Below are 40,915 nucleotides of genomic sequence, written 5' to 3'. Positions count from 1 at the left end.
CCTCCCTCGAAGGCTGGTGTGTGGTCAGAGACCACCAGCATCAAGGGAGGCCCGCCCCATACGACGGAGCGACCCAGGGTGGGGAATTTCGGCGAGCAGAAGTGGGGAATTTCAGTGAGCGCCGTCAGGAAGAAGATCCGCATCGTGTTGTCTGTGCTGCAGGGCGAGATCTCGATCGCTGAAGCGGCCCGCCACGAGAAGGTATCCGAGCAGGCGATCGGGAACTGGAAGCGCCAGTTCCTTGAGGGCGGCAAAGCGGGGATCGAGGCGGGCAAGTCCAAGCCTTCGACCCGTGAGCAGCAGCTGGAGGACGAGGTCGCCGAGCTCACGACCGCGTTGGGTGAGGCTGCGGTTGAGATCCGGGTGTGGAAGAAGAGCGCGGAGGGCAGATTGGGCCCTTCGAGGACCTCGAGGTGATCCGCCAGGACGCGGGCATGCCGACCGCGAGGTTCGTGAAGCTGATTGGCGTGCCCGAACGGTCGTATCGCCGCTGGCAAGCCAAAGCGAAGCAGGACCGCCCGCTGAAGGGCCCGTGGCCGCAGCCGTCACGTGTTGCGGTGCGTGACGTGGTGATCTCTCACGCGTCCGCGCATCCGGCGTGGGGGCATCGGAAGATCTGGGCGATGACTCGCCATGACGGGCACCTGGTCTCGCAGGCGACCGTGCTGCGACTGCTGCGTGAGGAGGGGCTGATTTTGCCGGCGCACTATCAGCGGGAACGACGCAAGCTCGCCGAGCGGCGCAAGGCCGCGTTCGCAAAGGAACCGACCGGCCCGAACCAGGTGTGGCAGCTGGACTTCTCCGAGTACGAGACCACCACCGGCGGGACGTGGCGGATCGCCGCGTGCCGGGACTACTGGTCCAAGTACGAGTTCGACGCGCACGTGTCTCCGACGGCGAACATGCACGACGCCGTCGAGGCCGTGCAGAAAGCGCTCGATGAGAACGAGCTTCTACTCGGCCACCCACTGATCGACGACGCGCCCGTGAACGTCGAGACCGGCGAGATCGAGCCGGTCGTGACGATCGTGACCGACAACGGTGGCCCGTTCCGGTCCTTCACGTTCGAGACGTTCATCACCGCGCACCCCGAGCTGCGGCACGTGCGCACGCGAGTGCGCACTCCCGGGCAGAACGGGTCACGAGAACGCGGCTTCGGTTCAATGAAGTACGAGTGGCTGTTCCGTGAAGAGATCGGCGACGCCCTCCAGCTTGTCGAGCACGTCAACGCCTACCGGCAGGACTACAACCACATCCGCCCGCACGAAGCGATCGCCTGGAACCGGCCAGCCGAGGTTCACGCCGGCCGAGCCGATCCCACCATCCCCAACTTCGAAATCGAAAAAACCCTGCCAACTACTTGACGCGGGACAGCATGACGGAGCATCGGCCAGCGCGAGTGTGGCCCGTAGGTGAGGCACGATTGCCGAGGCTTCCTGAGCGCTCGGCGTGGCCGCATTTTTGCCGCAATCGTACGAAAATCAATAGCGTCGAAGTCATCGGGAGCGGTTCAAAAACGTTGATAATCCGCAGGTTTCGTATGGCACGGCGCCGCTGCTTCATGTGTCTCTGGGGTTCGAATCCCACGCCCTCGGCCAAAGTTCGCTCCTATGCGCCCGGCGCCGCTGTGCTCTCCCGAATCACGAGGGTTGGCTCGATCGCTTGGTCCGTCGTGACTGCCCCGGGGTCGGATATCGTGCGCAGCAGGTGTTCGACGGCGATGCGTCCGATGTCGCGGAACGGCTGGGCGATCGTGGTCAATGGTGGAGAGCAGTACGCGGCCAGTGGGATGTCGTCCGATGTGACCGAGACATTCTCGGGCACCCGCCTGCCGTGTTCGACCAGCCCGCGAATGACCCCGAACGCCATTTCGTCACTGGCGACGAAGACCGCAGTTGCATCGGGCACCCTGGCAAGGATGAGGCCGTTGCGGTAGCCCGATGCCGCCGACCAGTCGCCGGGAAGCTCTGGGGGCGGGGTGATGCCGGCGACCGCGAGTTCAGTACGCCGCCCTCGGCGCGCGCTGCCTCCAACCACGTCTGGGGCCCCGCCACGTGCCAGACATTCTCGTGCCCGAGGTCGAGCAGATGGCGCGTGGCCAGCGTGCCGAGCGCCCCATGTCTGAGTTATGCGCGGCGCCGCAATAGGGTTTGAGCAGCCCCTTGCCGCCTGGAGATTCAATGACGACCATTCACGAACTGCTTGACCAGTACGAGTCGATGGCCCGGGACACCCGCGAGAAAGGGTTCCTGTTCGAGCGACTGATTGCCCAGTTCCTGCGCACCGACCCGGTGTACGCGGACCGGTGCGACGCTGTGTGGCTGTGGTCGGATTGGCCTGGCCGTGACGGGAAAGTGGACACGGGCATCGACCTCGTCGCACGGGAACGCGCCACTGGTGAACTGTGCGCTATCCAGTGCAAGTTCTACGCGCCGACGCACGTGCTGCAGAAGGCGGACATCGGCATCACTCTGAGCGGCATCCCGAACGAAGCGTACGAGTACATGCTCGGCCCACGCTCCGCGCTCGAGTGGGTGATGCGCCAGTACCAGGTGACCGTCGACAAGGCGTCAGGAATCGTGAACGACCCGAACGATTGGGCCACCGAGCATGACGAGCCGGACTACATCCTGAACCTCGTTCGACGTGCGGTCACCGTCAGCGTGGAAACGGTCCGCATCGTGAAATCCCTGCCGCCGCTGCGCACCGCGGAGGAGCAGTGACGCCTACGCCGCAACTCGCCGGCCTGCTCGATGAGGTTCGAGCGCGTGGATGGGTCTCGGTGCAGATGCCGTTCGAGAGTCTGACGGTTCAGACCGCGGACATCGGCTGGTTGGTCGTACCTGTCCGTCGTGGCAGCAGCGAGGTCAGTGTCCTGCGGCCGACATCTGCCGATGACGCGCCGAAACGGTCGTTGAGCGCAAAATACGGAACGGGCGCGCAACCGCTGCACACCGATGGTGCGCACTTGCGTCATGTGCCAGACATCGTCGCGCTGTACTCCGAGACCCGGAACCTCACGCCCACGCTGGTGTGGCGGCCAACTGAGAGTCTCCCCGAATCAGTCCATGAGGGTGTCTTCACAGTCGACGGCGGCCGCGGAAGATTCTACGCCTCGGCGTGGACGGAATCCGGTTACCGCTATGACCCCGGGTGCATGACGCCGGCGGATTCGCGAGCGCGGGAAGCCGCGGAGTTCTTCGAAGAAGCAAGAGCGGACGCTGTGGAACACAGGTGGGAGACGCCAGGCACGCTCCTCCTGTTCGACAACCGTGCGGTACTGCATGCAAGAGCTGCCGTCGTCGAGAATGATGGAAACCGTGAGATTCGCCGCGTCGCATTCCGGCGAAAGGAGGCATTCCGGCGATGAGCGCACCGTATGACCACGAAGCCTTATGGACCAAGGCGAAGCTGTTTATCGACCGGGCAATGGATGACTCCTCTGCACGCGATTTCGATGAGCGAGCATTTTGGGCCGCCACTTCTCTAGAGCTCCTCGCCAAGGCTGCGCTCGCGAAGTATTCTCCGCTGCTGATAGCCGAGCCCACAGAGGATGGTCTCAACATCCTCATCGCTAGCGGCCTCGTAGCGGGACAGGCCCGGTTCTCAACCGTCATGGCTAAGACGCTCTGGAAACGCTGCCAGAAAGCGTTCAAGCCGTTCAGTGAGGACCAGGCGAAGCTCATTGCCGCCGGACGCAACGAGTACCTGCATGGTGGTGAGTCCGGGTTCGGCCCGCTGCCGGAAGACATTTGGTGGCAGAAATATTGGGCTCAAGCGGTCATCCTCGTGACGGCACTCGACAAGGACGTCTCTCAGTTCGTCGGGTACCCGCGTTTTCAGACCGTCGAGGACTACCTGGATAAGAACGCCCGTGGCCTCGAGCATCAATACAGTGTGTTGGTTGAGCGGGCAAAACAGCGTCTCCTGCAACGGGCGTCTGGGCGGATGACAGCCGACGTCGAAAGAGAACTCAGCGACCCCAGGCCGCTTACGGCCAGCATGGTGCACAGCGCAGCGGCCGAGTGTCCGGCTTGCGGCGAGGTCGGGGTAATCGAAGGCGACGAGGTAATTGACACCAGGTGGGAGCCATCGCGAGTCTTTCATCCCAACCGGGACAACGATTTCGGTTACGACATCATCGTCACGCTTTCAGTGAACTCGGAATACTTCAGTTGCAGCAATTGTCGGTTGGTCCTGAACCGATTCGAACTGATTGACATAAGCGACTTGCCAAACGACTTCGAAACTCCCGGCGACGTCGACGACATCGACATTGAGGCGGAGTACGGCAACGACTGAGCGATAACTGCGCCAACAACTGTTCGTGCCGGGCCAGCCGCCTCCTCCCTGGTGGCGGCAAAGAATCCGATTTCTCTCGCTACGCTCGTCCCATGGGTGAGGTGCTGCAGTTCGGTGACGGCCGCCGACGCGATGCGCTTATTTTGTGGTTACGGGACGAGCTCGCGGCAACAGGCAGCGTCTCCCAACGGCTCGGCGAGGTCACCGTTTCGATGGAGGAGTGGCGGAAAGCCGCTCGGGCCACAGGGCGCGAGCTCGGCCGTCCCGTGCAGACGCTCGCGGGAGCCGATGCGGTGCACGCGGTTCTCACGGACTGGCCGCGGGATGACCGGGAACGCGCCATCCACATGGAGGCTCTGAAAGCCGCGATGCACGGCGCCACGTTGGGAGTCGAATCGCGGAAGCCTGGCCGGTCAATCGAAGAGACCGGGTCGACGGTGTGCGACTCCTTCGGGCTCGTCGAAGTCAGCAGCCGCTGAGTCGAGCCGCACTCTTAGGGTTCGAGCTCTCGCGGTGGCACCGGAATAGTTTTCGTTCGCGCTTGGACAACCGCGAGCGTCGGATGTTCGGGCACACCGGGAATTCCCCACGGTTCCACGCTCACACCATCCCCGTCGAGACGGGTCGTGGACACAATCGTGAACGGCATGTCGTTCTCGGCGGTGAAGTGCGTTTTCCGGCCGGCGCCGGCTCCAGCGCGTATCGCTGCGAGATGGCCGGCGCCATCCGCCACCTGCAGATTCGGGTGATAGTAGGACACCGCGCCGAGCCGGAGACGGGTTCCGAAGAGCGTGAATCGCCAGTCGAAGTGAGTTACCACGACCTGTCCGCCCTTGGTGAGCATGTCCTCGAGACCATCGGATTCTTCACCGGTCAAGGTCGCGCTGTACCCGGTGACTCCGAGCGGCACGAGCACGGCGCGCCCTTCCAGTATTCGGCGAATCACACGAGTCCAGATTCGGTCGATGACGCCCGTTTCACCGTCGGGGAACGCGAACTCAACGTTGAGCTCGCGTTCGATGAAAGCGAGGTCGTCTACGAAACTGGCGACCCCGGCGTCCGGCGATCGCAATGCGGTGTCCGTGAGAACCATCTTCATCGTGCGGCCGTCAAGTTCAATCTCCACCGTTGAGGCGTTGTCGAAGGTCGAAACGAACTGGTGAGCGCGTGCAGCGCTTCTGCCGGACTGGCCGGCCATGTTGAAGTTCACCTGCGAGGTCATCTCGTCTTGGGTGCCGGAGAACCGCCACACTTGGGTGAGACCTCCAGGGAAACTCATCTCCAGGCTCACGCCGTTGGTTCCGCTGCCGACGTGGCTGGCGACTCCGGAAATCTCGTCGAGGACCTGCCCGTCCGCGTCGCGAGTGGTCATGTAGACGTTGTGGCCGGCGAGGTCACTGGGCGGGGCGATGAGCTCGAGCTCCCCGCCGGTCGATTCCGTGGCTATCCACGGTGCGCCCTTGATTGCGAAGCGGCGCACGACGTTTGATGGAAGGACGACCCGCGCGGATGTCCCGTAGTTGAGTTTGTCGAGGAACGCTTGGCGGAGGGCTTCATCGTCGGAAGCGAAGGTCAGTTCGGTGGTCAGCGTGAGCGGCTCCCGCTCGGCGGCGTCAGGGCGTTTAGCGTACAGCGCATGCGTTTCGACCCCGTCCTGGACGGAGATGTTGACGCCCCAGTACGGGCTCAGGGCGCTCCCCAGGGGCTGTGGCCCGGCGGACTTCGGCTGCAACGTCCGTCGCAGTGGCGGGCACGGCTTGTTCACGGCGGACAATCGCGAGCGCGGACCGTGCGGCGTCGCGGGTGAACATGTCGTGAAGGTCAGGATGTTTGGCCAGGAGGCCGTCCAGTTCCGCTCGGCCCATGAAGCGCACGATGACGTTGTGGGTGCCTTTCAACGCCGAGACTGACTTGCGTTCCTGAACGGTTCCGTTGCCGGGAATGACGAGTGTCCACGTGCGCGGGTTGAGCTTCATCGCCTCGTTGAACGAGTTCTTTATCTGGGGCCACCGGCTCTTCCGGTGGCCTCCGGAAAACCCTTCAGGGAAGTGCTTCAGCTGGAAGATGCGGATGAGCTCGGCGGTCTTCTTCACCCGGACGTCCACGTCGATTCCGCCGTCCCCGCCGCGCCCGTCAATCGCTCGCGCGCACAGTCCTGGCTCCGCTTCTGCTTCGCGCACGAGAAGCGCCTCGACGAGCCGTTCGAAGTCGTCACGGGAGCAGGTGCTCCAGTCGAACACGGAGCCAGGGGAAGCCATGCCGTCAGGGTAACGGCGCCTTTAGACGGAGTTCGTGTACCGGCCGCGCGAGCCGAAGCGTTGTCCCTCAGACGGGGAGTATGAGGTTGGAACCTCCGTCGTCCGTCAACGGGGGCGACTTCGTGAAACGTGAGCTGTTGCGCTTGCGCGAGTCCGGCTCTGACGGCTTCGTCAATCATGGCCTGGTCGGCGGTCGTCTTCGGGTCAAGCCACCAGGCCCACATCTCCGGCGGCGGGAGGATGACCGTTCCCGGTCGTGGATGTCCGCGTGTGTGAATGGAATCTGAGGTGAAGATGGTGACCGTGAGATGCCATCCGTCGTCTCCGGTGGTGCCGGGATCACGCCCGCAGCGAAGGCATCACGCAGAAACCGATCTGGCGCGAGCCCGTGCGAACGCATCGCGCGATAGCCCCGGCTTCAGGCTACTACGAGTGGCAGAAAGTCGGGTCGAAGAAGACTCCGTCCTTCATCCACGACGCACCCTACCAGGAGTAGAGCGCGGCCATCCCGATGTACGGGTCCGCTTCGGTGTGCAAGGACCTGGGCATCTCGAAGACCGCGATGCAGGTGTGGGTGCGCGATGACCGGTTCCGATCGCATGAGATGACGCCCACGGCGGACCCGGACGAGCGCCGTGAGATGGACGGCGGCGCTCAAGCGGATCAGGGAGCTCGAGATGGAGAATGAGGTGCTGCGGCGGGCGGCGGCGTATCTCTGTCAGGCGCATATCGTGCCCTAAAATGATTTACCCGCTCGTCCGTGAGATGGTTGCGGCCGGCGCCTCTGTCAGGGTACCGGTCGTGGTGGCGTGCCGGGTGCTCAGGTTCTCCGAGCGGGCGTATTACGAGTGGCTCAAACAGCCCGTCAGCGCGCGTGAGGCCGAGCAGGCGCACCTGGTCCGGGTGTTGCGGGAATTGCACGAGGACGATCCCGAGGGCGGGTACGGGGTCCTTACCGATGATCTCGCCATGCCGGCTACGACGTGTCGGAGTGGCGGGTGTGGCGGCTGTGCCATCTCGCGGGCATCCAGTCCACGATCAGCACCCGGAAGTGTTGCTACCGGAAAGCGGGCCCGCCGGTGCACGACGACCTCGCGAAACGGGACTTCACCGCCCAGAGACCGAACCAGCTGTGGGTCACGGACATCACCGAGGACTTGATTGACTGCGATGGGTGGCGCGCCGTGGCCGCGTTTTGGCCGCATCCGAATCAGAACCGACACGATCCGCCTGATCGAGGAGCGTCACAGATCCCCTAGATTCCGAGGTTTTCAGGGCTGTCACGGCGGGCAATCAGGCTGGATCGAGAGTTCAAATCCCTCCGTCTCCGCATAGTAAATATGCTGGTCAGAGGCCTTTTCTGGTTGTCCAATCTGGACCAAACCCACAAAGGCCCACAGTTCGCCCTGTAGGTGGTTCCACGCGCCGAACACCAACTGCGCGCGGTCGACCGCGTCACCGATCTGCCGAAACACGTCTCGGTGCGGGCCGAGTCGCGTGACGCTCCAAGATGGCGGTAGCGGAGTGCTGCTGGTGGCCCGAGGAAGCATGTTCCTCAACGTCCAGTCGAACAGTCCCGACGAACTGGATGGACGCCGTCACCGGCACGAGGTGGCGGAATCGTGGCGGACGCTTGTGCGCGTGGACGCTGCACAGGAAGGTCTGCTCGGAGGCAACTGGGATCTGCTGCCGCGCCCGGAGAAGTACAGCCAAAGGACCCTACAGCCTCCTCTACCCCGTGCTTCCCCTTCGCGAAGGGCAGGACCCGGCAGATTTGGCAACGCAATACGTGGAGACCGACCCCGCATTCACCAAGCCGCGGATAAGGGTTTAAGGCTTATGGGCTGACATGTGTATTCCGTGTCACCGATGGGGAACGCGTTGCTCGCTTTCCAACTATTCGATGATCGCTCGGCATCGCTGTGGAACCTTTGCCAGCGATGAATTGATCGCGGTGAGAAACAAATTACTGGACGCTGACGATTGGGAAGCGCCAAGCTGTGGCTACCACTTAGGGGTTGCAAAAAGAGGGGAACCGCGATGAGTGCAGAGACCACTGGTCCGGAGCGGCCTGACGTCTTTCGCGGGTTCGTCAGGCGACATCCATTGGTCTGCTTCTTCGTTCTCGCCTACGCCATTGCATGGCTGATCGAGATACCAATGGATCTCTCGGCATCGGGTGTTTTAGCGTTGGCACTGTCGAAACGCGATCTGGCGTTCGGCATCATATTGGCTACCTTCGCCCCGACGGCTGCCGCGTTCATCATGACCGCCCTGGTGGATGGGCGCAACGGCGTCGTTCGGCTGTTACGCAGATACGTTCAGTGGCGCGCTGGCATTCAGTGGTACCTGTTCGTACTCGTCGGAATCCCCATCATCATCCTGCTCGGTACAATCGTCGTACCCGGAGCCATCGCCTCATTCCAACCGGAGATCGCGCCATTCGTCGTCGGGTACCCGCTGGCGTTCGCGACAACCTTCTTTCTCGGCGGCCCGTTCGGTGAAGAACCGGGCTGGCGCGGCTTCGCGCTTCCCCGTATGCAACGCAAGAGCGGCCCGTTGCTTGGTGCCGTATTCCTTGGCATGCTCTGGTCGTTCTGGCACTTTCCCTTATTCTTCAGCGGAGTATGGACACCTCCCACGCTGGCGAACATGATCATGTTCGTCGGAATGACCACCGCGCTCACCATCATCATGGTCTGGGTCTTCAATCACGTGGGCGGCAGCCTGCTCATCATGATGCTGATGCACGCCTCGTTTAACACCTTCGCGAATCGCGTGTCAGGCCTCTTCCCCGCCCCGATCTTCAATGACTACGGGTTGCTCCCCGTGTTGATCGGATTCGGTGGCACAGCAATCGTGCTCGTCGTCATCACTCGTGGCCAGTTGGGGTACGAATCGAAAGCGGCAAGGCGGTTCGCCGAGGCCAACGTTCTCACTGGGGAGTCGGCCGCATAACACGGTCGAAGATTCTGGAGACGCGCCCGTGACAGTTGTTGTCAGCTCTAACGTTGAAGGACGTGAGGCACTCCTGGGCAATATAGTGGCCGACGGAGTTGGTACGGCGGTCGGCGGTGTCGTGTGTTACGGCACAGCGGAACGCGGAATGAGTGAACCCGTCGCGCTCGAAGTTGGTATTCCCGGCTCTGGTTCGCTCGGCGGCAGGAACGAGGCGAACACGTGGAGCAGGCTCTGCGGGGCGTTCGGGGCGAAGATCACCTCGAGGCTCTGCGCCGATTCGTGGTCGGACGCCGCGGATCTGGGGAAGAGGTCAGTCCCGTAGCTATTCAAAGCCCTTCGATGTCGCCGGGGTCTTCGGTGACAGCGCGGGCAAGGTCGGCGCTGTCGAACATGGCGGGGTTGTCAGCTGAGAAGAGCCGCGAGCAGGAACAACACAAAGGCGAGGATCGCGGCAGAGCTGCGGAAGACGTCGATGAGCGCCGATCGCCTGATCACAGCAATCCAATCGGCGGGCGGTGAGTCTGGATCCCGCAGCAGACCCATTCCTGAACGCGGTTGCGGACGACTTCACGACGGCCGCTGTTCCCACTACGGGTGGTGCCACGGCGACCGTGTTCAGCAACGACACGAACAACGGCGCCGCTTTCGCACCCGCCGACGTCACTGCCACGCTCGTCAATGATGGCGGAGTAACTGGAGCCAGCATCGGAGCAGACGGCGCCATCGTCATTCCGGCCGGGACGGCCGCGGGGAGCTACACCCTCACCTACCAGATCTGCCGTGCAGCGACCGCCTCTATCTGTGACACGGCCTCGGCCAAGGTGCTGGTCCAGGTACCCGCCAGCACTGCGCCGGTCGGCTCGGTCAGCACGTCGGGCGGGGCAAGTTCGAGCGCTGTTCTGGCCGAGAGCGGCAGCGACACCGCACCGAATCTCCTTGCTGCGGCCGGCCTCCTCGTGCTGGGACTGCTCACTATTGCTCTCAAACCGATGTTGCGCCGTCATCAGAGCTAACACGGTGCTGCGATCGATCAGACTGCTCGCTCGCAAACCGTCGATCCCCGGCCCCCGCCAGTGCGCTCTTCGTATCGCGGTTGCTCACTCATCGCCTCTGTTTCTCAATCGCAGAACAACCTTCTGTTGGACTTCTAGGTGCCTGCGTTCCTAGGTTGGACGGGGATGCCGAACGGCTTCACGACGAGCACGAAGGAACACAGTTATGCAGCAGCGCACCATCGGCGATCGGTCAGTATCTGCAATCGGCCTCGGGGGCATGCCCATGTCGATCGAGGGTCGTCCCGACGCGGACCGATCCATTGCCACGATCCACGCTGCGCTGGACTCGGGAGTCACCCTGATCGACACCGCAGACGCGTACCACCGGGACGCCGGTGAGGTCGGGCACAACGAGGAGCTGATTGCGCGCGCCCTGCGCGAATACGGCAGCGGGACCGACGACGTTCTCGTCGCGACCAAGGGCGGCCACCTTCGTCCGGGAGATGGCTCGTGGACCCGCAACGGGGATCCCGAATACCTCAAACGTGCCGCAAAGGAGTCCGCGCGACGTTTGGGTGTCGAGGCGATCGGCTTGTACCAGTTCCATCGTCCCGACCCGAACGTTGCATACGCCGACTCGGTGGGCGCGCTCCGCGACCTTCTAGACGACGGCGTCATTCTGATGGCCGGTATCTCGAATGCCGATGTGTCCCAGATCGACGAGGCGCGCGAGGTGCTCGGCGGGCGCCTGGTGTCGGTGCAGAATCAGTTCTCGCCCGCGTTCCGTTCCAGTCAGGGTGAACTCGAGCACTGCGCCGAGCTCGGTATCGCGTTCCTGCCGTGGAGCCCTTTGGGCGGCATTGCGAACGCCAAGGAGCTCGCGGGGAAGCACAGCGCCTTGCAGCAGGTCGCCGCCGAGGTAGGGGCGAGCGTTTATCAGGTCACGCTGGCTTGGGAGCTGGCGCTCGCGCCGGTCGTCATCCCGATCCCCGGTGCATCCCGTCCCGAGAGCATTCGCGATTCGGCCCGAGCCGCCGAACTCGAGCTGACCGCCGAGCAGGTCGCCCGGCTGTCTGCCTGACCGGGCAGAAAGGCTCGCAGCAGGATCCGACCGACTCGCCTCTTCGAAGTACATACGAAGTAGCGGTCGCCTAAGGCTGTCAACCCTCCTTGCCGCGAGGCTTGGCCTGTGGCACCGTGCACAGAGCGGGCGTGGTCCGCGGCACAGTCACTGAGGAGGCCGATCGGAAATGGGGAAGCAGGAGAAGCTCGAGAAGGCTGCGGCGAAGGCCTATGACCAGGCGGAGGAGGCCGTCAAGCAGGCTCGGAAGGCCGCGAAGAAGCTCGACAGCAAGAAGTCGAAGAAGCGAGTGGATGCTCTCGACGAGCAGCTGTCGAAGATCAAGAAGCCGGCAGCGACGGATGCGGCGCCGCACGCCGAACCGCAAGAGGCGGGTGGGCATCCTGAGGCGTCTCTTCCGCTCCCGAACGTCACTGATACGGCGGCCGAGTTCGTGGGCTCCGCCACGACGTCTGGCACGCACGATCCGGCGCTCGACCAGCTCACGGTGCAGGCGCTGCGCGATGTCGCCCGAACCCGCGGCCTCCGTAACGTCTCCCGCCTTACCAAGCCGCAGCTGATCGAACGCCTCAGCGAGTGAGGCCAGGTCGGGCGCCCCGCGGGACGCCGCAATTGATCACGAGCAGTAGTCAGGCGTCGAAATCCCATGAGACGAGTGCGCCGTTCACGGCTCCGCCGGTCATGGCGCCCGCACCGATCGACATCGCCACGTTGGCTCCTGGATTCACGACATTGCCGATCGCCCAAATGCGTTCATCACTCGTTCTGCCTGCGAAATCCACGTCGAGGAAGGAACCGACAGGGGTTTCGTTGCGCTTCAGGCCGAGCGAGGTGAGGAAGCCGTCGTGCGGGCGTGGGATGCCTCCCGTGAAGATGGCATCGAGGGGCACCTCCCGCCCGCTCTCGAGGCGGACCGCGGTGACGCTCCGATCCTCGCCGAGGATCTCGGTCACCGGCTCGGACACGAGCTCGATGCCACGAGACCGAAGGCGCTGCTCAGTGTCGCGGGCGACCGGTCCCAGGCCAGCGGTGAAGACGGTGAGGTTCTCACTCCACTGACGCACGAGCTCGGCCTGATGCAGGCCGAGCGGGGACGTCGTCAGTACGCCGAGGCGTCGATCGCGCACCTCCCAACCGTGACAGTAGGGGCAATGCAGCACGGACGTTCCCCAGCGCTCCGCGAGCCCGGGGATCGCGGGTAAGTCGTCCGTCAGCCCGGTGGCGACAACCAGTGCGCGAGTACTGCGCGCCAGGCCGTCGCCGGTGGTGACCGAAAGCCCGTCGGCCATCCTCTCGACCTGTTCGATGGTGCCGTCGCAGAATTCGACGCCATACTCGGCCACCTCTGCGCGGCCCCGAGCGAGGAGGTCTTGCGGCGGCGTTCCCTCGTTGCCGAGCACGCCGTGCATCTGATCGGCGAAGCGATTGCGGGGGCTACCCGCGTCGATCACAAGCACGCGTCGGCGGGACCGGCCGAGCAGCAGCGCTGCAGAGAGGCCGGCGGGGCCTCCGCCGGCGATGATGACGTCCCAGTTCTGATCGCGCATGTCTCTAGGGTGGACGCCGGCTCCATGAAGATGCAAACTATTTTGCGATAACAGCAAGGAGAATCCGGTGCGCGAAGAGCTGGCGTTGGTCGGAGCGAAGCTGCGCGCGGCGCGGCGGGCGCAGGGGCTCACCCTCGAGGATCTGGCCGGGAGCGCGGGCATGTCCGTCAGCACCCTGTCGCGATTGGAGTCGGGCAAGCGGCAGGCGAGCCTGGAACTGTTGCTCCCGCTGACCCGTCGGCTGGGCTTGCGGATCGATGATCTGTTGAGCGCCGACCCGGTGGATCCCCGCGTGCGGCGGCCGGTCATCCGGCGCGATGGGCTCGTGATCGCACCCCTGGCGCCAGAGGATTCGCCGATCGCCACGTTCAAGATCACGTACCCCGCCGCGGGCGCCATGCCGGCTCCGCGGGTGCACGACGGGTACGAGTGGCTCTACGTGCTGCAGGGACGGCTCCGCCTTCTCCTCGGAGGTCAGGACCTCGTTCTGGTCCGAGGCGAGGCGGCCGAGTTCGACACGCGGACTCCGCACGCGATGGCGGCGGCGGGCGGTCGCCCGACGCACGTGATCAGCATCTTCAACGAGGCGGGGGCACGCATTCACACTCATGTGAACAGCTGATCGCCTCCGCGTCGCTCCGTTCCGGGGCCACACACCCCTCCGGTAGCCTCATCGCGATCAAGGTCCGAGCTACCGCGCCAGGATCTACGGCGATGGCGGCCGGTCCCAGCAGGGTCGGCCGCCATCGCGCCGGACGAACCTCTGATCAGACCAGGTCGTACCGATCGAGTTCGGTGACCTTGCCCCACGCGGCGACGAAGTCGCGCACGAACTTCTCTTGTGCGTCATCCGAGGCGTACACCTCGGCCAGCGCGCGCAACTCCGAGTTCGAGCCGAACAGCAGGTCGACGCGCGTTCCGACTCCCACGGGTACGCCCGAGCCGTCCTTCGTGCCGATGAAGGCATTCGAGCCCGAATCGAGCGGGCGCCACGTCGTGCCCAGGTCGAGCAGGTTGACGAACACGTCGTTCGTCAGCACGCCTGGACGGTCGGTCAAGACGCCGTATTCGGAGTCATCCCAGTTCGCATCCAGTGCCCGCAGGCCGCCGATGAGCACGGTCATCTCCGGCGCGGTCAGCGTGAGCAAGTTCGCCTTGTCGATGAGGTGATACTCGGCAGGCATGGTGGCGAGCGCGCCCTGGTAGTTGCGGAAGCCGTCGGCCGCCGGCTCGAGGTAGGCGAATGATGCGATCTCCGTCTGATCCTGCGTCGCATCGGTACGGCCAGGGTGGAAGGCCACTTCCACGTCGACGCCGGCATCCGCGGCCGCCTTTTCCACCGCGGCGTTTCCTCCGAGCACGATGAGGTCGGCCAGAGAGACGCTCTTTCCGTCGGCATGACCCGCATCGAACGACGACTTGATGCCCTCGAGCACGCGGAGCACCTTCTGCAGCTGAGCCGGCTTGTTGACCTCCCAGTCCTTCTGCGGCTCGAGTCGGATGCGCGCTCCGTTCACCCCTCCGCGCTTGTCGCTGCCGCGGAACGTGGATGCCGCCGCCCACGTGGTCTCGACCAGCTCGGTGACAGATAGCCCCGAGTCAAGGATCTGCTGCTTGAGATCAGCGGCGTCAGCCGAGTCGATGAGTTCGTGCTCGACAGCAGGAACGGGGTCTTGCCAGATGAGTTCCTCGGCGGGGACTTCCGGTCCGAGGTAACGGGCGACCGGGCCCATGTCGCGGTGGGTCAGTTTGAACCAGGCACGGGCGAATGCATCGCCGAAGGCGACGGGGTCGTCGTGGAAGCGGCGGGATACCTTCTCATATTCGGGGTCGAAGCGCAGCGCCAGGTCGGTGGTCAGCATGCGCGGTTCGCGGCGCCCCGCCGAATGGGCGAGCGGCACCATGTCCGCGCCCGCCCCGTTCTTCGGGCGCCACTGGTTAGCCCCGGCCTCGCTCTTCATGAGCTCCCACTCGTAGCCGAACAGAATGTGGAAGAACTCGTTGTCCCATCGAGTCGGATGGTAGGTCCAGGTCACCTCGAGCCCCGACGTGATCGTGTCGTCTCCCTTGCCGGTTCCGTAGTTGTTCTTCCAGCCCATGCCCTGCATTTCCATGCCAGCAGCTTCCGGGTTGTCCTCGAGATTGGAGTCGGGCGCAGCCCCGTGAGTCTTGCCGAAGGTGTGGCCGCCGGCGATGAGGGCGACCGTCTCCTCGTCGTTCATTGCCATGCGGCCGAACGTCTCGCGAATGTCACGAGCTGCTGCGAGCGGATCCGGGTCGCCATTCGGCCCCTCCGGATTGACGTAGATGAGTCCCATCTGGACGGCAGCGAGCGGCTTCTGTAGTTCGCGGTCGCCCGAATATCGTTCGTCGCCCAACCACGTTGTCTCAGGTCCCCAGTAGACGTCGTCGTCCGCCTCCCACACGTCTGGCCGACCGCCGGCGTAGCCGAAGGTCGAGAAGCCCATGCTCTCGAGTGCGACATTGCCGGCGAGAATCAACAGGTCGGCCCAGGAGATTTTCTGGCCGTACTTCTTCTTCACGGGCCATAGCAAGCGACGCGCCTTGTCGAGGTTGACGTTGTCGGGCCAACTGTTCAACGGTGCGAATCGTTGCTGACCCGCCCCGCCGCCGCCGCGACCATCCGTGACGCGATAGGTGCCCGCGCTGTGCCAAGCCATGCGGATAATGAGCGGTCCGTAGTTGCCGAAGTCGGCGGGCCACCAGTCCTGCGAGGTGGTGAGGACCTTTCCGATGTCCTGCTTCACAGCCGCGAGATCGAGCGATTCGAATGCGGCTTTGTAGTCGAAGTCAGGGTCGAGCGGATCACGAGCCGAGGAGTTCTTCGCCAGCACTTTGAGATTCAGCTGGTTGGGCCACCACACGTTGTTCGCAGATCCGGTTGCCGGATGCGGCTGCGCGTGCGTCACCGGGCAAGTGGCCGCTTCCTCGGCGCGCTGCTCGTCGGTGTCTGTGACCGTGACGTTCTGGTTCGTCTCCGTTACGTCTTCACCAATGCCAGCGGTGGTCGGCTCGTTCTCGGTCATGTTTCTCCTTCTGCGATGGGTTCAGTGGGCTTGAAACGTTCGATCGATGCGTGTGGTCGTCCGGAGCAGTCGGAGCAGAGCCCCCAGAAGGTGATCTCGGCCGATTCGATCTCGTAGCCGCAGGTGTCTGCCGGCGCGAGGCACGGTGCCTGCCCTACGGCGCAGTTCACATCGCGCACGGCGCCACACGACGAGCACACGATGTGGTGGTGATTGTCGCCGACCCGCAGTTCGAAGAGTCGGGGTCGTCCAGCCGGCTCGATTCGGCGAACGAGATCGCTAGCCGTGAAAGCCTCGAGGGCGTTGTAGACCGACTGCAGGCTCGAGGAGGGAAGGGCCTGTCGCACGCGATCGAAGATGCGGTCGGCCGATGCGTGAGGCGCGTCCCGTAGCGCTTCGTAGACGGCCCGGCGAGACTTAGTGACCTTCAGCCCCGCTCGCCGCATCGCCTCCTCGGCGAGGCCTGGCTGACCCGGTGCGTATTCGATTGTCACCCTCGGCAAGTTACCTCATCTTGAATGACTCAAAACAACTCGCATCGGAGCGCACCGTCCTCCTCCCACCGTCGCGGGTACCCAGCTGGGGAATCCCGCAAAAGCCCCGGCCGTGATCATCTCCGCATGCTGGCCGCGAGCGCCACACGGGTGTGGAATGTGCCATGAGGCCGAGGTTCTTCCCGTCGGCCGCCAGTGGCCCGGGTTCTTACCGAATGGCGGCAAGCCCTCGCTCCGCGAACGGAGGCCATGGAATGCCAACACGACACAGCGACTCCGTCGACGCGATTGCCGGCACGACGAGGCATCCGCCACGTACCGACTTCGCCGCCCGCGCCGCACAGGGCAGGGATGCCAGGAGCCGAGCGCCGCGGTCATCTCACGCGACATGGAGCGCGCCGCCCGACCGCGTCGATCCGGTCACGTTGCTCGAGGAGCAGGCGACCACCCGCGTGCCGGAGCTGGTGCCGATCCGGCACGCGCGAATGCTTGTGTCGCCCTTCACCTTCTACCGCGGAGCCGCGCTGCTCATGGCAGCGGACCTTGCCCGTACACCGGTGTCTGGCGTCACCACGCAGATCTGCGGCGACGCGCACCTGTCGAACTTCGGCGTCTTCGGCACGCCCGAACGCCAGATGATCTTCGACATCAACGATTTCGACGAGACGCTTCCCGGCCCCTGGGAATGGGACCTCAAACGCTTGGTCACGAGTTTCGAGGTGGCAGGACGGGACCGCGGGTTCGACGACGCCGAGCGACGTGACATCGCGCTCGCCGCCTCGCGGGGATACCGAGAACAGATGCTCCGAGCATCCGCTGCTCGGGTGCTTGAGTCGTGGTACGACCGGCTGGACGTCAAGAAGGTCATGGCCTATGTGCACGAAGAGCGCAGCGCCAAACGAATCGTCCGCAAGCAGGTCGAGCGGGTCAAGGCGGGAATCACCAAGGCACAGACCAAGGACAGCACCCGCGATCTGCAGAAGCTTGTCGAGGTGGTCGACGGCGAGCTTCGCATCAAGTCGGATCCCCCGCTCATCGTTCCGGTGGAGGAGCTGGAACCGGTCGCACGCGACCGCGCCCAGGCCGAGGAGTGGATGCGACGCCTCCTCGCCTCGTACCGGTCGACGCTGGGCATTCCGAACCATCCGGCGCTGGAGTTCTCCTACGCGCACATGGCCAGGAAGGTGGTCGGCGTGGGCAGCGTGGGAACGCGCGCCTGGATCGTACTGCTCACCGGGCGGGACGAATCGGACCCGCTCATGCTGCAAGCGAAGCAGGCGGAGGCATCCGTGCTCGAACGGTTCCTGCCGCCGAGCGAGTTTCACAACCATGGCGAACGTGTGGTGCGCGGCCAGCAGCTGATGCAGGCGGCAAGCGACATCTTCCTCGGCTGGCAGCGGGTGGATGCCCCCGACGGGCAGCAGCGCGACTTCTACCTTCGGCAGTTGCACGACTGGAAGGGCGGCGCGGATCCGGAGGTGATGGTTCCGTCCGGCGCTCGTCTCTACGCCCGCATCTGCGGCGAGACCCTCGCCCGAGCCCACGCACGGTCGGGTGACCGCGTCGCGATCGCCGCCTACCTGGGCCGCAGCGACGGCATCGATCGGGCGATGGCCGACTTCGCGGTCGCGTACGCCGATCAGAACGAGCGCGACTACGCCGAGTTCGCGGCTGCCGTCGCGTCCGGGCGGCTGACCGTCGGGGACGTGTAGCACCAGCAACCGTCCGGGATAGCGGAGCGATTCACGACGCGGTCTCCCCTCACGCAAGACCCCGCAGATACGGCTCGAGGTGGTGCCGCCCGATCGGCTCACCGACGGCGTCGAGAGCGAGGGACTCGAGGAAGAAGCGTGTGAGGTTGCCGAGACGCGGCGATCCGCGGTCCGCTGCCCACTGGAACCCGCGCGCGGCAGTCGAGGGCACGCGAAGGATGCGAGGTCGGCGCCGCGCGATGCGGAAGGCCAGCTCTTCAAGCTCTCGGTAGCTGAAGACGTCCGGACCGCCGACGTTCCAGCAGCCAGCCGGCCCGATGATGTGGTCGACGATGAATTCGGCCAGGTCTGCGCCATGCACCGGGTTCACCTTCGAGGTGCCGGCGCCCAGCGTGAACCCGAGGCCGTGTTTGGCCATGATCAGAAAGTCGGAGACGTCGGAGAAGTAGCCAGAGGGGTTGAAGATCTGCGCGGCGACCGTGCTGCGGCGCAGCACCTGCGTGAACGCATGCTTCGATCGCATGGTCAGCGACGTCCCTGTGCCTGAATGCAGCACATTGACGTAGGCGAAAGAGGTCACGCCGTGTCGCTCGGCATCCTCGAGCACTCCCAGATTCCCCAAGAAGTCGATATCCCAGGGGCTCGCGTTTTGTCTGGTCACGCCGAGTGCCGACACGACGCGATCGACGCCTTCGCAGGCGCCGCCGACGGATGCCTGGTCCCCGTAGTCAACGATGTGCCACTCGGCCACGCGCCCGCGCAAGGCCGGAGCACCGAACGGGCCAGGGGCTTCGGCGCGTTCGCGTGAACGCACCAAGGCACGCACTCGGTAGCCGCGCGAGTCGAGAGCGCTCGTGACATACCTGCCGACGTATCCGGTCGCGCCCGCGACGGCGATGGTCTCGCTCATGCGTCCTCCATTCCTGTACCGTCTGGTACAGGAATAGCGTATGATCAATGTCGTGTCCCGTCCAGCGCGCCCCCTCGAGCCGCTCAAGTCCAAGGCGCTCCTCACGGTCGCGGGCGACGCATTCGCAACCGAGGGGCTGGACGGCGCGTCACTCAATGACATCCTGAGCCGCGCCGGAATGGGCAAAGGATCCTTCTACCACCGCTTTGCGGACAAGGCGGCTTTGCACGACTGGGTGACGACGACCATGGCGCAGCTGATCCTGAGCGAGATCGCGGTGCCCGATCTCCGCGCGTTGACGGCGGCATCGTTCCGCCCCGAGCTGTCGGCTCTGCTCGTGCGGTTCCAGCGCCTGGCTGCTGCTCAGCCCGAGCTGATGAATCTGGGTCGGATGTTCCACAACTCGGCGGATGCGCCACCGGGGAGCGCGATCTCCACTGTTCGTTCTGCAGTCATCGGTTGGATCACCGCAGCGCTAGCCACCGGCCGCGACCTTGGCGTCATCCGCTCCGACCTCCCCGCCGACCTCCTGTCGGCGTGGACGGTGGCATCCCTCTCGACCATCGACACGTGGGTGTTGGATGCCGACGGAGACCCCGCGTCGCTGGGTGAGGTGGCGGCCAAGGCAGTGGACGCCTTCTGGGGGCTTCTCGCTCGGTGAACCGACCCCATCGACGCGTCGCCGCTCTTTGCCGCATTCGCGCCGTGCGTGTTGCCGGACGCTTGCCGAGGCCCGGTCTTCAGTCGCGAGTCTTCATGCAGTACTCGCAGAAGCAGAAGATGAAGGCGACGGCCGCGGTGGTGAACGCTGCCCGCCGATGTTTACGGTCGAGTGCCCCCAGAAGCAGCATGCTGGCAGCGTGTAGCAGGTCCACGTCGGCACCGAGCACGTGAAGACCGGAGCCTGCACGGCGCGTCAATCCGGCCTGCACGAGATGTCGGGCGCCGAGCACACGTGCCACAACGGTTTCCGTCGTATCGGGCTTTCTCCACAGCAGGAGGCGCCCGACGAGGGACGGTGCGACCAACTCACCGGCCCCGAGCGCTGCCCGTGCGATCTCGAGCCTCATTTGACGGCCTTGCGGAGCACGGCGGTGCAGGCGGCCGCAACAGTGACGGCGAGTGCGCCGAGAGCCGCCAAACTGGTGGCGTGATGGTGGGACGCCCACATTTGCATGCTGCGCGACCTGGACTGGTCGTCGAAAACCCCGTGAGTACCGAAGTCCTTCTCGGAGTCGGCCGGTTCCCACAAGTTCACGGGCTGCTTCGAGTCGTGCGTCTGAGGTGTCTGCTGAGACTTGTATCCGGTCCTGGCCAGGTAACGGTCGCCCAAGCCCGGGGCGAACTTGTTCCCGATGAGGGTGATCGCGGTGCTGCCGCCCACCCAGTATTCCCGTCGGCTTGGATGCTCCGCGGCGAACACGACGGCCCGTCCTGCGACCTCGGGCTGGTAGATGGGTGGAACGGGCTGCGCCTGGTGGGGTAGCCGGGAGAGCACCCATGAGAACTGGGGAGTGTTCACCGCGGGCATCTGAACCATCGTGTTGTGAATGTTGCTGTGCTCATGCAGCAGCTCGCAGCGCAGCGACTCGTTGAAGCCTTGAATAGCGTGCTTTGCTCCGCAGTACGCGCTCTGCAAGGGGATGCCGCGATAGGCGAGTGCTGAGCCCACCTGCACGATGGTTCCCCGATCGCGTGGGCGCATGTGCTTCAGCGCGGCCATCGTCCCGTACACGAAACCGAGGTAGGCGACCTCTGTGACGCGTTTGTACTCCTCGGGCTGTATTTCGTGAAAGGGCGCGAAAACGGAGGTGAAAGCATCGTTCACCCATACATCGATGGGTCCCAGTTCCCGCTCGACCCTGTCTGCGGCGGCGTACACAGCGTCGGCATCCGATACGTCCACGTCAATGGTCATGGCCCGGCCGCCGACTGATCGCACCTGACCGGCAGCCCCTGCCAGTCCGGCTTCCCCGCGAGCCAGGAGAGCGACGGTGTAGCCGCGGCGGCCGAACTCGATGGCCGATGCACGGCCGATACCCCCGCTCGCTCCGGTGACGACGACGATGCGCGACGAAAGGCTCATATTTGTTGGGATCCCTCCTTCGCCCGCGGCGACGGGCGACTAGAACGTGTTCGATCCCTTCCGCTGTACTCCGATCGCAGCTGCGCTCCTACGGGTTGACGCAGGCGCGGGCTGATTTCTCCCACATGTGCGGGCGGCGGACACGCGAACTCGGCGCTGGCGACCGCCGGCCTCGCCGGCTCCCGAAGCGGTGGACCGGGGCCGCCTGCCTCGTTCTGGGGGTCCCGGAAGGGGAAACTTGAGCAAGTCCTGAGGATTTCTCGCGTTCCCACTGTCGACAGGGTTGGCATTGTTGAGGAGTTGCGGTTACGCGACAACCCGAGATGGGTGAGCGCGACCCGAAAGCGTTCCGCCCAAGAGCATCAGCTCGATCGATGCGGTTCGCGCCGGATCCGTCTGCCCGCAGTGCTTCCCCCCAAGTGCTGTAGCGAGTCGGACGGATCCGGCCCCCGCAGCCTTTCCCGCGGCCTCTCTGCCGTCGGCACCCCGCTATCTATCGCGCGAAGAAGCCGCGGTAGTACTCGTATACCCACCCGATCAGGCTGATGATCGCCAGCGGTGCACCGATAAGGCTGAGCCAGCCTCCTACGGCGAAGCCGAGGAAGAGCAGGAAGCAGGCCGCCCCAAGGGTGAAGGGCCACCAACTCCACGGGCTGAAATGGCCCATTTCGGGGTCATCGTCATCGATCGTTGCCTGCGGGCGGTCTTGGGGCAACTCCCCGTTCTGACTACGCCGGCTGCGGTGGATGAAGTACGCGATCATCGCGCAAAGCAGAGAGCACAGACCGAGGGGGGTTCCGCCTGCCCAGTCGATGGAGCCCTGGCGAAGCAGACCCCAGCCGGAGTAGACGTTGCCGATGATGAAGAAGTACCCGGCGAGGACCCAGAAGATGGTCGCAGTGGCTTTCATGTCACTTCGCCTTCTCTCTGCCGGACTCGGCTGGTAGCGCGTCGCCGGTATCCTTGCCGGGCCCTACTGCGATCGGGATGCCGACCTCGGGGTGGTTGAGGTCGAAGGCAGGCGACTCGCTGCGGATGCGCGGGATGGACGTGAAGTTGTGCCGCGGCGGCGGGCAGCTTGTCGCCCACTCCAGCGACCTGCCGTAGCCCCACGGGTCGTTCACGGTGACCTTCGCGGCTGAGCGCGCCGTGATGTACACGTTGAGGAAGAACGGGATCATCGAGATCGCCAGAATCCAAGAGCCGATGGTGGACACCTGGTTCAACCAGGTGAAGCCGTCCTGAGGAAGGTATGTGTAGTACCGGCGTGGCATGCCGATCACTCCCAGCCAGTGCTGGATCAGGAAGGTGGTGTGGAAGCCGATGAACAACAACCAGAAATGCCACTTGCCCAGCCGGTCGTTGAGCATCTTGCCCGTCCACTTCGGCCACCAGAAGTAGAAGCCGGAGAACATGGCGAACACGACCGTTCCGAACACCACGTAGTGGAAGTGCGCCACCACGAAGTACGAGTCGGAGACATGGAAGTCCAGCGGAGGGGAGGCCAGGATGACACCGGTCAGCCCGCCGAAGGTGAACGTGATCAGAAAGCCGATGGCCCACAGCATCGGCGACTCGAATGTGAGGGCGCCGCGCCACATGGTGCCGATCCAGTTGAAGATCTTCACTCCGGTCGGTACCGCGATCAGCATCGTCATCAACGAGAAGAACGGCAACAACACCATCCCGGTCACATACATGTGGTGCGCCCACACGGTCACGGAGAGCGCGGCGATGGCGAGGGTGGCGTACACCAGGCTCTTGTAGCCGAAAACGGGTTTTCGGCTGAAGACCGGGAACACCTCGGTGACGATGCCGAAGAACGGCAACGCGATGATGTACACCTCGGGATGCCCGAAGAACCAGAACAAGTGCTGCCACAGAATCGCGCCGCCCGTGCTGGCATCGAAGATGTGGGCATCCAGGATGCGGTCTGCAGCCGCCCCGAAAAGCGCGGCCGCCAGCACCGGGAACGCCATCAGGACCAGGATCGAGGTGACAAGTGCGTTCCAGGTGAAGATCGGCATACGGAACATCGTCATTCCGGGCGCACGCATCGTGATGATCGTGGTGATGAAGTTCACAGCGCCGAGGATCGTTCCGAAGCCCGAGAGGGCCAATCCGAAGAACCAGAGGTTGCCACCGAGACCGGGGGAATACGTCGACGACGCCAAGGGCTGGTAGGCGAACCATCCGAAATCGGCAGCACCTTGCGGCGTCAGATATCCGCCCATGACGATCGCTGCTCCGAAGAAGTATGTCCAGTACGCCAGCGCATTCAGGCGCGGGAATGCCACGTCGGGTGCGCCGATCTGCAGCGGCATGAGCACGTTCGTGAACCCCGCGAACAAGGGTGTCGCGAAGAGCAGCAACATGATGGTGCCGTGCATGGTGAACAGCTGGTTGTACTGCTCCCTCGTTGGAACCACGGCCAGGCCGGGGGCGAACAACTGTGCCCGGATCACCAGGGCCAGCACGCCGCCCAAGCAGAAGTAGCCGAACGAGGTGATCAGGTAGAGGTACCCGATCGTCTTGTGGTCGGTGGACGTGATCCAGCGCACCAGAACGTTGCCCTTGTGGCGGACCGAAGCCGTTTCTCGTGGCTCCGCCCGCACGCCAATCTCGACATCGACCAAGACACGACCTCCCCGACGCGGCGACTTCGGGACGGTAAATCGATCGGTTGCAGCGTTGGCAGGGGTTGACAGGCGACCGCGCCGTTTCGGGACCAATGCTGCTGCTCGGTCGTCCAATTCGGCCACCCCCGGCGTAGCCTTTGATCGTGGACGACGATGCCACCCGCTTCGCCGGTTCGATTCCCGAGCACTACGACTCGGGACTCGGCCCGGTGTTGTTCGCCTACTACGCCGACGTGCTCGGCCGCATGGTCGCCCTCGGCCGGCCGCGACGCATCCTCGAAACGGCTGCCGGCACCGGCATCTCCTCGGTCGCTATCGCCGTGCACAATCCGGACGCCGAGCTGACGATCACCGATCTGAACGACGGGATGCTGCAGCTCGCCCGCACACAGCTGCCGGAGGCACGCATCCAGGTTGCGGATGCCCAGACGCTGCCCTTCGACGATGCAAGCTTCGACGCCGTGGTCTGTCAGTTCGGCGTCATGTTCTTCCCCGACCTGGAGGCCGGGTTCCGCGAAGCTCGGCGCGTGCTCGCACCCGGCGGCATCTTCGTCTTCAGCGTCTGGGACAGCCATGCCAAGAACCCGTTCGCTGCGATCACCGACGGCCTGCTGGCTGAGACGTTCCCCGACAACCGGCCACCCTTCTATCGTGTTCCGTTCGGGATGAGCGATGTCGGGCCACTACGCGACCTCGCGCAGGCATCCGGTTTCGGTCGCATCAGCATCGACGTGCTGCCACACGAAGCTCCTGTCGCCTCATGGCAGGACTTCGCGGACGGGCTCATCCTGGGCATCCCGGTCTCCGATCAAGTTCGCCGACGCTCCGGCGACCTGCCGGCGCTGGTCGGCGAGACGGCTGAACGGCTTTCGGCCGAATACGGCCCGGCGCCCACGACCACGCCGGTGCAGGCCATCTTCTACCGCGCGTTCCCGCGCTGAGGATCGTTCGAACGGCTAGCAGTACCCGAGCGAGCCGTCAGGGCGTCGGGGGAGCCGGCGCTCCCAATGCACGTAGTCGTCGGCGGCTAGGGCGACCTCGTCCATCTCGATACCCCAGCCGGCGCGGTCGGGACGAAGCTCGAGGTGGCCGTCGACCGGCAAGTACGGGTCAGGGCACCAGCGCGTGTCGTCGAGCTTGTACTCGAGGATCGAGAAGTTGCTGCAGGCAGCAGCGAAATGGAGGTTGTGCGCCGTGGCGAGCGGACCCATGGGGTTGTGCGGAGCCACCGTCGTGTAGTGCGCTTCTGCCAGCACGGCTATGCGGCGCATCTGGGAGATGCCGCCGACCACGCAGATGTCGGGCTGCACGATGTCAGCTCCGCCGACGGCCAACAGATCGAGGAATTCGTTCGGCGAGTAGAGGCTCTCACCTGTTGCGAGCGGCACGTCGAGCCGGGATCGGAGGTATGCCCATGCCTGCTTATTCTCCGGGCGAATCGGCTCCTCGAGGAACATGGGTTGCCAGGGGGCTAGCGCGTTCCCCAGCGCGATGGCCTGGTGCGGCTCGAAGATCTTCGCGTGTGCATCGAACGCGAAATCCCAGGCCGGGTCGCAAGCTTCGCGAACGGCGGCGAAGTAGTCGGCGCTCTCGTTGACGACAAGACCCCAGCGCTTGTCGAAGAGGTCGCCACGGTAGGGGCTGAGCTTGAACGCGTCGAAGCCGTACCGCTCGGACTGCTCGGCACAGATGTCTCGAACCGCGCCAGGATCCGGAGCGGTGTACACCCCGCTGTACACCCGGACTCGGTCTCGCACCGCACCTCCGAGCAACGCGTAGACCGGTACACCCATGCTTTTCGCGGTGACGTCCCAGAGGGCGTGGTCGATCGCCGAGATGGCGGCGAGACCGAGTGCGCCCTGCGGAAAGCGAGCGGTGCGCAGCAGCTTCTGCGACAGATGCTCCACGCGTCGCGGGTCCTCGCCGGCGAGCTGCAGTTCGAGGTAGTCGAGAAGTGGGGGAAGCGCGAGATCCGGGCCGTGGTTGTATGCCTCGCCCCAGCCATGCACGCCCTCGTCCGTGTCGACGCGTACGAGCAGCCGGGGGCGATCCGCAACACGCTGCATGAAGGTCGAGATCCGTTCGATTCTCATGCGTCGACCGCCTCGGCCAATGCCGACCCGGCGGGAGCATGTGCCCGCCACTGGTCCAGAATGTCGCCGATCTCCGCGCGCACCTCGTTGTTCACAGGATGGCTCGGTGGTCGCACTCGGCTGTCGCAGAGCCCGAGCTGCGACATCGCCTCCTTGACGACGCTCACGTTGTTCGCGGAGCGTTCGTCGGCGCGCAGCTCCTCGAAGCGGGCGATCCGGCGCAGGATGACGTCGGCCTCGACGTAGGCGCCGCCTCGCAACGCCTCGCGAAGGCTCAGGGAGATGCCGGGATCCACATTGACTAGGCCGGAGGTGAAGCCGCTTGCACCGTGGACCGCGTAAGAGAGCGCGTACGGCTCGGCGAGTCCGGTGATCCATACGTAGCGTTCCGATCCCACTGCCGCGCGCACCGATGCGAACACGGTGGGATCGGGGATGGCGTACTTCACGCCGACGATGTTGGGGGAGAGCTCGCCCAGGCGACGGAGCATGTCTCCGGTGATCCAATGCGACCGCACGTAAAGGACGAACGCCATGTCGGGCTGGGCCGCAGCGATCACGCGGTGGTACTCGATCCACCCGTCAGCGGACTGGTGCGGGTGCAGGGGCTGGTGGATCATCGCCATTCGCACGCCGTGCTCGGCGGCAACGGCGAGGTCGGCGGTCGCCTCGGCGACGTCGTGCCCGACGCCGACGACGAGCTCGGCCGCTTCGCCTGCACGGGCGGACGCCGCGATGAGCGCGCGACGCTCTACGGGGGAGAGCGCATAGAACTCGCCGGTGTTGCCGTTCGGTGTGAGCGTTCGGATGCCATGCCGCACGAGCCGATCGAGGAGACTCTCGTACGTGTCGATGTCGACGGATCCGTCGGCGGCGTACGGCGTGACAGGGATGGCGACGACGTCGGCGAGGGCTTCCCGCTGGGCGGCGAAGGTCATTTCACTCCTTGCAGTTGGCGGATGGCCAAGGCCTCGAAACCACGGATGTGCTCGAGAACGCGGGCAGACGCGGCCGCGGCGTCGCCCGCCTCGACGGCCTCGAGGATCAGCCCGTGCTCCGTGGCCTCGTCCTTCCAGCTCGGGCGTTTCGTCCACGCATTGACACTGATCAGCGCGGTCTGCTCGCGCAGCCCGTCGAGGGTGGCGATCAGGATGTCGTTGCCGCAGCCCGCGTACAGCGCGCGGTGGAAGTCGCGGTTGGCGAGGCTGCGCTCTGCCTCGGTGTCCGCCGCGTCCGCGCGCCGCAGAGCGGAGCGCGCAGTCTCGACATCTGCACCGTTCTCGACCGTGCGCGCCACCGCAGTGGGCTCCAGCAGTGCCCGCATGTCGAACACGTTGTATGCCATCTGCGGATCCACGACTCGCACGACGGCGCCGCGGTACTCGCTCATCGTTACGAGACCGGCCCCGGAGAGCGTCTTGAGCGCCTCGCGCACCGGAGTCTTCGAGATGCCGAATCGGTCGGCGAGGTCGGCCTCAACGAGGGGCTGGCCGGCGGTCAACTCGCCGGAAAGAATGGCCAGCCGCAGGGCTTGAACGACAAGGCCTGTGCGCGAGGCCGACTGCGTGAGCCGCGTGATCGAGCTGTCCATGAGCTTCCTTCCAGTGTATGGTGCTCCGTACATAGTATATGATCGACTAGCCCAGCGGGACTAGGGCCGGCAGCGATCTTTCCCGTTTCACGCATTCACTCATTGGAGAGGAAACGCAATGACGCGTCATGCACGTACGGCCGTCGGCCGCTCACTATCGCTCCGGCGGATCGTCGCCGTTGCCTCAGCAACGGCCCTCATGCTCGGACTCGCCGCCTGCTCGAGCGGTGGCGCCGGCGACGCGCAGAAGAAGGTGACCCTGCAGCTTTGGGACACAGACACCCGGCCGGATCGCACCGCCAACTTGAAGCAGCTGATCTCGATGTTCGAGAAGAAGAACCCGAACATCACGATCACGTACCTCGGCCTGCCGACCGACTCGTACATGCAGAAGCTCAGCACCGCGATCGCAACGAAGTCGACTCCCGACCTGGTGACCCCCAAGGCTTCGGATGTCGCGGCTCTCGTCGCGCAGAACGCCCTTGCGCCGCTGGATGACCGGCTCGCCGGCTCCTCGATCGCCAAGAAGATCGATCCCACGATGCTGAAGTCGGCCAAGGCCGCGGCGCCGGACGGCAAGCTCTACCTCACACCCGCGACCGCCCTCTCGGATGTGGTGTACTACCGCTCCGACTGGTTCGCCCAGGCCGGGCTGTCCAAGCCGACCACTTGGAACGACTTCTTCTCCGCAGCGAACACTCTGACCGATCCTTCCGCTGGAAAGTTCGGCTACACGATCCGCGGCGGCGCCGGCTTCTTCTCGCAGTTCGTGCAGATGGTCTACCCGATGGCCGGTGTGGGTTCGTTCTTCGACAGCAAGGGCCGTTCGACGCTCGATTCGCCTGCCGTCGTCGCTGCAACGGAGAAGTACGTCTCCCTCTACGGCAAGGACACCGCCAAAAGCGACCTGACGGCCGACTTCAAGACCATGGTCGCTCAGTTCGACAACGGGGGCGCCGGCATGCTCAGCCACAGCATCGGCTCGTATCCGACTCACATCGCCACGCTCAAGCCGGACCAGGTCGGCGTGGTCGGCACCTTCCCGGCCGACAACGGCAAGACGATCGTGACCGGCCAGATGGTCACGGGATTCGGCATGTTCAAGGCGAGCAGCCACCAGGATGCCGCGTGGAAGTTCCTCGAGTTCACGATGAGTAAGGAGGGCAACTCCTTCTGGGCGCAGAAGTCCGGGTACCTGCCAGGCAACGCCGACGTCGCCAAGCAGAGCTGGGTCACCTCGAACCCGGCCATGACCGCAGCGCTGGCGACGCAGAAGGCGAAGAACGCCGTCATCCTCCAGCAGCCGTACTACCTGCCGCAGTTCAACGCGATCACAGCGACCGACCTGCTTCCGAAGTGGCAGAAGGTCTTGCAAGGCGATGAAACGGTGAAGGCGTTCCTCACTGACGCCGCCCAGCAGTTCACTGCGGCACAGCAGGACTACCTGAAGCGCACCAAGAAGTAGCCCGGAAGGATCCACGATGACCGTCGCTCTCTCCCGCACGGGACGCCGGCGCAGCAGGCTCGCCACGCGTACGCGGTGGTACCCGTACCTGCTCATCGCCCCAACGGTGGTGCTGGTACTGGTCTTTCTGGTCTACCCGATCGCCAGCGTGTTCTATTACAGCCTGCAGCACGCGAACGTGACGCAGCCCTGGAACGACGGCTTCGCGGGACTGGACAACTTCACGAAGATGTTGGGCGACCAGCTCTTCTGGCAGAGCCTCCGCTTCACGGTGCAGTGGGTCGTCGTCGAGGTGGCGCTTCAGTTCATCTTCGGGTTGGCGTTGGCACTCCTGCTCAACCGCACCTTCGTCGGGCGAGGGATGGCGAGGGCGCTCACGTTCTCTCCGTGGGCGGTCTCAGGCATCCTGACCACAACGATCTGGATCCTCATCTACAACCCCGCCACCGGGGTCGGCCGCTACCTCGCCGACCTCGGTATCGGGGAGCACGGCACCTCGCTGCTTTCCGGCCAGGGCACGACATTCATCGCCGTCGTCATCGCCGAGCTGTGGAAGGGCATCCCGTTCTTCGCCATCCTGATCCTCGCCGACCTGCAGTCGGTGCCGGGCGAGCTGTACGAGGCGGCGGATGTCGATGGTGCGGGCCGCTGGCGCAAGTTCGCGTCGGTCACGTGGCCGCATATCCGGCAGGCAGTCGTGCTGGCCACGCTGCTTCGTGGGGTGTGGGAGTTCAACAACGTCGACCTCCTCTACACGCTCACCGGCGGAGGCCCGGCCAACTCGACCACCACTCTGCCCCTTTACGTGGCTCAGACGGCGATCCAGAGCCGCGACTTCGGATACGGCTCGGCGCTCACCGTCGTGGCATTCGTACTCCTCACCTTCTTCTCCCTGCTGTATCTGCGTCTCACCAAGAGAGGAGCCGAACGATGACGGTGCTCGATCGGCCGATGGCTCGACCCACAACCGAGGACGCGCCCGGCGGGGAGCGCGCCCCGGAGCATCCTCGCCCGCGCCGCCGGGCCAAGCGAGCGCTCGACCGTCTCAGCCTGTGGGTGCCGCTCGGTCTTTTCCTGGCCTTCACGCTCGTGCCGATGTATTGGATGGTGCTCTTCGCCTTCCGGCCGGCGGGCTCCACCTCGCTGATCCCGTGGCCGATCACCTTCGATCACTTCGTGAGTGTCTGGAACGGTTCCGGTTTCGGCATCTACTTCCAGAACAGCATCATCACGGCGGCCTCGACGCTCGTGGTCTCGACGGTGATCGCCCTCCTGGCGGGGTACGCGCTCGCCCGGTTCACGTTCCGTGGCAAGACGCTCTTTCTGGTCGTCATGCTCTGCACCCAGTTCATTCCGGGCGCCATGATGCTCATTCCCCTGTTCGAGATCTTCAACACCCTTGGCCTCACCAACAACCTGATCAGCCTGATCATCGCCGACACGGTCTTCCATCTGCCGTTGTCGTTGGTGCTGATGTCCGGATTCATCCGCAACGTCCCGATGGAGATCGAGGAAGCCGCGTGGGTCGACGGATGCACGAGGACGCAGGCCTTCCGGCTCGTGGTGCTGCCGCTGTTGAAGCCCGGCATCGTCGCGGTCGGCTCGTTCGCGTTCATCAGCGCCTGGAACAACTTCTTGTTCGCCCTGATGTTCATGAGTCAGCAGGACAGGTTCACAGTCCCCGTCGGACTGAGCTATCTCCTGGGCGAGTTCGGCGCCGACTTCGGAGCGCTGGCCGCTGGCGGTCTCGTCGCGATCCTGCCCGTGGTCATCCTGTTCGCCTACGTGCAAAAGTTCCTCGTGCAGGGGATGAGTGCAGGAGCGGTGAAGGGGTGATGGCGGCCCGCGCCGGAAAGAGCAGCACCGCTGCCGCACCGCCGATGAGGCAGCCGACGAGTTGTGCCGGAACAAACGCCACGGCAGAGGCCGGGGCGATGCCGGCGAAGGTGTCGCTGAAGATCCGGCCGACGGTGACGGCCGGGTTGGCGAAGCTGGTCGAGGATGTGAAGAAGTACGCGGCGGCGATGTACGACGCCACCGCGACCGGAGTGACGCGGTGGTTGCCGTTGCGGGCCAGAGCGAAGATCACCAGCACGAGGCCCGCGGTGGCCGCGACCTCGCCCGCGAGGTGGGCGGCACTGAGCCTGTCGGTGCTGCTGATCGAAACGGGACTGCGACCGAAGATCGCGTTGGCTACAACCACGCCCGCCATGGCGCCGACGAACTGCGCGGGCACGTAGCCGGCCAAGTGCTTCCACGGCCTTCCACCCAGCGCGGCATCCACCAGGCTGACCACCGGGTTCAGGTGCGCGCCCGAGGCGGGCCCGAAGACCGTGATGATGACGAAAAGCGCCAGCCCGGTGGCTGCCGCGTTTATCCCGAGCTGGATGCCGGCATCCGAAGAGAGCCGTGCGGCGGCGATGCCGGACCCGACCACGGCGAGCGTGAGCATGCCCGTACCGAGCAGCTCGGCGAGACATGCTCGCCAGAGCGGATGCCGCTTCGTCATCAGACGGTGGCGAGCAGGGTGGCCACCGCGTCCAGGGCGCCGGGCACCAGACGGTAGTAATGCCACGTGCCGCGCTTCGAACTGGTCAGGTATCCCGCGTCGACCAACACCTTCAGGTGATGCGACACCGTGGACTGACTGAGTCCGAGAGGGTCGGTGAGGTCGCAGACGCAGGCCTCGCCGCCGGAGTGCGCTGCCACCATCGAGACCAGGCGCAGCCGAGCAGGGTCCGCCAGCGCCTTCAGCAACCGGGCCAATGACTCCGCGTTGGTCGTAGCGATCGGCTCGCGCGTGATCGGGGCGCAGCAGGCCTGCAGATCGCGGATCGGCAGCAGCTCGGTGACGGACATGCCTCTAGTTTCGCACAAACATTGACAGTCATCGATGTTTGGGCCCACACTGAATCCATCGACGCCTGTCGATGGAAGGAGTCACATAATGATGACTGGTTGTTGCGATCCAGACGAGGGCTGCTGCGAGCCTGGCTGCTGCTGACCTCGGCCGGCCGCCGCAGCAATCCGGCGGCCGGCTCCCCGAGCTTGAGGAAGAGATGGCTGAGAAACCCACGGTCCTGTTCGTCTGCGTGCACAACGCGGGGCGCTCCCAGATGGCCGCAGGCTATCTATCCGCCCTCGCGGGAGACCGCGTCGACGTGCGCTCTGCCGGCTCCGAGCCCGCCGACAGCATCAACCCGATCGCCGTGAAAGCGATGGCCGAGGAGGGCATCGACATCACGGCGAATGCTCCACAACTGCTCGCGGTCGACGACGTGCGCGCGGCCGACGTGGTGATTACGATGGGCTGCGGCGACGCCTGCCCGGTCTTTCCTGGCAAGCGCTACGAGGACTGGGAACTGGACGACCCAGCGGGTCTCGAGCTGCCGGCCGTGCGGCCGATTCGCAACGCGATCCGCGGTCGCGTCGAAGCCCTCGTCGGGGAGCTGTTGTCGTCCTAGCGCGCAGCTCCGCAGCCCGGCGGAATGTCTCACAAGACCGGCATTCTCACGCGGGCATCCCCGGCTCGTGCTGCAGCGACGTGATGATCATCTCCAGAAGCCGATCGGCTTGAGCCAGGCCGGCATCCCCGGGTGGCACGCGCCAGAGGGCGCTGAGCAGCAGGATGACGTCGGCGGGGTCTATGCCCTCCCGTACGTCCCTACGTGCGGCTGCCGCCGCGAGAAGTTGTGAAACTCCCTGGCTGACCGGTGCCCACGTTGCGCTGATGGCCTCTTGGGCGGCGGGGCTCGTCAATGCTTCGCCGAGGCCGTGTTTCATGCGTGCGTACGCGGCGAGCCTTCGAGCCCAGACGCGAAAGGCGTCGAGTGGTTCGTTCTCCCGAAGCATGGGATCGACCGAGCGCACCAGGTGATCGACCTCCTCCTGGTACACGGCGAGCAACAGCGCCTCGCGTGTTGGGAAGTGGCGATAGAGGGTGCCAGCTCCCACCCCGGCTCGCTTGGCGATCAGGTTCAACGAGATATCGGGATCCTCCGAGAACGCCGCGTAGGCGACCTCGAGAATGCGCGAACGGTTCCGTTGCGCATCGGCCCGGCGGCTGTCGGACTGCTGCGGGTTCGTCATGAGCCTTCTTGTGAAACGGAGAACTCTCCGCTAGTGTCGAGCAGGTCAAGGGGAGAATTCTCCGCTTGCGTCTATTCAAGGAGATCTCATGCAATACCGCAAGCTCGGAACCACCCGGTTGGACGTCTCGCCGATCGCAATCGGTGCCATGACCTACGGCGAGCCCGACCGCGGGCATCCCGTGTGGTCGAAGGGCGAGGAGGAGGCCCGGCCTCTCATCAAGCACGCTCTGGATGCCGGCATCAACTTCTTCGATACGGCCAACATGTACTCGAACGGCTCGAGTGAGGAGATTTTGGGCCGCGCGCTCAAGGACTTCGCGAACCGCGACGACGTGGTGATCGCCACCAAGGTGCGGCATCCCATGCGACCAGGCCCGAACGGAAAGGGTCTGTCTCGCAAAGCGATCATGGCCGAGGTCGATCACTCGCTCGAGCGCCTGGGCACGGACTACATCGACCTCTACCAGATCCATCGCAACGACCACGCGACCCCGCTCGAGGAGACGCTCGAAGCGCTGCACGACCTAGTGAAGGCCGGCAAGGTGCGCTACCTCGGCGCCTCGTCGATGTTCGCGTGGGAGTTCGCGAAGGCGCTGCATCTGCAGAAGCAGAATGGGTGGGCTCGCTTCGTGACTATGCAGGATCACTACAACCTGCTCGCCAGGGAGGAGGAGCGCGAGATGATCCCGCTCTGCCTCGACGAAGGCGTCGGGACGATCGTGTGGAGTCCTCTCGCTCGCGGTCGCCTCGCGCGCGCCTGGGACGACGCCCGATCCACGGCGCGCTCCGAAACCGACGGGGACTACGCCGACCTTCTTTACTCGCCGGCGGAGCAGGAGTCCAACCGCGCCATCATCGACGCGGTCGGCGAGGTCGCAGCCGCCCACGGCGTGAGCCGAGCATCGATCGCGCTTGCTTGGCTGCGCAAGCAGCCGGTCGTGACGGCCCCGCTGGTCGGTGCAGGGTCCATCGAGCAGATTGATGATGCCATCGCATCTCTCGAGGTCGCGCTCACGGACGACGAGGTGACCTCCCTCATCGCGCCATACACCCCGCGCCACGACTTCCAGGGCGTCTCCGACGAGGCGACGATGGATGCCATCCGCCGCCGTGTGCCAGGCATGGCATTGAAGTGACCGCCCTCAGGTTGACCCAACGCGATGGTGCCCCCAGAACGAGTCAAATCCGGGTGATTTCTGTGGCGAGCTGGCGGTAAGCGCCTTCCCTGATCCTTCGAGTCCTATTGACTACTCCTGGCCGTCGGGCGCCGATCAACTCGTGCGCTCGCGACTTCGGGGTTAGCCAACGCGAACGATCGGGGATTTCGTGGTGAATGTGCGCGCGTTGACGAAGACGCTGGGACGAAGGGTGAGCGCCGGCGTAGTCGGCATTGGTCTTGTGGCTGGAGGCCTGCTCGCCGTCACGGCTGCTGCTCCGGCCTCGGCTGCTCCGGTGGGTTGCACGAGCGACTTCTACTACGTGACTAACGCCAACCCGAATCAGCTCATCGAGCGTTCCGCAGCCGGTGTCGAACACACCACAGATCTCGGAGCACTGAGTACGTTCACGATCGCCATCAATCCGGTCGACGGCCAGTTGTACGCGCTGAGTAGGAACACCGCTACTGGAAACCACCTGTATCAGGTCGCGGCCGACGGGACGAGCACGGACCTGGGCGTGGTTGCTGGGCTTCCAGGTTCGGCGATTTTCGCTGTCGCCGGATTCGACGACAACGGCGCCCTGTGGGTGTACAGCCCGACCGAGACCGCTTTGCGCCGTGTCGACGTCGCCACGATGACGAGTACGACGCTTCCGGTCAGCCAGCCGCTGCTTTCGGACATAGCCTTCGTGAACGGCACCATGTACACCATCGCGGGCACCGCGTTGCCGCCGGCACCCAAGCTCGCACGAGTCGACCTGACCACCGGCGCCGTCACGGCGACAGCGGTTCCCGGCATGACGGCAGTTCCGACCTCGCTGTGGTCGGTACACGGTCACCTCTACCTCTCGCAAGGTGCGTCGATCCAGGAGGTTCTGGGCTTCGACACGGCGACGCCTACGCTGAACCAGGTCGCCACGCTTTCCACCGGCCCTGCGGATGGTGCATCGTGCGACGCGGCCGCTTCGCCCTTCCTGGCTGCGACGCCGGATGACTTCACGAGCACGCCTCTCACCACTGGTGCTGCCGCGACTACCGCAAGCCTGTTCGCGAACGACACAGTCAACGGAGCACCCTTCGCCCCGAACGCTGTCGTCCCTACGTTGACGAACGACGGAGGCATCTCAGGGGCCTCGCTCAATGCTGACGGGACGCTGAGCGTTCCCTCGACCGCTCTCCCCGGCGACTACACGCTGACGTACCGCATTTGCGCGGCCGCGAACCTCAACCTCTGTGACACCGCGACGGTGATCGTCAGGTTGGCGGCAGCGTCTTCTGTCTCGACGGTGTCGGGTTCAGGCACTGCAGCAGCCACCGGTTCTGACACCCTGGCCAACACCGGCAGCAGTACCCTTTTGCCCCTCACAGTCGGCGGCGTTCTGCTCATCGGTGGAATCGCCATCACGGCGTACGGCATGCGACGCAGGCGGCTGGAGAACTGACCTCGAGCAACGTGATCACGTCCCCGGCGCCGACCGCAATCGAGAAGCTTCACCCGCCGGCTTGATCACGCGCCTTCTCACGGTGTCTGTTTCTCCCTGGTTTCGAGCCGGATCGGCCGGAGTCCGGTTCTTTCAAGCCGGCTACGGTGTCGGGCAGATTCCGCGAGAAGAAGAGCGCGCCGACCGAGATCAGGGCTAAGACGGCGAACGAGAGGCGGAGGGCCTGCAGCTGGGAATTCTCGTAAATCCCCGCCAGCTGCCTGCCTTGCTGGCTTGAGAGCCCGGCCTTCTCGGCAACCTGCGGAATCTCAGCGACGGGCATGATCGGCACGCCCTTCTGCGTGCTTTCGTTCACTTGGCTCTGCACCGAACTCGGCAGATCACTTGCTGCGAGGTTGCCGGTGAACGAGGTGCCGAGTGTGGCGATCAGGATTGAGCCGAGCAGCGCTGTGCCGAGGGAAGACCCGAGGTTCTGGAATACGCCTTGAACACCGCCCGCGTCGCTGACTTCATCCGGCGCCACCGCCGACATGGTGACATTCCCGAGCTGGGATGCCAGCAGTCCGAGCGCTGCTCCGGCGAGGAACATCCCCGTGGCGAAGACTCCGTTCGCGAGTGTGCTGTCGACCGAGGCGAGGAGCACGAGGCAGGCGAGCACGAGAACGAGTTGGCCTATGCGGGCGATGCGTTTCGGCGAGAGCCGACGGGCGAAGACGGTGCCCAAGATCGAGAACAGCACGAGCGCCACCGACAGCGGAAAGACGTGCAGCCCGGTGGTTACTGCGTTCAGCCCGAGGGTGATCTGAAGGTACACGGGCACGATGAAGAACAGACCGGCCGTGACGGCGTATTGGATGCCGATGCTCCCCACACCAGCACGAAGGTGCCGCAACTGCAGGATCGCGAGATCGAGGAACGGCGCCCGGCCGCTGTCGATCAAGTCATGTTGCCTGCGCAGGAACAGCCAGAGCAGCACGGCACCGGCGGCGACGAGGAACGGGACGGGTGAAAGGCCGAAGAGCTTCACATCGCTGCTTGGGAGGATCCATCCCCATGTCTTCGTCTGCAGCAAGCCGTAGACGATGAGGATGAGCGCGACAGCGGAAAGCAGCACCGACAGCAGATCGATGCGGCCAGGGACTGCCGCGATGGTCTTCCGCACGGCCCGGTTGAAGGCGATGACGACAGCCATGATCACCACTTCCGCCGCGAACACATACCGCCAGCTTGCGTAGGTCGTCACCACGCCGCCGACCAAGGGTCCGACGGCGACGGCGACCCCGGATGCGGCTCCGATCACGGAGAACGCGGTCACTCTCGCGTGCCCTGTGTAGTTGTCTGCGATCAGTCCGGCGATGGCCGGGATGACCAGTACGGCGCCGAGGCCTTCTACAACCGACCATCCGATGAACAGCATCGCCAGGTTCACGCTGAGCGCCGTGGTCGCCGAACCGACCGCGTACACGATCGACCCGATGATGAGGGCGCGGCGACGACCCCACATGCCACCCAGTTTGGCTCCGAGCAGCATGAACGCCGCCATCGTCAACGTGTAGAAGGTGATGGCGGCCTGGATGCCTGCAATGGTCGTGTGCAGGTCGGTCACCACTTTGGAGATCGACACGTTCATCACCGTGCTGTCGAGCACCATGACGAACTGCGCCGCTCCGAGAACCGTGACAGCGCCCCAACGTCCGGCCATGGCTAGCCCCCTTGCCCGCTCCGGCACATGGTACGCCTGGCCCGGATGCGGTCCTATAGGGCGCGTGAGACCCATATAAGAGGACGGGCCCGCCGCGCTGCGTACGTGCCGGGCTGCTGCGATTCCACCGGAACGATGCCTAGCTGTCCCCTCTAAGGGGGCGGAACGGGGTGAAATTTCGGGTGAGAAATGCGGAAGCCCCTTCCGCTGGCTCCCGGCAGAACCCTTGAATTGCCGAGCAGCTGTCTGGCCACGATGCGACAGCTGCATATCTAAGGGGCGGGGAAGCTTGCGACGTTTCGCATCTGTAAATCGAATTCGGCAGCGCCGGGAACGCAATGTCTTGGGGATGCCCCGGCTTGGCTCGTGGAGGCTACGGGCGGGTGCAGTGCTTGCCGCGTTCGCACTTGCCGGTTCGGCGCTGGCAACCGTGGCGCTCGGCGCGACGCCTGCAGCCGCGACTCCCGGCACACCCGGCACGACACAGCCGCCCACCGTCGTTTACACCGAGAACTTCGAGAACGGCATGGGAACCACTCCCGTCGGTTTGACCAGCTACACGGGCGCCACCGGGCAGAAGTACACCGCCGCGCCGTCATGGCTGAGCTCGTGCAACGGTCAGATCCGCGGCTTCAGCACGCCTTACACCACCCTTGGCAACTGCGCGGGCACCGGAGACACGTCGCCCCTGGGGCAGTTGGCGTACGCGCTGGGAGTGCAGGGCGGCACCGACCCGACCACGAATCACGCGGTGGCGGCGTACACCGAGAACAACCCAGGCGCCAACGCTGTCGAGTTCCGCACGGTCAACAACATCCCCCTCGCGACGTCATCCGGCCGGTTCTTGACCTTCAGCGTGGACGGCGCCGCAACCAACTGTTTCGCGACCTCGCCGCTCTACCAGTTCGCCTTCGTCAACTCAACCGGCACCGCCACGAACGTCGGCGGCCAGCTGAACGTGTGCGCCTCGGGCAAGCCGATCGCGGTTCCCGCTTACGGCAGTTCGGGAGCTTCGAGCACGGCAGTCGTGGCCAACACCTACACCTCCAGCGGCTCGGTTCTGTTCAGCGGTTCGAGCCTGGGCATCCAGATGACCAACGCCAACGGCTCCGGAATCGGCAACGACGCCGCGTTCGACAACATCCGCATCCTGGATGTCACGCCGCAGCTCGACAAGTCGTTCAGCCCTGCCCTCGTGCGCACGGGCAACGCGTCGACGTTGACCTTCACGGTGACGAACACGAGCGAGTTGGCGTCGAAGACAGGGTGGGGTTTCACCGACACTCTGCCCGCGGGACTCACGCTCGCCAGCTCGGCGGTCGGCGGCACTTGTGCCGCGACGACCGCTGCCGCTGCCGGGGGAACGTCGATTACGGTGACGGGCGGCACGCTCACCGCGGGGGAGGCATCCTGCACGATCACGGTTCAGGTGACATCGCCGACCGCGGGCAGCTTCACCAACGGCCCGGACAACGTGACAGAGACGGGTCTGAACCCCCCGGGGAGCGCGACGGTCAACTTCGCCGATGCGTCGTACACGGTGTCGAAGGCGGTCTCGTCCGGCACCGAACACCCCGGCGACAAGGTCAGCTACTCGGTGACCGTCAAGAACACGAGCACGGTGGATTACACCGCGGCTCAGCCGGCATCGTTCTCGGACGACCTGTCGAAGGTTCTTGACGACGCTACCTACAACGGTGACGCGAGCGGGGGTGCGCATCTGACGGGGACCACATTGTCGTGGTCCGGCGCGTTGGCGGCTGGCGCGACGCAGACGATCACCTACTCGGTCACCGTGGGCAGCCCCGACCCCGGGGATTCGGTCTTGACGAACTCGGTGACGCCGACCGGTCCAGGTGGAACGTGTGACGCGGCCGGCACCTGCTCCACGACCACGCAGGTGCAGTCGTACACGGTCACGAAAACGGCCGATGCGACCGAGGTGGTTCCGGGCGCAAAGGTGACCTACACGGTGACGGTGAAGAACACCGGATCCGTCGACTACACGGCAGCAGCGCCTGCGTCGTTCTCCGACGACCTGTCGGCCGTGCTGGATGACGCCACCTACAACGGCGACGCGTCCAGCGGCGCGACCGTGAACGGGAACACGCTGTCTTGGTCCGGCGCACTCGCGGCCGGGGCGACGACGACGATCACCTACTCCGTGACGGTCAACGCGCCGGACACCGGCGACCAGCACCTGAACAACACGGTGGTCACTCCGGCGAATTCGGGCGGCGACTGCGGTCTGAACGCGGGCAACCCCGCCTGTTCGGTGCGCATCCCGTCCGGTTCGTTCACGGTCGCCAAGACCGCATCGACCACCGAGGTGACCGCAGGTGGCACGGTCACCTATCAGGTCACGGTGAAGAACACCGGTTCGATCGATTACACCGCACAGGTGCCTGCGGCCTTCAGCGACGACCTCTCCAGGGTGCTCGATGACGCCAGCATTACGAGCGGCCCGGACAACGGGGCGACCGTGACGGGGAACACGCTTTCGTGGGCGGGCCCGCTGGCGGTCGGCGCGACCACCACGATCACGTACACGGTGACGGTGACGAGCCCGGACAACGGTGACCACGTCATCACGAACACGGTGCGACCGACCTCTGCGGGTGGGTTGTGCGATCCGGCCGGCAGCTGCTCGGCGACCACCGACGTGCGCTCGTTCACCGTCGCGAAGATCTCGACTCCCGCAGGCGCGGTGAACCCGGGCGGCACGCTCACCTACAAGGTGACGGTCGCGAACGATGGAACCGCCGATTTCACCGCCGCGAACCCGGCCTCGTTCACGGACGACCTCACGGCCGTGCTCGATGACGCGACCATCACGGGCGGGCCCGACAACGGGGCAACGCTGAGCGGCAACACTCTTTCCTGGTCAGGACCGCTTGCGGCCGGGGCGACCGTGACCATCACGTACACCGCGACGGTCAACACCCCGGACTCCGGCGACCACACCCTGATCAACGGCGTGACCCCTGGCGATGGCGGCACCTGTGTTCCCGGAGCCTGCGGCGTCACCAACCCGGTGCAGTCGTACTCGGTGGCGAAGACATCCTCCGCCGCAGCCACGGTGCACCCGGGCGACACGATCACCTACACGGTGACGGTGAACAACACCGGCCAGGCCGACTACACCGCGGGCGACCCCGCCCCGGTGACGGATGACCTCTCCAAGGTTCTCGACGACGCCACCTACGTGGCGGGTTCGGCCACGAACGGTGCCGTCGTCAACGGCACCACCCTGAACTGGTCGGGTGCGCTCCCCGTGGGCGGCACCCAGACGATCAGCTACCAGGTGATCGTCGGGCCCGGCGGCACGGGTGACGGTGTT

The 40,915-nt window shown here is 64.9% G+C and carries 40 protein-coding genes and 1 pseudogene (1 of these 41 running past the window's edge); 23 read left to right on the top strand and 18 right to left on the bottom strand.

From position 1 onward, the window contains the following. Positions 1-417: transposase (locus tag ACO2Q7_RS14970; protein WP_423356498.1), on the top strand; the 417-nt coding region annotated here is incomplete at its 5' end. Continuing rightward, positions 414-1,364, top strand: coding sequence for a transposase (locus tag ACO2Q7_RS14965; RefSeq protein ID WP_423356497.1), 951 nt, complete (start codon positions 414-416; stop codon positions 1,362-1,364). The genes ACO2Q7_RS14970 and ACO2Q7_RS14965, both read left to right, overlap by 4 nt. 244 nt (positions 1,365-1,608) lie before the next feature. Here ACO2Q7_RS14965 and ACO2Q7_RS14960 read toward each other — a convergent pair whose 3' ends face one another. Next, positions 1,609-2,037: a substrate-binding domain-containing protein gene (locus tag ACO2Q7_RS14960; protein ID WP_423356496.1), complete on the bottom strand. Its 429-nt coding sequence runs from the start codon at positions 2,035-2,037 to the stop codon at positions 1,609-1,611. 143 nt (positions 2,038-2,180) lie between these two features. On the opposite strand from ACO2Q7_RS14960, the gene ACO2Q7_RS14955 reads away from it, so the two are divergent. The 4 genes from ACO2Q7_RS14955 to ACO2Q7_RS14940 all read left to right on the top strand — a co-directional run bounded on the left by ACO2Q7_RS14955 (position 2,181) and on the right by ACO2Q7_RS14940 (position 4,781). Continuing rightward, a complete protein-coding gene (locus ACO2Q7_RS14955; RefSeq protein WP_423356495.1) occupies positions 2,181-2,723 on the top strand; it encodes a type ISP restriction/modification enzyme in 543 nt (180 codons plus the stop codon). Positions 2,724-2,977: 254 nt separating this feature from the next. Beyond that, positions 2,978-3,370, top strand: coding sequence for a TauD/TfdA family dioxygenase (locus tag ACO2Q7_RS14950; protein WP_423356494.1), 393 nt, complete (start codon positions 2,978-2,980; stop codon positions 3,368-3,370). Continuing rightward, a complete protein-coding gene (locus ACO2Q7_RS14945; RefSeq protein WP_423356493.1) occupies positions 3,367-4,302 on the top strand; it encodes a hypothetical protein in 936 nt (311 codons plus the stop codon). Before ACO2Q7_RS14950 ends, ACO2Q7_RS14945 begins: the two co-directional genes overlap by 4 nt. 92 nt (positions 4,303-4,394) lie before the next feature. Beyond that, a complete protein-coding gene (locus ACO2Q7_RS14940; protein WP_423356492.1) occupies positions 4,395-4,781 on the top strand; it encodes a hypothetical protein in 387 nt (128 codons plus the stop codon). Between the two features lie 14 nt (positions 4,782-4,795). On the opposite strand, the gene ACO2Q7_RS14935 is transcribed toward ACO2Q7_RS14940, so the two are convergent. Next, positions 4,796-6,034: a hypothetical protein gene (locus ACO2Q7_RS14935; RefSeq protein WP_423356491.1), complete on the bottom strand. Its 1,239-nt coding sequence runs from the start codon at positions 6,032-6,034 to the stop codon at positions 4,796-4,798. Further along, complete coding sequence (locus ACO2Q7_RS14930; RefSeq protein ID WP_423356490.1) at positions 5,925-6,560, bottom strand: hypothetical protein; 636 nt, start codon at positions 6,558-6,560, stop codon at positions 5,925-5,927. Before ACO2Q7_RS14930 ends, ACO2Q7_RS14935 begins: the two co-directional genes overlap by 110 nt. Before the next feature lie 313 nt (positions 6,561-6,873). Here ACO2Q7_RS14930 and ACO2Q7_RS14925 point away from each other — a divergent pair, with 313 nt between their 5' ends. The 6 genes and pseudogenes from ACO2Q7_RS14925 to ACO2Q7_RS14900 all read left to right on the top strand — a co-directional run bounded on the left by ACO2Q7_RS14925 (position 6,874) and on the right by ACO2Q7_RS14900 (position 12,177). Beyond that, the gene (locus ACO2Q7_RS14925; protein WP_423356516.1) at positions 6,874-7,056 is read left to right on the top strand and encodes an SOS response-associated peptidase family protein; all 183 of its coding nucleotides are present in this window, start codon (positions 6,874-6,876) and stop codon (positions 7,054-7,056) included. Positions 7,057-7,089: 33 nt separating this feature from the next. Further along, a pseudogene (locus ACO2Q7_RS14920) lies at positions 7,090-7,714 on the top strand (IS3 family transposase); the annotation flags it as partial. Between the two features lie 886 nt (positions 7,715-8,600). After that, positions 8,601-9,518 (top strand): CPBP family intramembrane glutamic endopeptidase, encoded by a 918-nt coding sequence (locus tag ACO2Q7_RS14915; RefSeq protein ID WP_423356489.1) that lies wholly within the window; start codon positions 8,601-8,603, stop codon positions 9,516-9,518. Between the two features lie 518 nt (positions 9,519-10,036). After that, positions 10,037-10,534 (top strand): hypothetical protein, encoded by a 498-nt coding sequence (locus tag ACO2Q7_RS14910; protein ID WP_423356488.1) that lies wholly within the window; start codon positions 10,037-10,039, stop codon positions 10,532-10,534. 205 nt (positions 10,535-10,739) lie between these two features. Then, complete coding sequence (locus ACO2Q7_RS14905; protein ID WP_423356487.1) at positions 10,740-11,597, top strand: aldo/keto reductase; 858 nt, start codon at positions 10,740-10,742, stop codon at positions 11,595-11,597. 169 nt (positions 11,598-11,766) lie between these two features. Then, positions 11,767-12,177 carry a Rho termination factor N-terminal domain-containing protein gene (locus ACO2Q7_RS14900; RefSeq protein WP_423356486.1) on the top strand — a complete coding sequence of 137 codons (411 nt, stop codon included), beginning with the start codon at positions 11,767-11,769 and terminating at the stop codon, positions 12,175-12,177. A 49-nt stretch (positions 12,178-12,226) separates the two neighbouring features. Here the strand turns inward: ACO2Q7_RS14900 and ACO2Q7_RS14895 are convergent, their stop codons facing one another. Further along, the gene (locus ACO2Q7_RS14895; RefSeq protein ID WP_423356485.1) at positions 12,227-13,144 is read right to left on the bottom strand and encodes an NAD(P)/FAD-dependent oxidoreductase; all 918 of its coding nucleotides are present in this window, start codon (positions 13,142-13,144) and stop codon (positions 12,227-12,229) included. Positions 13,145-13,211: 67 nt separating this feature from the next. Here ACO2Q7_RS14895 and ACO2Q7_RS14890 point away from each other — a divergent pair, with 67 nt between their 5' ends. Beyond that, positions 13,212-13,766 (top strand): helix-turn-helix domain-containing protein, encoded by a 555-nt coding sequence (locus ACO2Q7_RS14890; RefSeq protein WP_423356484.1) that lies wholly within the window; start codon positions 13,212-13,214, stop codon positions 13,764-13,766. Between the two features lie 145 nt (positions 13,767-13,911). Here ACO2Q7_RS14890 and katG read toward each other — a convergent pair whose 3' ends face one another. Beyond that, on the bottom strand, positions 13,912-16,191 hold the full coding sequence (katG, locus tag ACO2Q7_RS14885; RefSeq protein WP_423356483.1) for a catalase/peroxidase HPI: 2,280 nt from the start codon (positions 16,189-16,191) through the stop codon (positions 13,912-13,914). Continuing rightward, positions 16,188-16,637: a Fur family transcriptional regulator gene (locus tag ACO2Q7_RS14880; RefSeq protein ID WP_423356515.1), complete on the bottom strand. Its 450-nt coding sequence runs from the start codon at positions 16,635-16,637 to the stop codon at positions 16,188-16,190. Before ACO2Q7_RS14880 ends, katG begins: the two co-directional genes overlap by 4 nt. Before the next feature lie 302 nt (positions 16,638-16,939). Between ACO2Q7_RS14880 and ACO2Q7_RS14875 the strand changes: the two genes are divergently transcribed. Next, the gene (locus ACO2Q7_RS14875) at positions 16,940-18,397 is read left to right on the top strand and encodes a DUF2252 domain-containing protein (protein ID WP_423356482.1); all 1,458 of its coding nucleotides are present in this window, start codon (positions 16,940-16,942) and stop codon (positions 18,395-18,397) included. 49 nt (positions 18,398-18,446) lie between these two features. Here ACO2Q7_RS14875 and ACO2Q7_RS14870 read toward each other — a convergent pair whose 3' ends face one another. Beyond that, entirely contained in the window at positions 18,447-19,307 is an 861-nt protein-coding gene (locus tag ACO2Q7_RS14870; RefSeq protein WP_423356481.1) for an SDR family oxidoreductase, read from the bottom strand. Between the two features lie 52 nt (positions 19,308-19,359). Here ACO2Q7_RS14870 and ACO2Q7_RS14865 point away from each other — a divergent pair, with 52 nt between their 5' ends. Further along, on the top strand, positions 19,360-19,968 hold the full coding sequence (locus tag ACO2Q7_RS14865) for a TetR/AcrR family transcriptional regulator (protein WP_423356480.1): 609 nt from the start codon (positions 19,360-19,362) through the stop codon (positions 19,966-19,968). 79 nt (positions 19,969-20,047) lie between these two features. On the opposite strand, the gene ACO2Q7_RS14860 is transcribed toward ACO2Q7_RS14865, so the two are convergent. The 4 genes from ACO2Q7_RS14860 to ctaD form a co-directional block, all read right to left on the bottom strand. Beyond that, positions 20,048-20,377, bottom strand: a complete 330-nt coding sequence (locus tag ACO2Q7_RS14860) for a hypothetical protein (protein WP_423356479.1) — start codon at positions 20,375-20,377, stop codon at positions 20,048-20,050. After that, on the bottom strand, positions 20,374-21,393 hold the full coding sequence (locus ACO2Q7_RS14855) for an SDR family oxidoreductase (RefSeq protein ID WP_423356478.1): 1,020 nt from the start codon (positions 21,391-21,393) through the stop codon (positions 20,374-20,376). Before ACO2Q7_RS14855 ends, ACO2Q7_RS14860 begins: the two co-directional genes overlap by 4 nt. Positions 21,394-21,886: 493 nt before the next feature. Further along, a complete protein-coding gene (locus tag ACO2Q7_RS14850) occupies positions 21,887-22,303 on the bottom strand; it encodes a cytochrome c oxidase subunit 4 (protein WP_423356477.1) in 417 nt (138 codons plus the stop codon). A gap of 1 nt (position 22,304) precedes the next feature. Beyond that, positions 22,305-24,029: a cytochrome c oxidase subunit I gene (gene ctaD / locus ACO2Q7_RS14845; RefSeq protein WP_423356476.1), complete on the bottom strand. Its 1,725-nt coding sequence runs from the start codon at positions 24,027-24,029 to the stop codon at positions 22,305-22,307. 146 nt (positions 24,030-24,175) lie between these two features. On the opposite strand from ctaD, the gene ACO2Q7_RS14840 reads away from it, so the two are divergent. After that, positions 24,176-24,973, top strand: a complete 798-nt coding sequence (locus tag ACO2Q7_RS14840) for a class I SAM-dependent methyltransferase (protein ID WP_423356475.1) — start codon at positions 24,176-24,178, stop codon at positions 24,971-24,973. 15 nt (positions 24,974-24,988) lie between these two features. Here ACO2Q7_RS14840 and ACO2Q7_RS14835 read toward each other — a convergent pair whose 3' ends face one another. From ACO2Q7_RS14835 to ACO2Q7_RS14825, 3 genes are read right to left on the bottom strand one after another with little or no spacing between them, the layout of a single operon-like run. Continuing rightward, positions 24,989-26,125: a mandelate racemase/muconate lactonizing enzyme family protein gene (locus tag ACO2Q7_RS14835; protein ID WP_423356474.1), complete on the bottom strand. Its 1,137-nt coding sequence runs from the start codon at positions 26,123-26,125 to the stop codon at positions 24,989-24,991. Continuing rightward, on the bottom strand, positions 26,122-27,063 hold the full coding sequence (locus ACO2Q7_RS14830; protein ID WP_423356473.1) for a dihydrodipicolinate synthase family protein: 942 nt from the start codon (positions 27,061-27,063) through the stop codon (positions 26,122-26,124). The genes ACO2Q7_RS14835 and ACO2Q7_RS14830 overlap by 4 nt, the downstream gene beginning before the upstream one ends. After that, on the bottom strand, positions 27,060-27,716 hold the full coding sequence (locus ACO2Q7_RS14825) for a GntR family transcriptional regulator (RefSeq protein ID WP_423356472.1): 657 nt from the start codon (positions 27,714-27,716) through the stop codon (positions 27,060-27,062). Before ACO2Q7_RS14825 ends, ACO2Q7_RS14830 begins: the two co-directional genes overlap by 4 nt. A gap of 118 nt (positions 27,717-27,834) precedes the next feature. Between ACO2Q7_RS14825 and ACO2Q7_RS14820 the strand changes: the two genes are divergently transcribed. Genes ACO2Q7_RS14820 through ACO2Q7_RS14810 form a run of 3 tightly spaced genes read left to right on the top strand, consistent with a single transcriptional unit; the run spans position 27,835 to position 31,017 of the window. Then, positions 27,835-29,181: an ABC transporter substrate-binding protein gene (locus ACO2Q7_RS14820; RefSeq protein ID WP_423356471.1), complete on the top strand. Its 1,347-nt coding sequence runs from the start codon at positions 27,835-27,837 to the stop codon at positions 29,179-29,181. A gap of 16 nt (positions 29,182-29,197) precedes the next feature. After that, positions 29,198-30,115: a carbohydrate ABC transporter permease gene (locus ACO2Q7_RS14815; RefSeq protein WP_423356470.1), complete on the top strand. Its 918-nt coding sequence runs from the start codon at positions 29,198-29,200 to the stop codon at positions 30,113-30,115. After that, the gene (locus ACO2Q7_RS14810; protein WP_423356469.1) at positions 30,112-31,017 is read left to right on the top strand and encodes a carbohydrate ABC transporter permease; all 906 of its coding nucleotides are present in this window, start codon (positions 30,112-30,114) and stop codon (positions 31,015-31,017) included. The genes ACO2Q7_RS14815 and ACO2Q7_RS14810 overlap by 4 nt, the downstream gene beginning before the upstream one ends. On the opposite strand, the gene ACO2Q7_RS14805 is transcribed toward ACO2Q7_RS14810, so the two are convergent. Together ACO2Q7_RS14805 and ACO2Q7_RS14800 are read right to left on the bottom strand one after the other, a co-directional pair. Next, positions 30,950-31,690, bottom strand: coding sequence for an MIP/aquaporin family protein (locus tag ACO2Q7_RS14805; protein ID WP_423356468.1), 741 nt, complete (start codon positions 31,688-31,690; stop codon positions 30,950-30,952). The genes ACO2Q7_RS14810 and ACO2Q7_RS14805 overlap by 68 nt on opposite strands. Continuing rightward, the gene (locus ACO2Q7_RS14800; RefSeq protein ID WP_423356467.1) at positions 31,690-32,040 is read right to left on the bottom strand and encodes an ArsR/SmtB family transcription factor; all 351 of its coding nucleotides are present in this window, start codon (positions 32,038-32,040) and stop codon (positions 31,690-31,692) included. The genes ACO2Q7_RS14805 and ACO2Q7_RS14800 overlap by 1 nt, the downstream gene beginning before the upstream one ends. A 200-nt stretch (positions 32,041-32,240) precedes the next feature. Here ACO2Q7_RS14800 and ACO2Q7_RS14795 point away from each other — a divergent pair, with 200 nt between their 5' ends. Beyond that, positions 32,241-32,645, top strand: coding sequence for an arsenate reductase ArsC (locus ACO2Q7_RS14795; protein ID WP_423356466.1), 405 nt, complete (start codon positions 32,241-32,243; stop codon positions 32,643-32,645). A gap of 46 nt (positions 32,646-32,691) precedes the next feature. On the opposite strand, the gene ACO2Q7_RS14790 is transcribed toward ACO2Q7_RS14795, so the two are convergent. Continuing rightward, the gene (locus ACO2Q7_RS14790) at positions 32,692-33,270 is read right to left on the bottom strand and encodes a TetR/AcrR family transcriptional regulator (protein WP_423356465.1); all 579 of its coding nucleotides are present in this window, start codon (positions 33,268-33,270) and stop codon (positions 32,692-32,694) included. Positions 33,271-33,358: 88 nt separating this feature from the next. On the opposite strand from ACO2Q7_RS14790, the gene ACO2Q7_RS14785 reads away from it, so the two are divergent. Together ACO2Q7_RS14785 and ACO2Q7_RS14780 are read left to right on the top strand one after the other, a co-directional pair. After that, positions 33,359-34,408: an aldo/keto reductase gene (locus ACO2Q7_RS14785; RefSeq protein WP_423356464.1), complete on the top strand. Its 1,050-nt coding sequence runs from the start codon at positions 33,359-33,361 to the stop codon at positions 34,406-34,408. Positions 34,409-34,616: 208 nt separating this feature from the next. Further along, the gene (locus ACO2Q7_RS14780) at positions 34,617-35,873 is read left to right on the top strand and encodes a DUF6923 family protein (protein WP_423356463.1); all 1,257 of its coding nucleotides are present in this window, start codon (positions 34,617-34,619) and stop codon (positions 35,871-35,873) included. Between the two features lie 49 nt (positions 35,874-35,922). Here ACO2Q7_RS14780 and ACO2Q7_RS14775 read toward each other — a convergent pair whose 3' ends face one another. Beyond that, the gene (locus ACO2Q7_RS14775; RefSeq protein WP_423356462.1) at positions 35,923-37,575 is read right to left on the bottom strand and encodes an MFS transporter; all 1,653 of its coding nucleotides are present in this window, start codon (positions 37,573-37,575) and stop codon (positions 35,923-35,925) included. A gap of 349 nt (positions 37,576-37,924) precedes the next feature. Between ACO2Q7_RS14775 and ACO2Q7_RS14770 the strand changes: the two genes are divergently transcribed. Beyond that, positions 37,925-40,915, top strand: the 5' portion of a protein-coding gene (locus ACO2Q7_RS14770) for a beta strand repeat-containing protein (RefSeq protein ID WP_423356461.1). The gene runs 1,344 nt beyond the window's last position; 2,991 of the gene's 4,335 nt are visible here — the first part of the coding sequence; it begins with the start codon at positions 37,925-37,927; its stop codon lies off the right edge, out of view.

This window comes from Rathayibacter sp. KR2-224 (assembly GCF_049446075.1).
Taxonomy (GTDB): Bacteria; Actinomycetota; Actinomycetes; order Actinomycetales; family Microbacteriaceae; genus Humibacter.
Note: the sequence above shows the minus strand (reverse complement) of the source record. Positions and strands in the feature narration are given on the sequence as shown.

Excerpts from the sequence above, each read along its gene's own strand:
- ACO2Q7_RS14955 (WP_423356495.1), top strand. The coding sequence starts at position 2,181 with ATGACGACCATTCACGAACTGCTTGACCAGTACGAGTCGATGGCCCGG.
- ACO2Q7_RS14945 (WP_423356493.1), top strand. The coding sequence starts at position 3,367 with ATGAGCGCACCGTATGACCACGAAGCCTTATGGACCAAGGCGAAGCTG.
- ACO2Q7_RS14940 (WP_423356492.1), top strand. The coding sequence starts at position 4,395 with ATGGGTGAGGTGCTGCAGTTCGGTGACGGCCGCCGACGCGATGCGCTT.
- ACO2Q7_RS14930 (WP_423356490.1), bottom strand. The coding sequence starts at position 6,560 with ATGGCTTCCCCTGGCTCCGTGTTCGACTGGAGCACCTGCTCCCGTGAC.
- ACO2Q7_RS14915 (WP_423356489.1), top strand. The coding sequence starts at position 8,601 with ATGAGTGCAGAGACCACTGGTCCGGAGCGGCCTGACGTCTTTCGCGGG.
- ACO2Q7_RS14905 (WP_423356487.1), top strand. The coding sequence starts at position 10,740 with ATGCAGCAGCGCACCATCGGCGATCGGTCAGTATCTGCAATCGGCCTC.
- ACO2Q7_RS14900 (WP_423356486.1), top strand. The coding sequence starts at position 11,767 with ATGGGGAAGCAGGAGAAGCTCGAGAAGGCTGCGGCGAAGGCCTATGAC.
- ACO2Q7_RS14895 (WP_423356485.1), bottom strand. The coding sequence starts at position 13,144 with ATGCGCGATCAGAACTGGGACGTCATCATCGCCGGCGGAGGCCCCGCC.
- katG (WP_423356483.1), bottom strand. The coding sequence starts at position 16,191 with ATGACCGAGAACGAGCCGACCACCGCTGGCATTGGTGAAGACGTAACG.
- ACO2Q7_RS14880 (WP_423356515.1), bottom strand. The coding sequence starts at position 16,637 with ATGCGGCGAGCGGGGCTGAAGGTCACTAAGTCTCGCCGGGCCGTCTAC.
- ACO2Q7_RS14875 (WP_423356482.1), top strand. The coding sequence starts at position 16,940 with ATGCCAACACGACACAGCGACTCCGTCGACGCGATTGCCGGCACGACG.
- ACO2Q7_RS14870 (WP_423356481.1), bottom strand. The coding sequence starts at position 19,307 with ATGAGCGAGACCATCGCCGTCGCGGGCGCGACCGGATACGTCGGCAGG.
- ACO2Q7_RS14860 (WP_423356479.1), bottom strand. The coding sequence starts at position 20,377 with ATGAGGCTCGAGATCGCACGGGCAGCGCTCGGGGCCGGTGAGTTGGTC.
- ACO2Q7_RS14855 (WP_423356478.1), bottom strand. The coding sequence starts at position 21,393 with ATGAGCCTTTCGTCGCGCATCGTCGTCGTCACCGGAGCGAGCGGGGGT.
- ACO2Q7_RS14850 (WP_423356477.1), bottom strand. The coding sequence starts at position 22,303 with ATGAAAGCCACTGCGACCATCTTCTGGGTCCTCGCCGGGTACTTCTTC.
- ACO2Q7_RS14835 (WP_423356474.1), bottom strand. The coding sequence starts at position 26,125 with ATGAGAATCGAACGGATCTCGACCTTCATGCAGCGTGTTGCGGATCGC.
- ACO2Q7_RS14830 (WP_423356473.1), bottom strand. The coding sequence starts at position 27,063 with ATGACCTTCGCCGCCCAGCGGGAAGCCCTCGCCGACGTCGTCGCCATC.
- ACO2Q7_RS14825 (WP_423356472.1), bottom strand. The coding sequence starts at position 27,716 with ATGGACAGCTCGATCACGCGGCTCACGCAGTCGGCCTCGCGCACAGGC.
- ACO2Q7_RS14820 (WP_423356471.1), top strand. The coding sequence starts at position 27,835 with ATGACGCGTCATGCACGTACGGCCGTCGGCCGCTCACTATCGCTCCGG.
- ACO2Q7_RS14815 (WP_423356470.1), top strand. The coding sequence starts at position 29,198 with ATGACCGTCGCTCTCTCCCGCACGGGACGCCGGCGCAGCAGGCTCGCC.
- ACO2Q7_RS14810 (WP_423356469.1), top strand. The coding sequence starts at position 30,112 with ATGACGGTGCTCGATCGGCCGATGGCTCGACCCACAACCGAGGACGCG.
- ACO2Q7_RS14805 (WP_423356468.1), bottom strand. The coding sequence starts at position 31,690 with ATGACGAAGCGGCATCCGCTCTGGCGAGCATGTCTCGCCGAGCTGCTC.
- ACO2Q7_RS14800 (WP_423356467.1), bottom strand. The coding sequence starts at position 32,040 with ATGTCCGTCACCGAGCTGCTGCCGATCCGCGATCTGCAGGCCTGCTGC.
- ACO2Q7_RS14795 (WP_423356466.1), top strand. The coding sequence starts at position 32,241 with ATGGCTGAGAAACCCACGGTCCTGTTCGTCTGCGTGCACAACGCGGGG.
- ACO2Q7_RS14790 (WP_423356465.1), bottom strand. The coding sequence starts at position 33,270 with ATGACGAACCCGCAGCAGTCCGACAGCCGCCGGGCCGATGCGCAACGG.
- ACO2Q7_RS14785 (WP_423356464.1), top strand. The coding sequence starts at position 33,359 with ATGCAATACCGCAAGCTCGGAACCACCCGGTTGGACGTCTCGCCGATC.
- ACO2Q7_RS14775 (WP_423356462.1), bottom strand. The coding sequence starts at position 37,575 with ATGGCCGGACGTTGGGGCGCTGTCACGGTTCTCGGAGCGGCGCAGTTC.